The sequence below is a fragment of the Streptomyces sp. sk2.1 genome, assembly GCF_008120935.1.
In the GTDB taxonomy this organism is placed as follows: domain Bacteria; phylum Actinomycetota; class Actinomycetes; order Streptomycetales; family Streptomycetaceae; genus Streptomyces.
Genome location: NZ_RDBO01000020.1, coordinates 109,704 through 166,157 on the forward strand (window position 1 = coordinate 109,704; position 56,454 = coordinate 166,157).

Here is a 56,454-nt window from a genome sequence, read left to right on the forward strand (position 1 = left end):
GCCCTGGGGCGCCGGAGGGGCGGTGGGCGGCGGCCCCGGCGGACCGGGGTGGCCGGGGTGCTGGGACTGGTGCGTCCAGCCGACGGGCCCACTGCCGGGGCCCTGGGGCGGCGGCAGCGGAGCCCCCACTGCGTGCTGCATCCGGTGCCACTCCGTCTCGTACAGGCAACTGGCGCTGATGGGACGGCAACCGTACCGTCCCCGGCCGCCACAAGGACAACGGCCGGGAGCGGTCCGCAGTGCCCGATCGGCCGGTATTCCGCCCGATCCACCGGTCCGTCAGCCGGTCAGTTCGTCCGCGAGGGCGCGCAGGGCCAGGCGATAGGAGCCGATGCCGAATCCGGCCACGGTTCCGGTCGCCACCGGCGCGATCACGGAATGGTGGCGGAATTCCTCCCGTGCGTACGGGTTCGAGATGTGCACCTCGATCAGCGGGGCGGTGCGCTGGGCCGCCGCGTCCCGCATCCCGTACGAGTAATGGGTGAACGCCCCCGGATTGACAATGACCGGAATTGAACCGTCCGCGGCCTCGTGGAGCCAGCGGATCAGCTCGCCCTCGTCGTTGGTCTCGCGGACGTCGACGTCGAAGCCGAGCTCCTTGCCGAGCTCCCGGCAGGTGTCGACGAGCCCGGCGTAGGACGTGGCACCGTACACGTCGGGCTCGCGGGAGCCCAGGCGGCCGAGGTTCGGCCCGTTGAGGACGAGGACCCGGCGGGTCACGCCGACACCTCCCCGTAGGCGGCCAGCAGCACGGCCGGGTCGGGGCCCTCCAGCACGGTGGGCTTGCCGAGGCCGTCCAGGACGATGAAGCGCAGCAGGTCGCCGCGGGACTTCTTGTCGACCTTCATGGTCTCCAGCAGCCTGGGCCACTGGTCGCCGCGGTAGGTCAGCGGCAGGCCGACGGACTCCAGCACGGTGCGGTGCCGGTCGGCGGTGGCGTCGTCGAGGCGTCCGGCGAGCCGGCCCAGCTCGGCGGCGAAGACCATGCCGACCGAGACGGCGGCGCCGTGGCGCCACTTGTAGCGCTCGTTCTTCTCGATGGCGTGGGCCAGGGTGTGGCCGTAGTTGAGGATCTCGCGCAGCCCGGACTCCTTGAGGTCGCTGGAGACGACCTCGGCCTTGACCTTGATGGCGCGTTCGATCAGCTCGGCGGTGTGCGGTCCGGTGGGCGTACGGGCGCCCTCCGGGTCCGCCTCGACGAGGTCGAGGATCACCGGGTCGGAGATGAAGCCGGCCTTGATGACCTCGGCCATGCCGCTGACGTAGTCGTGCACCGGCAGCGAGTCCAGTGCCGCGAGGTCGCAGAGGACCCCGGCCGGCGGGTGGAAGGCGCCGACGAGGTTCTTGCCCTCGGCGGTGTTGATGCCGGTCTTGCCGCCGACGGCCGCGTCGACCATGGCGAGCACGGTCGTGGGGACGGCGATCCAGCGCACTCCGCGCAGCCAGGTCGCCGCGACGAATCCGGCCAGGTCGGTGGTGGCACCGCCGCCGACGCCGACGATCATGTCGGTGCGGGTGAAGCCGGTCTGTCCGAGCGCCTTCCAGCAGTACGCCGCGACCTCGGCGGTCTTGGCCTCCTCGGCGTTGGGCAGCTGGATCGCGATGGCCTCGTAGCCCTGTTCGGCGAGGTCCTGGCGGACCGCCTCACCGGTTTCGGCGAGCGCCTCGGGGTGCAGCACCGCGACCCGCTTGACGCGGTCGCCGATGAGTCCGGGCAGCTCGCCGAGGAGCTGCCTGCCGATCAGCACGTCGTACGGGTCGGTGCCCGCGCTGCCGGCGATCGGGATGCGGATGGGGCCCTGCTCGGTCATGGGTGTGCTCTCCCGGCCGGAGGCGACGGGGTCGTCCGTGCGCTCCGGCAGTTCCAGTGCGTCGAGGACCGCCTGGGCGACCTCTTCGGGGGTGCGCTCGTCGGTGGCGACGGTCGTCCGCGCCACCTCGGTGTACAGGTGACGGCGGGCGTCCATCAGCTCGCGCCACTGCCGGCGCGGGTTGACGGCGAGCAGCGGGCGGGCGGTGCTCAGGCCGACCCGCCTGACGGCCTCCTCCACCTCCATCGAGAGGTAGACGACGGGGTGGTCGGCGAGCAGGGCACGGGTCGTCGCGTCGAGCACAGCGCCGCCCCCGAGCGAGAGGACTCCGGTGTGCTCGGCGAGGGCGGTGTGCACCGCCCTGCGCTCCAGCTCTCGGAAGTGCTCCTCGCCCTCGTCGTAGAAGATCTCCGGGATCGGCTTGCCGGCCGCGGCCACGACGTCCGCGTCGGTGTCCCGGTAGCCGGTGCCGAGCCGGTCGGCGAGCAGTTCCCCGACCGTGGACTTGCCGACGCCCATCGGGCCGACGAGGACGACCAGCGGGCCGCTCATCGGATCTGGAGGTGGTCGAGGTACGACTGCACGTTGCGCCGGGTCTCGGGGACGCTGTCGCCGCCGAACTTCTCCGCGACGGCGTCGGCCAGGACCAGCGCGACCATCGCCTCGGCGACGATCCCCGCAGCCGGAACGGCACAGACATCGGAGCGCTGGTGGTGCGCCTTGGCGGGCTCGCCGGTGACGACGTCGACGGTGGCGAGCGCGCGCGGCACGGTCGCGATGGGCTTCATCGCGGCGCGGACCCGCAGCAGCTCACCGGTGGTGAGGCCGCCCTCGGTGCCGCCGGAGCGGCCGGAGGCGCGCCTGATGCCGTCCTCGGTGACCAGGATCTCGTCGTGCGCCTTCGAGCCGGGCACCCGGGCCAGGTCGAAGCCGTCGCCGACCTCGACGCCCTTGATCGCCTGGATGCCCATCAGGGCCCCCGCGAGCCGGGCGTCCAGCCGGCGGTCCCAGTGGACGTGCGAGCCGAGGCCGACGGGCACCCCGTACGCCAGCACCTCGACGACGCCGCCGAGGGTGTCGCCGTCCTTGTGGGCCTGGTCGATCTCGGCGACCATCGCCTTGCTCGCGTCGGCGTCCAGGCAGCGCACCGGATCGGCGTCGAGCCGCTCGACGTCGGCGGGCGTCGGGTAGACCCCGTACGGCGCCTTCGCCGCGGCCAGCTCGACCACATGGCTGACGATCTCGATGCCGGCGGTCTCCTTGAGGTACGACTGCGCGACGGCGCCGAGCGCGACGCGGGCCGCCGTCTCCCGGGCGCTGGCGCGCTCCAGGATCGGCCGGGCCTCGTCGAAGCCGTACTTCTGCATGCCCGCGAGGTCGGCGTGACCGGGCCGCGGGCGCGTCAGCGGGGCGTTGCGGGCCAGTTCGGCCAGTTCGGCGGGGTCGACCGGGTCGGCCGCCATCACCTGCTCCCACTTGGGCCACTCGGTGTTGCCCACCATCACGGCGACCGGGGAGCCCATGGTGAGACCGTGGCGCACCCCGCCGAGGAAGGTGACCTCGTCCTTCTCGAACTTCATCCGCGCACCGCGGCCATAACCGAGCCGCCGCCGGGCGAGTGCGTCCGCCACCATCTCCGTGGTGATCGGGACGCCGGCGGGAAGACCCTCCAGCGTCGCCACGAGTGCGGGGCCGTGCGACTCCCCCGCGGTCAGCCAGCGCAACCTGCTCAACGGTGCTCCTCATGCTCGCGCCTGGAACTGCGACGGCGCGACCGGGTGCGCGGCCCTGGCCCGCCGCCTCGATCCTCCCACGTCCGAGGGCCCGAACCGGTCGCCGGTCCAGCAGACGGACGGATCGCACCGGCGGGTGCGGGGGCTCAGCGGGCGGCGAGCGCCGCTTCCCCGGCCCGCCGCATGGCCGCCAGCGGGGCGGGCGCGCGGCCCGTCATCTGCTCGACCTGGAGGACGGCCTGGTGCACCAGGAGGTCGAGACCTCCGACGACTGAGCCGGATCGGTCCGCCCAGGCCGCGGCGAGCCCGGTGGGCCAGGGCTCGTACAGCACGTCGAAGAGGGTGCCCGGCCGGTCCGGTACGGCGGCGGCCAGGGCGTCGGTGGCACCGGCCGGGGTGGTGGCGATGACCAGGGGGGCCCGCAGCGCCTGCTCGGCGTCCGCCCAGTCGGCGATCCGGACGTCGACGCCGAGGCGTTCGCCCCAGCCCCGCATCTCCCGGCCCCGCTCCTGGCTGCGGACGTACGCCGTGACCGGTCCCGCGCACATCCCGGCCAGCGCGGCGAGCGCCGAGGAGGCGGTCGCGCCCGCGCCGAGGACGGCGGCGGTCTCGGTCTTCTCCACCCCGCGTTCGCGCAGGGCGGCGACCATGCCGGGGATGTCGGTGTTGTCGCCGGTCAGTCGGCCGTCCTCGGTGAGGACGACGGTGTTGACCGCCTCCACCGAGGCGGCGGTCCCGCTGACGGAGTCCAGCAGCGGGATGACCGCCCGCTTCAAGGGCATGGTCAGCGAGAGCCCGGCCCAGGTGGCGTCGAGGGACTCGACGAACCCGGGAAGCGCGGCCTCGTCGATCTCGAACCGCTCGTACGACCAGTCGGTGAGGCCGAGCTCGGCGTACGCGGCCCGGTGCAGCACCGGGGAGAGCGAGTGCGCGATGGGCGAGCCGAGGACGGCGGCGCGGTGGCGCCGGTCAGCCGAGGCCATGCTTTTCCTTGAACTTGTCGTTGAGCTTCTCGTGCTCGGCGACGGTCTTGGTGAACTGGGTCTTCTTGCCGTCGAGCGAGATGAAGAACATCCAACCGTCACCGGTGGGGTTGAGCGTCGCCCGCAGGGCTTCGTCGCCCGGGTTGCTGATCGGCCCCGGCGGAAGGCCCTCGTGGTAATAGGTGTTGTACGGGTCCGGATTGGTCCGGATCTCGTTCGACCCGATCTTGATCTTGCTCTGGTTCTTCAGGTAGTTGAACGCAGAGTCGAATTCGAGTTTCCCGTTCGAGACCGAGTTGTCCGGCTTCAGGCGGTTGTACACGACTTCGGCCATCTTGCGGAAGTCGTCGTGCGTGAGCCCCTCCGCCTGAACCAGGCTGGCGACGGTGAGGACCTGCCAGGGCCCGTCCAGCTTGTGCTTCTTGGCCGTCGCCTCCAGGTCGAGCTTGCCGTACTCCTCGTTGGCGCGGGAGACCATCTTCTTCAGGACGGCCTCCGGCTTGGCCCCCTTGGTGACCGGGTAGGCGGCCGGGAAGAGGAAGCCTTCCAGCGGATCCTTGATGTTCTTGCCGTCGCTCGCCCAGTCGGGCAGTCCGAGATCGGGCGCCTCGGACTTGGCGACTCCCTTGGTCGTCCCCTTCTTGAGGCCCAGCTTCTTGTCGATCATCTCGTAGACGGCGACGTTGCGGGTGCCCTCGGGGATCACCAGGAGGTTCTGGCTGTTTCCGTCGAGCATCATCTTCACGGCCTCGGCCGCGGACATCTCCTTGCGGAGCAAGTAGACGCCCGCCTGGATCGACTTGCCCTGGGGGTTCTCGTTCTGCGCGGCAACGAACGCGTCGACGCTCTTGACAACCCCTTTCTCCTTCAGGATGTTGCCGATGTCGGAGCCGAAGGCGCCCTTCTCGATCTCGACCTCGACCTCGCCGGTTCCCCTGCCGGCGTAGTCGGGCGCCGCGCCGAACTTGTCCTGCCAGTACGAGTAGCCGAAGTAGGCCGCCCCGCCGAGGCCACCGACCAGGACCAGCGAGACCACCAGGCAGGCACAGCCGTTGCGGCTCTTCTTCTTGCCCTTGCCGCCCCGGCGTTCGCTCCCGCCCCGGCCGCCGCGGCGGGAGGCACGCGAGTCGTCCTCGTGCTCCTCGTCGTCCTCGACGTCCTTGTTCCTGCCGTCGGGGTCGTCGGAGCCCGTGAAGAAGGGGTGGGTCTCCTCCGGCTGGACCTCCGGGTCCCAGTCGGGGTTCTGCGCCGGGGCCTGCTGGGGAGCGGCCTCACGACGGCCCGGGGGCTGCGGCGGCGGATACGCCTCCGGCGTGCCGTAGTAGTCGGAGGTCTCGCCGTAACCGCCCTGCCCGCCGTACGGGTCGGCCTGCTGCGCGTCGTAGGGCATCGCGGCCTGCTGCCCGGTGTCCCAGCCGGTGTTGCCGTACTGGGGCTGCTGAGGCTGCTGGGGCTGTTGGACCTGCTGGGCGTAGGGGTCCTGCTGGGCCCCGTACGCGGGCTGCTGCGGGTAGTGCTGCTGCTGCGCGTACGGGTCCTGCGACTGCTGTGCGTACGGATCCTGCGGCTGCTGTGCGTACGGGACCTGCTGCTGGTGCGTGTACGGGTCCTGGGGGTAGGACTGCTGCCCGCCGCCGTACTGGCCCTGGCCGTGGGCGGACTGCTGTCCCCCCCATCCCTGGTCCCCGTACAAGGGGTCCTCGGGATGCCACGGTTCGGAGCCGGAGCCCCGGCCATACTCAGTCATCGATCCCCTAGAGCCGCGAGACGACGTTCCGTCTCTTTGCTGTGCGGCCCTAATGGAAGGCGCCGCCGCATCGCGCGGAACGTTACCGTATCGCGATCAGACAACCACTTCGACGCCTTCGCCCGGGGGCCTGCCCGACGCCCGTTCGGACTCCAGAGCGTTCTGAAGGATCACCACAGCGGCAGCTTGGTCGATGACGGAACGGCCTTTCCTGGACTTCACGCCCGAAGCGCGCAGCCCCTGACTGGCCGTCACTGTGGTCATCCTCTCGTCCACCAGGCGCACCGGAACGGGTGCGACCGAGCGGGCGACCTCCTGTGCGAAGACCCGGATCTTGGCGGCGGCCGGTCCCTCGCCGCCGCCGAGGGACCGCGGCAGGCCGATGATGATCTCGATCGGCTCGTACTCCTCGACGATCTGCCCCAGCCGCCGGTGGGCCGCCGGGACGTCACGTCCCGGAACGGTCTCCACCGGCGTGGCGAGGATCCCGTCGGGGTCGCACGAGGCGACCCCGATCCGGGCGTCCCCGACGTCGATCGCGAGCCGGCGACCGCGACGCATTTCCGTCACTCCCGCCGTCACGCCGTCTCGGTGACGAGACGCTCGACGGCGGCCACGGCCGCGCCGATGGCCTCGGGGTTCTGGCCGCCGCCCTGGGCGACGTCCGGCTTGCCGCCGCCACCGCCGCCGAGGGTCTTGGCGGCGGTGCGGACCAGGTCGCCTGCCTTGAGTCCGCGCTCGCGGGCGGCCTCGTTGGTGGCGATCACGGTCAGCGGGCGGCCGTTGGCGGTGGTGAACAGGGCCACGACGGCCGGCCGGCCGCCCTGGATGCGACCGCGGACGTCGAGGACGAGCTTGCGCAGGTCGTCGGCCGAGGTGCCGTCGGCGACCTGTCCGGTGACCAGGGCGACGCCGCGGATGTCCTGGGCGGAGTCGACGAGTCCGGCGGCGGCCTGGAGGACCTTCTCCGCGCGGAACTTCTCGATCTCCTTCTCGGCGTCCTTCAGCTTGCCGAGCATGCCGGCGATCTTCTCCGGCAGTTCCTCGGGACGGCCCTTGACCAGCTCCTGGAGCTGGGCGACGACCGTGTGCTCCCGGGCGAGGAAGTTGTACGCGTCGACGCCGACGAGGGCCTCGATGCGGCGCACGCCGGAGCCGATGGACGACTCGCCGAGCAGCTTCACCAGACCCAGCTGGGCGGTGTTGTGGACGTGCGTGCCGCCGCAGAGCTCCTTGGAGAAGTCGCCGATGGTGACGACGCGGACCTGCTCGCCGTACTTCTCGCCGAACTCGGCGATGGCGCCCTGCTTCTTGGCCTCGGCGATCGGCATGACCTCGGCCTGGACGTCGAGCTCGCGGGCGAGGACCTCGTTGATCTTCTGCTCGACGTCGGTGAGGACCGTGCCGGGCACGGCGGCGGGCGAGCCGAAGTCGAAGCGGAAGCGGCCGGGGGAGTTCTCCGAACCGGCCTGGGCGGCCGTCGGGCCCAGCGCGTCGCGCAGCGCCTGGTGCGTGAGGTGCGTGGCGCTGTGGGCGCGGGCGATGGCACGGCGGCGGGTGGTGTCGATGGCGGCGTAGGCGGACGACCCGACGGTCACCTCGCCGACCTGCACCGAACCCTTGTGGACGGAGACGCCGGGGACGGGCTGCTGGACGTCGCGCACCTGGATGACGGCGCCGCTGTCGAGCCGGATCCGGCCCTGGTCGGCGAGCTGGCCGCCGCCCTCGGCGTAGAACGGGGTGCGGTCCAGGACGACCTCGACCTCGTCGCCCTCGGAGGCGGCGGGCGAGGGCACGCCGTCGACGAGCAGGCCGACGACGGTCGACTCGCCCTCGGTGGCGGCGTAGCCGGTGAACTCGGTGACGCCGGAGTTGTCGGCGACCTCGCGGTAGGCGGACAGGTCGGCGTGACCGGTCTTCTTGGCCTTGGCGTCGGCCTTGGCGCGCTCCCGCTGCTCCTTCATCAGGCGGCGGAAGCCCTCCTCGTCCACCGAGAGGCCCTGTTCGGCGGCCATCTCCAGGGTGAGGTCGATCGGGAAGCCCCAGGTGTCGTGGAGCAGGAACGCCTTGTCGCCGGCGAGCACCTTGCCACCGGCGGCCTTGGTCTCCGTGACGGCGGTGTCGAGGATGTTGGTGCCGCCCTTGAGGGCCTTGAGGAAGGCGGCCTCCTCGGCGAGGGCGACGCTCTCGATGCGCTTGCGGTCGGTGATCAGCTCCGGGTACTGCTGCCCCATCGTGTCGACCACGACGTCGACCAGGTCCTTGACGACCGGTCCGGTGGCGCCCAGCAGCCGCATGTTGCGGATGGCCCGGCGCATGATGCGGCGCAGCACGTAGCCGCGGCCCTCGTTGCCCGGGGTGACGCCGTCGCCGATGAGCATCACGGAGGTGCGGATGTGGTCGGCGACCACGCGCAGGGAGACGTCGCTGGTGTGGGCCGCGCCGTAGGCGACGCCGGTGAGCTCGGTGGCCTTGTCGATGACGACCTTGAGCGTGTCCGTCTCGTACATGTTCTGCACGCCCTGCAGGATCATGGCGAGGCGTTCCAGGCCGAGGCCCGTGTCGATGTTCTTCGACGGCAGGTCGCCGAGGATCGGGAAGTCCTCCTTGCCGTCACCGGCGCCGCGCTCGTACTGCATGAAGACCAGGTTCCAGATCTCCACGTACCGCTCGTCGTTGACGGCCGGGCCGCCCTCGACGCCGAACTCGGGGCCGCGGTCGTAGTTGATCTCGGAGCAGGGGCCGCAGGGACCGGGGACGCCCATGGACCAGAAGTTGTCCTTCTTGCCCAGGCGCTGGATGCGCTCGGCCGGTACGCCGACCTTCTCGCGCCAGATCTGCTCGGCCTCGTCGTCGTCGAGGTAGACCGTGATCCACAGCCGTTCGGGGTCGAGTCCGAAGCCGCCGTCCGCCACGGAGCCGGTGAGCAGCTCCCAGGAGAGCGTGATGGCGCCCTCCTTGAAGTAGTCGCCGAAGGAGAAGTTGCCGCACATCTGGAAGAACGTGCCGTGCCGGGTGGTCTTGCCGACCTCTTCGATGTCCGGCGTGCGGACGCACTTCTGCACGCTGGTGACGCGCGGGGCGGGCGGCTTGACCTCGCCGAGGAAGTACGGCTTGAAGGGGACCATGCCCGCGGGGACCAGCAGCAGAGTCGGGTCGTCCGCGATGAGCGACGCCGAAGGGACGACGGTGTGACCGCGCTCCTCGAAGAAGCTCAGCCAGCGGCGACGAATTTCAGCCGACTCCATCAGTGGTCCTCATTCCGGTTGTACGAGTTGTAGGGGAGCTTGCGGTATTCGGTTGTCCCGAGGGCCCGGTCCGGGCCGACGGGTTCGGGCGCCTCGACGGCGAAGTGCCGCCGGACCGGGAGGTCCGGGTCGACCGGCGCCTCCAGACCCAGCGCCTCGCCCAGTTCGGCCTCGCGCCGGGCCATGGACTCACGGACGTCCAGAGCGAAGTCCTTGAGCTTGTGCCCGGTCTCGATCGCCTTGTCCGCGGCCTGCGCAGCGAGGCTCTCGGGGGTCAGCTGCTTGAGCTTCCGGTTGACCTTGGTGGTGGCCCAGACACCGGCGGCGGCGCCGGCGGTGAACCAGAACGTACGGCGGAACATCGCTGCGTCAGCCCTTCGATCCGCGGGGGTCTCTGCCGCCGCGCTTCCTGCCGCGCGCGGACGGCACGGTGCGGCCGACGATCACCGTCCGACGGGCGGCCTCCGGCTCGGGAGCGGATTTGCGGCCGATGGCCTGCCGGACCCCGTAGCCGAACGCGGCGACCTTGACGAGCGGGCCGCCGAAGGTCGAGGCGACGGTGCTGGAGAGCGCGGAGGCGTTCGAGGTGACTTCCTGGACGTCCGTCGCGATCGCGTCGACCTTGTCGAGCTGGGTCTGCGCGGAACGCACGGTGGCGGAGGCGTCGGCCAGCAGCGGAACCGCCTGCTCCGTCACGTCCGCCACGAGTTTGGTGGTCGCCCTGAGCGTCTGGGCCAGCCTCACCAGTACGACGGCGAGGAACGAAACCAGGATCGCCCAGAAGACGGCCACCAGGATCCCGGCCACCTCTCCACCGGACACAGTGCACCGCTCTCTAGCTCGTCGCTGTTTTTGTACTGCTCTGCCTGACTCTGCTTCGGTCCGGCGACCGCTGTCACGGCAGCCGGTCGTCGCTCCTTGAGCCTATCGCGCCGGTGGTCGCACCCCGTACCGCATTACCGGCCCGGCGGGCGGGAGTTGCCACAAGGAGATTGTACGGAGAGCTTCCGTACCAGTACTCTGCGTGTTTCATGCGACGCCCCCAGCGCCCCCTTCCGTCCCCCCACGATCCGAGCGCTCCCGCCGCGCCCGGGAACCTCCCGGCGGAGCTGAGCAGTTTCGTGGGGCGGGAGAACGAACTCACCGGCCTCGTCCGACTGCTCGACGAGTCGCGGCTCGTCACCGTGGTCGGAGTGGGCGGCGTGGGCAAGACCCGCTGCGTCACCAGGATCGCCGCGCTTCTGGAGAAACGGTACTGCGACGGGGTTCGGGTGGCGGAGCTCTCCGCGGTCCACGACCCCGAGCTGCTGGAACACGCCCTGGCGGACGCCCTGGGGCTCACCGACCACACCGGCAGACCGCCCCGCACGGCCCTCCTCGACCATCTGGCCCCGCGCCGGCTCCTCCTGGTGATCGACGGCTTCGAGCACCTGGTGGACGACTGCGCCGGGCTGGTGCGGGAGCTGCTGCGCCGGGCCCCGTACCTGCGGGTGCTGGCCGCCGGACGGCTGCCGCTGGAGCTGGACGGGGAGCTCGTCTTCCCGCTCCCGCCGATGACGGACGAGGACGCGATACGGCTCTTCGCCGAGCGGGCCGCCGCGGTGCGGCCCGGATTCCGGCTGACCGACCGCAACCGCGCGATCACCCGGGAGCTGTGCCGCCGCCTGGACGGGATCCCGCTCGCGCTGGAACTGGCCGCCGGACGGCTGCGCGCCCTGTCCACCGAGCAGGTGCTCCAGCGCCTGGACGACCGCTTCCGGCTGCTGACCGGCTCCAGCCGCAGCGCACCCGCGCGCCACCAGACCCTCCGTACGGCCATCGGCTGGAGCCATGAGCTCTGCGCCCCGGAGCAGCGGCTGCTCTGGGCCCGGCTCTCGGTGTTCGCCGGGCAGTTCGATCTGGAGTCCGTCGAATACATCTGCGGCGGTGCGGATCTGCCGGCCGAGTCGGTGCTCGACGTGCTGTCCGCGCTGCTGGCGCAGTCCGTCGTGCTGCGCGAGGACACCGAGCAGGGCACCCGCTACCGGATGCTGGACACGATGCGGGAGTACGGCGCCGAGTGGCTGGCGGCCACCGGCGACGCGGACCGGCTGCGCCGTCGCCACCGGGACTGGTACGTGGGGCTCGCGACCTGGTGCGAGCTGGACTGGTTCGGCCCGCGGCAGGCCGAGGTGGCCGCCCGTGCCGAGAGCGAGCTGCCGAATCTGCGGCAGGCGATGGAGTACTCGCTGGAGAGCCCGGGCGAGGCCCATCTCGCGCAGTACCTGGTCGGCACTCTCTGGTTCCTCTGGGTGGGCTGCGGCCGGCTCGCGGAGGGTCGGCACTGGCTGGACCACGTGCTGGAGGAGGGCACCGCGTACGACTCCTCACGGCTGAAGGCGCTGTGGGTGCTCGGGCAGGTGGCCGTGCTCCAGGGCGACCCGGTCGGTGCGCTCTCCGCGCTCCAGGAGTGCCGGGACGAGGCGGAGCGGGCCGGTGACCCCACGGCGCTCGCCTACGCGGTGCACCGGATGGGCGGTCTGGCGCTGGTCACCGACGACCTGGCCAGGGCACGGCGGCTGCTGGACGACGCGCTCGGCCGCTACCGGGAGCTCGGCGAGCTGAACAGCAATGTGCTGATGGCCCGGATCGAGCTGGCGACGGTGATCGGCTTCCAGGGGGACCTCGACACTGCGGCCGAGATCTGCCAGGAGGTCAGGGAGGTCTGCGAGGACCACGGGGAGCAGTGGGCCCTGTCGTACGCGCTGTACGCGCTGGCCTTCGCGGCGCTGCAACGGGGCCGGCCGGACCGGGCCCGGGAGCTGCTCGGGAAGTGTCTGGCGATCGGCCGCGCCTTCCACGACCTGCTCGGTTCGGTGCTCGCCCTGGAGCTGCTGGCGCTGGTGACGGCGGTCCAGGGCGATGCCGCGGAGGCCGCGGTGCTCCAGGGGGCCGCCGACCGGATCTGGCCGTCGGTGGGGCTGCCGCTGTTCGGTTCGGCGCACTACGGGCAGCCCAGGTTCCGTTGCGAGCAGCTGGCCCGCCGGGAACTGGGCGACGGTCCCTACGAGGCGGCCCTGCGCACGGGCGGGCTGCTGGATCTGGACGCGGTGGTGGCCAGGGCGCTGGCGGACGGCCCCATGGACCGGGCGCGGCGTTCCGAGCCGCGGACCAACCCCGGGAAAAGGCGGCGGCCCACCGCCTCCCGTACATCCGGGAGGGGTGGGCCGGAACGCTCGTGAGACGACTGCGCCCGATCAGCGGGCGTAGTACTCGACGACGAGCTGCTCGTCGCAGATCACGGGGATTTCCTTGCGGTTCGGGTCCCGGTCAAGGCGGAAGGCCAGGGCCTTCAGGTTCACCTGCAGGTAGCGCGGGGTCTCGCCGTCGCCGGCGTAGCCACCCTCACGGGCCACCTGGAAGGGGACCTTGGAGCGGCTGCGCTCGCGGACCTGGATGATGTCGTCCGGGCGCACGCGGAAGGACGGCTTGTCGACCTTGCCACCGTTGACCTCGATGTGGCCGTGCACGACCATCTGGCGGGCCTGGTAGATGGTGCGGGCGATGCCCGAACGCAGCACCAGGGCGTCGAGGCGACGCTCCAGCTCGACGACGAGCGCCTCGCCCGTCTTGCCCTCGGCCTTCTTGGCGCGGTCGTAGGCGCGGGCCATCTGCTTCTCGCTGATGTCGTACTGCGCGCGCAGACGCTGCTTCTCCAGCAGACGGACCTTGTAGTCCGAGTTCTGCTTGCGGCCACGGCCGTGCTCGCCCGGCGGGTAGGGGCGGGCCTCGAAGTACTTGACGGCCTTCGGCGTCAGCGCGATACCGAGCGCACGGCTCTTCTTGACCTTGGGACGCGACTGGTTAGGCACGTTCTCCAGACCTCCGTTGTAGGTTAGGTTAGGCTCACCTTAGTTGAGGAGATCGCATGTCTCGCCCGGGGAACACCAGTCACATCACGGACAGCACTGACAGCGTCGACACCCCTCGGGGTGCCGATACGACGGAGGACCGATCAGATCGTGGTCAGCCGCGTCCCAGCAGGCTTGAAACCACTCGGATGCCGTCAGCAGCCGAGCGCACACGAACTCTCGTACAGAGTACCTGCTCCGCCGTACTGCTCGTTCCCGGGCTGCGCCATGCGCCTTCGGACCACCTGATGCCCCTGGCCAGAAACGTGGGCCCGGACGGGGACCTGTTCCTCGAACTGCCCGCCGACTCCCCCGTCGTACGGGCCGCGACGCACGCCGAGGACGACGAGCTGTCCGCCGTGCTGGAGATCACGGACGTCGCCCCGGTCTCCGTGCCGCACCGCATCCGCGGCCGCGCGTGGGTCTCCGGCCGGCTGACCTCCGTGCCCGGCATCTCGGGCCCCGGCCGCACGACACTCCGGCTGGAGACGAACGAGGCGTACGTCGACGACCTGTGGGGCGCGCAGGAGGTCGAGCCCGACGAGCTGCGGGACGCCGCGCCCGATCCGCTCCGCGGGCACGAGGCGGAGCTGCTCCAGCACCTGCACTCGGCGCACGGCGAACAGCTGCGGACCCTGTGCGGACTGCTGGGCGAGCGGACGGCCCGCCGCTGCGCGGCGCACCTGCCCTCGGTCGTCCCGCTGGCACTGGACCGGTACGGGCTGCGGGTCCGGCTGTGCGAGGGGGCGGGGCAGTGCTACGACGCGCGCTTCGAGTTCCCCGCGCCGGTGCGGGACGTCATCGAGCTGAGCGACGCCATGCACACGCTCTTCGAGGCGGCGGCGCGCTGAGCCGGAGCGCCACGGGGGCGCGGCCGGGGCGCCTCAGCCCTCGGACGGGCCGGGCTCCCTGCCGGGGGCCGTGCGGCCGAGCCGCTCGCGCACCCGGTCCACCACGTCCGCGTAGCGCGCCTCCGCCCCGTAGCGCGTGGGCCGGTAGTAGTGCTTGTCGCGGACCGCTTCCGGCGCGTACTGCTGGGCGGCGATGCCGCCGGGGACGTCGTGCGGATACACATAGCCCTGGGCGTGCCCCAGCTTGGCGGCGCCCTTGTAGTGGCCGTCGCGCAGATGGGCGGGGACCGGCCCGGCGAGCCCCTTGCGCACGTCCTCCTGCGCGGCGAAGATCGCCAGCGTCGCCGCGTTGGACTTGGGGGCGAGGGCCAGGGCGATCGTGGCGTGGCTCAGGGTGAGCGCCGCCTCCGGGAAGCCGATCATGGCGACCGCCTGGGCGGCGGCCACGGCGGTGGGCAGTGCCGTGGGGTCGGCCAGGCCGATGTCCTCGCTGGCCGAGATCATCAGCCGGCGGGCGATGAACCGGGGGTCCTCCCCCGCCTCGATCATCCGGGCCAGGTAGTGCAGCGCGGCGTCCACGTCGGAGCCCCGGATCGATTTGATGAGGGCGCTCGCGACGTCGTAGTGCTGGTCGCCGTCACGGTCGTACGTGACGGCCGCGCGGTCGACGGTCTCCTCCAGGGTCCGGAGGCTGATCTCCTTCTCCTGCTTGGCCAGCGCCGCACCGGCCGCGGCCTCCAGCGCGGTCAGCGCCCGGCGGGCGTCCCCGCCCGCGATGCGCAGCAGATGCGTCTCGGCGTCCCGGGGCAGCGTCACCGCGCCGCCGAGCCCGCGCTCGTCGGCCAGCGCGCGGCCGAGCAGCCCGCGCAGGTCGTCGTCGGTGAGCGGTTCCAGGGTGAGCAGCAGCGAGCGGGACAGCAGCGGCGAGATGATCGAGAAGTACGGATTCTCCGTGGTCGCCGCGATCAGCGTGACCCAGCGGTTCTCCACGGCGGGGAGCAACGAGTCCTGCTGCGCCTTGGAGAAGCGGTGGATCTCGTCGAGGAAGAGGACGGTCTCCTTGCCGTAGCCGCCGGTGGCACGCCGGGCGCCCTCGATGACGGCGCGCACTTCCTTGACGCCCGCGGTGATCGCGGAGAGCTCGACGAAGCGCTTGTTGGTGGCCTTGCTGACCACGTACGCCAGGGTCGTCTTCCCGATGCCGGGCGGGCCCCAGAGGATCACCGACGACGGACCGGCGGGGCCGCCGTTGCCCTCGCCGACCAGGCGGCGCAGTGGGGAGCCCGGCTTGAGCAGGTGCTGCTGGCCGACGACCTCGTCGAGGGTGCGGGGGCGCATCCGGACGGCCAGGGGACTGCCGGTCGGATCCTTCTCCTGGCGGTCTTCGGCTGCTGCGGTAAAGAGGTCGGGCTCCACGTCCTGAAGCCTATGCCACGGCACCGACATCCCCGCCGGGCCGGTCGTCCGGCGGGGTTCGCAGGCCGGTCAGCTGGTCCAGAAGTCCCACCAGCGGGTCAGGATCAGCATGCCGATGATGCCGATCCACAGGAGCGGCGGCACCCAGTGGAACTCCGTCAGCCCGGTGCGCAGCCAGTTCGGCGCGGGAATGATCCGGTGCTTGATGTTGTGCGTGGTGACGTAGCAGAACATGACGATCGTGGCGACCCAGGCCAGGCAGCACCACAGGCAGAGCGAGTTGATGTTGTAGAGCGACTGGTACTGGAGCCAGGTGCAGAAGCCGACGCCGAACAGCGTGCCGGCGTTCATCCCGAGCCAGTACCAGCTGCGGAAGCGGGCGCCCGCGAGCAGCGCCAGCCCGATGCCGATGATCACCGGGTAGGTGGCCATGCCGAGCATCGGGTTCGGGAAGCCGAAGGCGGCCGCCTGGTCGCTCTTCATGATGTTGCCGCAGGCGACCACGGGGTTGAGGCTGCACCCGGGCGTGAAGCCGGGGTCCTCCAGCAGCTTGAACTTGTCGATCGTGATGATCCAGGCGGCGAAGAGTCCGGCGGCGCCCGTGATCACCAGCAGCAGTGCGAGCGCCCGACTGCCGCCGATGGTCCTCGTCCCGCCGTCCTCGTCCTGGTCGGAGGAGGGATGGTCAACCGCTGCAGTCGTCATATCGCCGTTCCATCAGTGAGTGGCCTGCTGGGCACGGTCATTGTGCCGCACCGGGGTGCCGCATCTCTGTTCGATGAACATAAAGATGCGCCCACGGTTCGTTTCCGGCCGGGGCGGCGCACGAGGGCCTTCGCGCACTCCCGACACGCGCCCGTGCGCGCGGCGGAAGTGCCGGACCTGCGGGCATCTCGCGCCCGGCGCCTCCGGCCGATGGCCCGGACCTGGGAATCCACCGGACCCTGCGCCGACCCGGCCCGCACCGGCCACCGTCGAGGTTTCCGACCAGGAGTCATTCGTCAGAATGAATCCACGCACACCGGGTTGACGGCGTGGCGAGCGGAAAGGGCCTGCCGGTCGTCCCGCTCCGGGTCGTACGACACCCTCGCGCCGCCCTCGCACCGACGAAAAACCGGCCGATCGGGGCACGTGCCCCGATCGGCCGGTCATGGCGTTCACGCCGGTCGTCGAACTCCCGCCGCCCGGGCGGACGACGCCGGGTACTACCGGGCCAGCCGCTCGCGGATCGTCCCGGCGATCTCCGGCAGGGGCACCGCCGTCTGCTCGCCGGACTCCATGTCCTTGAGCTGGGCGACGCCCTCGGCCAGATCGCGCTCGCCCGCGACGATCGTGAACCGCGCACCCGACCGGTTCGCGCTCTTCATCGCACCCTTGAGGCCGCGGTTCCCGTACGCGAAGTCCGCCGCCACACCGTCGCGGCGCAGCCGCGTGACGACGTCGAAGAGCACCCGGCGGGCCTCCTCGCCGAGCGGTACGGCGAACACGCTGGTGGTCGCGGGCAGTTCGAGCTCGACGCCCTCCGCCTCCAGCGCGAGCACCGTGCGGTCCACGCCGAGCGCCCAGCCGACCGACGGGAGCGCCGGGCCGCCGATCATCTCGGACAGCCCGTCGTAACGGCCGCCGCCGCCCACCGCGGACTGCGAGCCGAGTCCGTCGTGCACGAACTCGAAGGTGGTGCGGGTGTAGTAGTCGAGGCCGCGGACGAGCTTCTCGTCGTCCTCGTACGCCACGCCCGCCGCGGAGAGCAGGTCGCGCACCTCCTCGTGGTACGCCTTGCAGGCGTCGCAGAGGTAGTCGCGCAGCACCGGGGCGCCGACCAGCTGCTTCTGCACCTCGGACCGCTTGTCGTCGAGGACCCGGAGCGGGTTGATCTCGATGCGGCGACGGGTCTCCTCGTCCAGGTCGAGCTCGCGCAGGAAGCCCTGGAGCGCGTCCCGGTAGACGGGGCGGCACTCCTTGTCGCCCAGCGAGTTGAGCAGGATGCGGAAGTTCCGCAGACCGAGCGTGCGGTACGCCTGGTCGGCCAGGATGATCAGCTCGGCGTCCAGCGCCGGGTCCTCGGCACCGATCGCCTCGGCACCGACCTGCGAGAAGTGCCGGTAGCGGCCCTTCTGCGGGCGCTCGTAACGGTAGTACGAGCCGGAGTACCAGAGCTTCACCGGCAGGTTGCCGAGCTTGTGGAGGTTGGCCTCCAGCGCGGCGCGCAGCACGGAGGCGGTGCCCTCGGGGCGCAGCGCGAGCTGGGAGCCGCCCTTGGTGGTGAGGGTGTACATCTCCTTGGTCACGATGTCGGTGGACTCGCCGACACCGCGGGAGAAGAGGGCGACGTCCTCGAAGCCGGGCGTCTCGATGTAGCCGTAGCCGGAGTTCTTCAGGGGTGCGGCGAGTGCCTCGCGCACCGCGAGGTACTTGGCGGAATCGGGCGGAGTCAGGTCGTACGTGCCCTTGGGGGCCTTGAAGGTGCTCACGATTTTCTCTCGTCTACATTCCTCGTCGGGGCGCGTCCATCCCGTTCAGGAACGGGTTGGAGACGCGCTCGCGGCCGATGGTCGTCTGGGGGCCATGGCCGGACAGCACCACGGTCGAGTCGTCGAGCGGCAGGCACACACGGGCCAGCGACTCGAGCAGCTCGGCGTGGTCGCCGCCGGGCAGGTCGGTGCGTCCGACGGAGCCGGCGAAGAGCAGGTCGCCCGAGAAGAGGATCTGCGGAACATCCGCGACCTCGGGCATCCTGAACGTCACCGACCCCTTGGTATGGCCGGGCGCATGCGAGACACCGAATTCCAGACCGGCCAGCTTCAGGAGCGCGCCGTCGCTCAGCTCCTGGACGTCGTCCGGCTCCCCCACCGTCAGCTCGCCCATGAGCGGCATCCCGATGGAACGGCCTATGGCCTTCTCCGGGTCACTCATCATGTAGCGGTCCGCCGGGTGGATCCAGGCGGGGACGTCGTGCGCGCCGCACACCGGGACGACCGATGCGACGTGGTCGATGTGGCCGTGGGTCAGTACGACGGCGACGGGCTTCAGCCGATGCTTCTTCAGCGCCTCCTCGACTCCGGCCGCGGCCTGGTGGCCCGGGTCGATGATCACGCATTCCTCACCGGCGGCCGGGGCGACCAGGTAACAGTTGGTCCCCCAGGCCCCTGCGGGGAACCCGGCAATGAGCACGATCGTCCTTAATGGTCGTCCGACAACGGATGGCGACTGAGAAGGTCGCGGCAGTACCAGAGCCTACCGGCGCTCCTCATTCCACAGCCAACCCATATACGGTACGGGCAGCCCAGGCCCCATACGGACGACCTACAAGGAGAACACCCGGTGGTCAGCAGCGATCAGCGGCGGCGGCAGCTCGCCAGGGAGAAGTTCGAGCGGCAGCAGCAGCGCCGGGAGGAGGCCCGCCGCAGGACCCGGCGGCTGTCCGTCATCATCGCCTCCTCGGTGGCCGTGGTGGCGGTCATCGCGGGGGGCACCTACCTCGCCATGGGCGACGACGACAAGAAGGACAAGACCGACGCGTCCGCGAGCGCGAGCCCGTCGGCCTCCGCGTCGCCGAGCGAGAGCAGCACGCCCGAGCCGGCGATGAAGATCGACAAGAAGGCCGAGTACACGATGTCGCTCAAGACGAGCCGGGGCGACCTCGGGTTCACCATGAAGGCGGCGAAGACCCCGCACACCACGAACTCCTTCAAGGCGCTGGCCGACAAGGGCTTCTTCGACGGCACGAAGTGCCACCGGCTGACCACGCAGGGCATCTTCGTCCTGCAGTGCGGCGACCCCAAGGGCGACGGCACCGGCGGCCCCGGCTACACGATCCCGGACGAGAACCTGACCGCGCTGGGCAAGGCGGGCGCGGACGGCACGGTGACCTACCCGGCGGGCACGGTGGCGATGGCGAACACCGGCCAGCCGCACACCGGCGGCAGCCAGTTCTTCCTGGTGTACAAGGACAGCAAGCTGCCGCCCACCTACACCCCGTTCGGCACGATGGACGACGCCTCGCTGAAGGCCGTCAAGGACATCGGTGCGGCGGGTGTGGAGGGCGGTGCCGCCGACGGTGCGCCGAAGAAGGCCGTGGACATCTCGAAGGCCGCCGTCGACAAGTCGTGATCCGGTCGGGGCGGCCGGGCCGGTCGGTGACGACGAGCGCGGGACGGATTTTTTTCGGCCCCGCCGAGTGCGGACAGCCGGGCGGCCGGTCGCCTAGATTGGCGTTGTGCAGGGCGGGCGCTGCCCGCCCCAGGAAACTGTGGACGATGCCAGGGGGCGAACCCCTCGCGGGCATCAGGTGGAGGAGGCGCTGTGAGCAGCGACCCGTGGGGCCGTGTCGATGAGACCGGCACCGTGTACGTGCGGACAGCCGACGGCGAGCAGGTCGTCGGATCGTGGCAGGCGGGTTCCCCCGAGGAGGCTCTGGCCTACTTCGAGCGCAAGTACGAGGGCATTGTGGTCGAGATCGGCCTCCTCGAACGGCGGGTGAAGACCACCGACCTGTCGGCCAAGGACGCCACGACCGCCATCGAGCACCTGCGCACGCAGGTGGACGAGCACCATGCCGTCGGCGACCTCGACGCGCTGCGCAAGCGGCTCGACGCGCTCGTCGCGGCGGTCGACTCGCGGCGCGAGGAGCGCAAGGTCCAGAAGGCCAAGCAGACCGACGAGGCGAAGCGCGCCAAGGAGGCGCTGGTCGCCGAGGCCGAGGAACTGGCGCAGAGCGAGCAGTGGCGTTCCGCGGGCGAGCGGCTCCGGGCGCTCGTCGACACGTGGAAGGGCCTGCCGCGGCTCGACCGCAAGTCCGACGACGAGTTGTGGCACCGCTTCTCGCATGCCCGCTCGGCGTTCTCCAAGCGCCGCAAGGCCCACTTCGCGTCGCTGGACGCCCAGCGCGAGGAGGCCCGCAAGGCCAAGGAGAAGCTGGTCGCCGAGGCCGAGTCGCTCTCCGGTTCCACGGACTGGGGGGCCACGGCCGCCCGTTACCGCGATCTGATGACCCAGTGGAAGGCGGCGGGCCGCGCCCAGCGCGAGGCCGAGGACGACCTGTGGAACCGTTTCCGCGGTGCCCAGGACGTCTTCTTCGCCGCCCGCGGCGAGGTCTTCGCCGAGCGGGACGCGGAGCAGGGCGAGAACCTCAAGCTCAAGGAGGAGCTCGCGGTCGAGGCCGAGCGACTGGTGCCGGTGCAGGACCTGAAGGCGGCCAGGGCCGCGTTCCGGGCCATCAACGAGCGCTGGGAGGCCATCGGCCACGTGCCGCGCGACGCCCGCCCGAAGGTCGAGGGGCGGATGCACGCGGTGGAGCGGGCGCTCCAGGAGGCCGAGGAGTCGGAGTGGCGGCGGACGAACCCGGAGGCGCGTGCGCGTGCCGCGGGTCTGACCGGTCAGCTGCAGGCCGCCGTGGACAAGCTGCGCGCGCAGATCGACACGGCCCGTGCCTCGGGCAACAACGCCCGTGCCGACAAGCTGGCCAAGGAGCTGGAGGGCCGGCAGGCACTGCTCGACCAGGCGCTGAAGGGCCTGGAGGAGTTCGGCGGCTGACGCCCCGGCACACGCCCGAGGGGCCTTCCCGCGTTCGCGCGGGAAGGCCCCTTTCCGTGTCGGGGTGGGCACGGACGGCAGCGATGAAGCCATGACAACTGCCGGGATCCGGCAGTGAATCGGGGCGGGTCGAGAAGGGATGATCTTCGCACCGGCACGTTTCCCGCGCCGGATTCGACTCGTTCGCCCACACACGTGAGGCAGGTTCACCGATGAGACCCACCAGTGCCGCCCTGACCGCCGCAGCCGCCGTCCTCGCCCCGGTCCTCCTCCTGTCCGGTCCGGCCTTCGCCGCCGGACCGGCGTCCCCGTCCGCCGCCGTCACCGCGGTGCAGGCGGCGGACGGGGACGGCGGCTCGGACATCCCGGTGGACGAGATGTCCGACCACGACCTGAGGATCGCGATCCTGCGCATCCTGGCGGACGAGGACAGTGGCAAGCGGGTCGTGCGGGAGGCCAACGAGGCCCTGGACAACGGCACGACGGAAGCCATGCGCGCCTTCCTGAAGACCGGTTACCCGCCGGCCCAGGCCGAGGACGACCGCGTCGCCCTCTTCCGCATCCTCGCCGATCCGGACTCCGGGAAGCGGGTCGTCAAGGAGATCAACGCACTCCTCGACGCCGGCACCGCGCCGGAGATCCGCCAGTGGCTGGAGACCGGTTACCGCCTCGCCCAGGCCGAGGACGACCAGGTCGCCCTCTTCCGCATCCTCGCCCGCCCGGACATCAGCGACGCGATGCGCGCGGCGGTCGTCGACGTCATCGACGGTACGCCCGAGGAGATGCGCCACTTCCTGGAGTACGGCCAGTACGAGGTCGACGCGTAGACCACCCGGCCCGCCGCTACGGCCGGCGGGCCGAAGTCACCCGGTAGACGTCGTAGACGCCCTCCACGCCGCGTACCGCCTTCAGGACGTGGCCGAGGTGCTTCGGGTCGCCCATCTCGAAGGTGAAGCGCGAGGTGGCCACCCGGTCCCGGGAGGTCTGCACGGCCGCCGACAGGATGTTGACGTGCTGGTCGGACAGGACGCGGGTGACGTCGGACAGCAGCCGCGACCGGTCCAGCGCCTCGACCTGGATGGCGACCAGGAAGACCGAGGACTGGGTCGGCGCCCACTCGACGTCCAGGATCCGCTCCGGCTGCTGCGACAGCGAGTCGACGTTGACGCAGTCGGCGCGGTGCACGGAGACCCCGCTGCCCCGGGTGACGAAGCCGATGATCGGGTCGCCGGGGACGGGGGTGCAGCAGCGGGCCAGCTTCACCCAGACGTCCTCGACGCCCTTGACGACCACGCCCGGGTCGGCGTTGGAACGGCGCTTGCCGCGGCTGCGCGAGGGCGGTGCGCTCTCGGCGATGTCCTCGTTGGCGGCGTCCTCGCCGCCGAGTGCCTGGACCAGCTTCTGCACGACCCCGGCGGCCGCCACGTGGCCCTCGCCGATCGCCGCGTACAGGGACGAGATGTCGGGGTAGCGCATCTCGTGGGCGAGGGTGACCAGGGAGTCGCCCGTCAGGATGCGCTGGATCGGCAGGTTCTGCTTGCGCATGGCCCGCGCGATGGCGTCCTTGCCCTGCTCGATCGCCTCGTCGCGGCGCTCCTTGGAGAACCAGGCCCGGATCTTGTTGCGGGCGCGGGGCGACTTGACGAAGCCCAGCCAGTCCCGGGAGGGCCCGGCACCGGAGGCCTTGGAGGTGAAGACCTCCACCAGGTCGCCGTTGTCCAGGGTCGATTCGAGCGGTACGAGCCGTCCGTTGACCCGGGCCCCTATGGTCCGGTGGCCGACCTCCGTGTGCACGGCGTACGCGAAGTCGACCGGTGTCGCGCCCGCGGGGAGCGCTATGACGTCTCCCTTGGGCGTGAAGACGAAGACCTCGTTGCGGGAGAGGTCGAAGCGCAGCGACTCCAGGAACTCGCTGGGGTCCTCGGTCTCCTTCTGCCAGTCCAGGAGCTGGCGCAGCCATGCCATGTCGTTGACGGTGTCCTGGCTGCGGCCGGTGTTCTTGGGGACGTCGGTGCGCACCTTGGAGGCACCGGCGACGGCCTCCTGCTTGTACTTCCAGTGCGCGGCGATGCCGTACTCGGCGCGGCGGTGCATGTCGAAGGTGCGGATCTGGAGCTCGACGGGCTTGCCGCTGGGACCGATCACCGTGGTGTGCAGCGACTGGTACATGTTGAACTTGGGCATCGCGATGTAGTCCTTGAACCGGCCGGGCACCGGGTTCCATCGCGCGTGGACGGTGCCGAGCGCCGCGTAGCAGTCGCGGACGGTGTCGACGAGGACGCGGATGCCCACCAGGTCGTAGATCTCGGCGAAGTCCCGGCCCCGCACGATCATCTTCTGGTAGACGCTGTAGTAGTGCTTCGGCCGTCCCGTGACGGTGGCCTTGATCCGGGCGGCCCGCAGGTCGGCCTGGACCTCGTCGGTCACTATGGCGAGGTACTCGTCGCGCTTGGGCGCCCGCTCGGCGACGAGCCGGACGATCTCGTCGTACATCTTGGGGTAGAGGATCGCGAAGGCGAGGTCCTCCAGCTCCCACTTGATGGTGTTCATGCCCAGCCGGTGCGCCAGCGGGGCGTAGATCTCCAGGGTCTCGCGGGCCTTCTTCTCCTGCTTCTCCCGCTTGAGGTAGCGCATGGTGCGCATGTTGTGCAGGCGGTCGGCGAGCTTGATGACCAGGACCCTGGGGTCCTTGGCCATCGCGACGACCATCTTGCGCACGGTCTCGGCCTGGGCGGCCTCGCCGAACTTGACCTTGTCCAGCTTGGTGACGCCGTCGACCAGCAGGGCGACCTGGTCGCCGAAGTCGCGGCGCAGGGTGTCCAGGCCGTACTCGGTGTCCTCGACCGTGTCGTGCAGCAGCCCCGCCATCAGCGTCGCCGGGTCCATGCCCAGCTCGGCGAGGATGGTGGTGACGGCGAGCGGGTGGGTGATGTACGGGTCGCCGCTCTTGCGCTTCTGACCGCGGTGCCAGCGCTCGGCGACCTGGTAGGCGCGCTCGATCTGGCGCAGCGTGGCGGTCTCGATCTTGGGGTCGTTGCCGCGGACGATGCGCAGCAGCGGTTCGAGCACCGGATTGTACGGGCTGGAGCGCTGCACGCCGAGGCGGGCGAGCCTGGCCCGTACCCGGTTGGAGGAGCCGCCGGAGCGGGTCGTGGGCGCGCTCGGCGGAACCGGTTTGGCCGCGGGCTTCGCCGGGGGCTTCGGGGCGGACGCGGCCGGGGGCGCCGGCGCGACCGGCTGCGCGGGGGACGCGGCCCCGGACGCCGACGCGCCCGCCCGGWCCGGGCCCGGWCCGGGCTCGGGAGCCGGGGGCTTCGGCTTGTCCGCGGGCTGCTTCTTCCCGGGCGTGACGGGGGCCGCCGCGGGCTTGTCGGGCTGCGGGGCGGCGACTGGCTGGGCCTCGTCTGGCAAGAGCGCTCCTCGTGCGGATCCGGGTACCCGGAAAGGCCATCGTATCGACCCTGTGGCCGGTCCTCCCCCGGGGACCGTGAGACCCACCACAACACGGGACGGCCCCCCGGTTGTTCCCGGGGGGCCGTCCCGTGCCGTACGAGGTGGCGCCGCGTGCGGTCCGACGCGGTTCAGACCGTGATCAGCACTTCCAGCGGAGCATTGCGCAGACCCCGCTCCAGCCGGGCGCGTCCGGCCAGGAAACCGAGCTCCATGAGGACCGCGACGCCCGCGACCTCGGCGCCGGCCCGGCGGATCAGCTCCAGCGAGGCCTCGGCGGTGCCGCCGGTCGCGAGGATGTCGTCGATGACCATGATGCGGTCGCCGGCGGACAGGTCCTCCGCGTGGATCTCGATCTCGGCGGTGCCGTACTCCAGCTCGTACGCCTGGCTGAGCGTGGCTCCGGGCAGCTTGCCCGCCTTGCGGACGGGAACGAAGCCGAGACCGGCCCGGACCGCGACCGGGGCGGCCAGGATGAAGCCGCGGGCCTCCAGGCCGACGACCTTCGTGGCGCCGTGCCGTACGCACAGCTCCGCGAGGGTGTCGGTGAGGGCCGTGAACGCCGTCGGGTCCGCGAGCAGCGGGGTGATGTCCTTGAACATCACGCCCGGCTTCGGGTAGTCCGGCACGTCGCGGATCCGGCTGAGCAGGAGCTCACGGGTGCTTTCGGTGGTGCTGGTCATTCTCAACGCTTCCCCGGGGTCCGGCCGTGGCCCCTGGGGGGCTGCTGGCGCTGGCCGACGACTGCGGCGGCGGGGGCGGTGTCCTGGACGAAGTCGTCCGACGGGTCGCCCTCGGCGGACTCGCCCTTGGCGGCGGCCGCCGCGCGCTTGGCGAGGATCCGCTTCTTCAGGGCCTTCATCTGCGGGTCGCGTTCCTTGAGGTCGGCGACGAGCGGCGTGGCGATGAAGATCGAGGAGTACGCACCGGCGGCGAGGCCGACGAAGAGCGACAGCGAGATGTCGTTCAGCATGCCGGCGCCGAGTACGCCGCCACCGATGAAGAGCAGGCCGGCGACCGGCAGCAGCGCCACGACGGTGGTGTTGATGGAACGCACCAGCGTGCCGTTGATGGACCGGTTGGCGATCTCGCTGTAGGTCCAGCGGGTCTGCTTGGTGATGCCGACCGTGCTCTCCTTGAGGCTGTCGAAGACCACGACGGTGTCGTACAGGGAGTAACCGAGGATCGTGAGCAGACCGATCACGGTGCCCGGGGTGACCTCGAAGCCGACCAGGGCGTAGATGCCGACCGTGATGGTGATGTCGTGGATCAGCGCGACCAGGGCCGCGATGGCCATGCGCCACTCGAAGGCGATGGCCAGGTAGATCACCACGAGAACCATGAAGATGCCGAGGCCGGTCCAGGCCTTGTTGGCGATCTGCTCACCCCAGCTGGGGCCGACCAGGTCGGCGGCGATCTTCTCCGCGGGGACGTCGAGGTCCTTGGAGAGCTGTTCCTTGATCTGGTCCGACTTGGCGGTGTCGACCTCGGTGATCTGGATGCGCAGGCCGCCGTTGCCGAGCTTCTGGACGATCGCCTGGTGGCCGGAGGCCTCCGTCGCCAGGTCCTCCGCCTCGGCGACGGTGGTGCTGGTCCTCGGGGTGGTGAAGACCGCGCCGCCCTTGAACTCGATGCCCATGTTGAGGCCGCTGACCACCAGGCCGACGATGGCCGTGATGGTGATCAGGATCGAGACGCCGTACCAGATCTTGCGCTTGCCGATGAAGTCGTAGCCGACCTCGCCGCGGTAGAGACGGGCGCCGATGGTGCCGAGTCGCGACATCTCACGCCTCCTTCGGGTCAGTGGGGGCGGTGACACGGCGCGAGCGGCGCAGCGGCGGCTTGGCGCCGAGCCGCTTCGGGTCCAGGCCGGACCACGGGTGACCGCTGGAGAAGAACTTCGTGCGGGCCATCAGCGTCATGAGGGGCTTGGTGAAGAAGAACACCACGACCACGTCGAGCAGCGTGGTGAGCCCCAGTGTGAAGGCGAAGCCCTGGACCTTGCCGACGGTGACGACGAAGAGCACCGCCGCGGCGAGGAACGAGACGAAGTCGGAGACCAGGATGGTGCGCCGGGCGCGCGGCCAGGCCCGTTCGACGGCCGGGCGGAGCGTGCGGCCCTCGCGGATCTCGTCCCGGATCCGTTCGAAGTACACGATGAAGGAGTCGGCGGTGATGCCGATGGCGACGATGGCGCCGCAGACCGCCGGCAGGTTCAGCGCGAAGCCGATGGCCGGGCCGAGCAGCGACATGAGCGTGTAGGTCAGGATGCCGGAGGTCAGCAGGCTCAGCAGGGCGATGAACGCGAGGCCGCGGTAGTAGACCACCAGGTAGATGACGACCAGGGCCAGCCCGATGGCACCGGCGATCAGACCGGCGCGGAGCTGCTCGCCGCCGAGCGCGGCGGTGACGGTGGTGACGCTCTGCTCGTTGAACGAGAGCGGGAGCGCACCGTAGGAGAGCACGTTGGCCAGGTCCTCGGCGGACTGCTGGGTGAAGCTGCCGGAGATCTCCGCGCTGCCACTGAGCGTCGTGCGGACGGAGGGCGCCGAGACGACCTCGCCGTCGAGCGCGATGGCGAACTGGTTCTGCGGCGGCTGCTGCTGGGAGAGCTTGCCGGTGATCTTCTGGAACTGCTTGGAGCCCTTGTCGGTGAACTCCATCTGGACGATCCACATGCCGCGCTGCTGGTCGAAGTTGGCCTTGGCGCTGTCGACCTCGGTGCCGGAGACCTCGGACGGGCCGAGGAGGTACTTCTCCGCACCGTCGGAGCTGCACGCGACCGCGCTGTCGGTGGGCTTGACGCCCCGCGCGGCCTTGGAACGGAGTTCCTTGCTGGAGCAGTCGAGCTCCGCGAACTGCTTCTGCAGCTTGGTCGCGGCGGCCTGCTCCGCGGCGGAGGGGGCGGACGCGGAGGACGACGGCGAGGCGTCGGCCTTCGGCTTGTCGCTCGCGCCCGGGCTCGGCGTGGAGTCGGCCTTGAGGGCTCCGGTGACCGCGCGGCCCTGGGTGGTGGCGGTCGCGCTCGGCGTCGTCGAGGACTTGCCCTTGTCCTTGTCCGTCGCGGTGGCACCCTCCGACGCCGAGGCGCTCGGGCTGGTGGACGGGGAGGGCTTGCCGGACGACGAGGCGCTGGGCTCCGGGGTGGGCGTGCCCTGGGCGACGGTCAGCACCGGCCGGAAGTAGAGTTTGGCGGTGGTACCGACCTGCTCACGGGCCTGGGCGGAGTTCGTGCCCTTGGGGATGTTGACGATGATGTTGCGATCGCCCTGGGTCTGGACCTCGGCCTCGGAGACACCGAGACCATTGACACGGCGCTCCATGATCTGGACCGCCGTGTCCATGTTGGTCTTGTTGACCGCCGATTCCTGGCCGGGCTCGCTCTTCGCCTCCAGCGTGATGGACGTGCCACCCGCCAGGTCGATGCCGAGCCGCGGAGTCGGCTGATCAGCCAGGAACATCCCGCCGGTGAGCGCGACCATGGCGATCAGGATCAGAGCCAGGGAACGCCCCGGCTTGCCCTGACCGCCGGACGCTCCCCGGCTCTTCTTCGGTGCTGCCACCTTCTCGTTTCTCCCTGTCCAACCGCCCCGCGCCGGGTACGCGCCCGAGCGGCCACGAAGTGTAGTGGGGACCCGCCCCCGCAGAAGATCGCACGGTCCGGGGAGTGCCGGGCGCCGATGCGCCCATGACACTCCCCGGGTCGTGAACTACTTCGCGTCGGCCTCGCCGTCGGTCTTGCCCTCGGACTTCTTGTCGGACTTGGCGTCCGTCGGCTCGGCGTCGTCGTCCCCGGTCTTCTTCTCCAGGTCGATCGCGGCGTCGTCCGAGGCGTCCTCGGTCAGCGAGGAGGCGTCGTCCGGGACGATCGCACCGTCGAGGGCGTCGTCGCCGTGGACGATGCGGTTGTACTCCTCGTCGTCGAGGACGGCGCCGACGGCGTTCTTGGCGTAGACGGCGTGCACGCCGGGCGCGACCTCGAGGAGCACGGTGTCGTCGTGAACCTCCTTGACGGTGGCGTACATCCCCCCGATCGTCCGGACGCCGGTGCCGGGCTGCATCTCGTTGCGCATCTGGACTGCGGCCGCCTGCTTCTTCTTGGCGGACCGCGTCATCAGGAACATGGCCCCGATGAGCACGATGAAGGGGAGGAGAGTCACGGGATTCACGGGACGAGTTTCCTTCGCACGACCGCGCTGGAGGGCGGCCTGTATCTACGGGGGTGGGCACACCGACCTGCTAAGGGCGGCATCGGCGGAGTCTAAGCGAGTCCGCATCGATGGAACAACGCCCGACGCCGTGCTGTGGTTCCTGCTTCGGTCAAGCTGTGACACTTCACGCCCCGAACAGGCCCTGTTGTCCCTTTCCGCCGTGCTGCGGGGGCACGAGACCGAGGTGCGCCCAGGCCGCGGGCGTCGCGATCCGTCCGCGCGGGGTCCTGGCCAGCAGTCCCTCCCGTACCAGGAAGGGCTCCGCGACCTCCTCGACCGTCTCGCGCTCCTCCCCCACCGCGACCGCGAGGGTGGACAGCCCGACGGGGCCGCCGCCGAAGAGTTTGAGCAGGGCTTCGAGCACCGCCCGGTCCAGCCGGTCGAGGCCCCGGGCGTCGACCTCGTACACCCCGAGGGCCGCGGCGGCGACCGGGCGGTCGATCCGTCCGTCGGCCTTGACCTGGGCGTAGTCACGGACGCGGCGCAGCAGCCGGTTGGCGATGCGGGGCGTGCCTCGGGAGCGGCCGGCGATCTCGGCGGCGCCGTCCGCGTCGGTCTCCACGTCGAGCAGGCGGGCGGAGCGGTGGATGACCCGTTCCAGTTCGACGGGGGTGTAGAACTCCATGTGACCGGTGAAGCCGAAGCGGTCGCGCAGCGGCGGCGGCAGCAGTCCGGCCCGGGTGGTCGCGCCGACCAGGGTGAACGGCGGAAGTTCCAGCGGGATGGCGGTGGCGCCGGGGCCCTTGCCGACGATGACGTCGACCCGGAAGTCCTCCATCGCCATGTAGAGCATCTCCTCCGCGGGGCGCGACATCCGGTGGATCTCGTCGAGGAAGAGGACCTCGCCCTCCTGGAGGGAGGAGAGGATCGCGGCGAGGTCGCCGGCGTGCTGGATGGCGGGGCCGGAGGTGATCCGGATCGGTGCGCCCATCTCGGCCGCGATGATCATGGAAAGGGTGGTCTTGCCGAGGCCGGGGGCGCCGGAGAGCAGGACGTGGTCGGCGGTGGCGCCGCGGGCCCTGGCCGCCTTGAGGACCAGGTCGAGCTGTTCGCGCACCTTCTCCTGGCCGACGAATTCGTCGAGGTCCTTCGGCCGCAGGGCCGCTTCGACCGCGGTGTCCTCGCCGTCCGCGTCGGCCCGGACGAGGCGCTCGTCGAGCCGCTCGTCGGTGTCGGGTCCGGTCTCGTCCCAGTTCATGTGGTCTGTCCCGCCTCGGATGGTTCGGTGCCGCGCGGTGCCCGGCCCGGCGTCGGGGGTGTCCCCGGGGTGTCGCGCTCCGTTCAGCGCGCGCGGTTGAGGGTCTGCAGCGCGGCGCGCAGCAACTGCGGCACGGGAGGCCGTCCGCCCTCGGCGAGGGCCGCCTCGGCCTGCGGGGTGACGGCGGCGACCGCCTCGTCGGCCTCGCGGGTGGCGTAGCCGAGGCCGATCAGGGCGGCCTGGAGCTGGTCGCTCCAGGAGGAGGTGACGGCGGTGCCGATGCCCTGCCGGCCGCTGTGGGATCCGACGGGTTCGCCGAGCCTGTCCTTCAGTTCGAGGAGGAGCTTCTGCGCGCCCTTCTTGCCGATGCCCGAGACGGCGGTGAGCGCCTTCTCGTCGCCGGTGGCGACCGCGGTGCGCAGGGCGTCGGGGCTGTGGGTGGCGAGCATGGCCTGGGCGAGCCGGGGGCCGACCCCGCTGGCGGTCTGGAGCAGCTCGAAGACCTGCCGCTCGTCGTCGTCGGCGAAGCCGTAGAGGGTGAGCGAGTCCTCCCGCACGACGAGGGAGGTGGCGAGCCTGGCCGCCGTGCCGATCCGGAGGCCGGCGAGGGTGTTCGGCGTGCACTGGACGGCCATGCCGATGCCGCCGACCTCGATCACGGCCGTGGTCGGGGCGAGTGCGGCCACGGGGCCGCTGACGAAGGCGATCATCGGGGGACCTTCCGGACGGGAACCGCGGGTGTACGGGGGGCGCGCCGGGCGGCGGCCGCGTGGGCCTGCTGGAGGCGGTTGACGGCGGGGGCGCGCCAGATGTGGCAGATGGCGAGCGCGAGGGCGTCGGCCGCGTCGGCCGGTTTCGGCGGGGCGTCGAGCCGCAGCAGCCGGGTGACCATCGCGCCGATCTGTGCCTTGTCGGCGCGGCCGCTGCCGGTCACGGCCGCCTTGACCTCGCTGGGGGTGTGCAGGGCGACCGGTATGCCGCGCCGGGACGCGCAGAGCATGGCGACGGCGCTGGCCTGGGCGGTGCCCATCACCGTACGCACGTTGTGCTGGCTGAAGACCCGCTCCACGGCGACGAACTCCGGCCGGTGCTCGTCGAGCCATTCCTCGATGCCGCGCTCGATGGCGACCAGCCGGTGGCCGAGCTCCGCGTCGGCGGGGGTGCGCACCACTCCGACTCCGAGCATCGTCAGGGGCCGGCCCGCGACGCCCTCGACGACGCCGACACCGCACCGGGTCAGCCCCGGGTCGACGCCGAGTACCCGCATGGGACGCCCCCTTCCGTGCCGATCGTTCAACTGTTCCCGCAGGCTATCCGCTGGCACTGACAATGCGACGGGCCGACGGGGTGTGTTCCCCGTCGGCCCGTCCGTGGAGGCCGTGCCGCTGAGTCGGGCTCAGGCCTCGACCTTCTCCATGACCTCGTCCGAGACGTCGAAGTTGGCGAAGACGTTCTGCACGTCGTCGCTGTCCTCCAGCGCGTCGATCAGCTTGAAGATCTTGCGCGCGCCCTCCTCGTCCAGCTCGACCTGCATGGTGGGCAGGAAGTTGGCGTCGGCGGAGTCGTAGTCGATACCGGCCTCCTGGAGCGCGGTGCGGACCGCGACCAGGTCGGTGGCCTCGCTGACGACCTCGTAGCTCTCACCGAGGTCGTTGACCTCCTCGGCGCCCGCGTCGAGCACGGCGCCCAGGACGTCGTCCTCGGTCAGCTCGCCCTTGGGGACGATCACGACGCCCTTGCGGTTGAAGAGGTACGAGACCGAGCCCGGGTCGGCCATCGAGCCGCCGTTGCGGGTCATCGCGACGCGCACGTCGGACGCGGCACGGTTGCGGTTGTCGGTGAGGCACTCGATGAGCACCGCGACGCCGTTCGGACCGTAACCCTCGTACATGATCGTCTGGTAGTCGACGCCGCCCGCTTCGAGACCGGCACCGCGCTTGACCGCGGAGTCGATGTTCTTGTTCGGTACGGAGCTCTTCTTCGCCTTCTGGATCGCGTCCACAAGGGTCGGGTTCCCATCGAGGTCCGCGCCACCGGTACGGGCGGCGACCTCGATGTTCTTGATCAGCTTCGCGAAGAGCTTGCCGCGCTTGGCGTCAATCACGGCCTTCTTGTGCTTCGTCGTAGCCCATTTAGAGTGGCCGGACACTGCCTTCTCCTTCGCGTCACCAAAAACGATTCGAACCCGAGGGATCCTACCGGGATCGAGTCAGCCGACTGCGCGCACCATGTCCACGAACAGCGCGTGAACACGGTGGTCCCCGGTCAATTCCGGATGGAATGACGTGGCCAGGGCGTTTCCCTGACGTACGGCGACGATGTGGCCGTCGTGCTCCGCCACCACCTCGGCGCGCGCGCCGACCGACTCCACCCAGGGGGCGCGGATGAAGACGCCCTCCACCGGGCCGCCCTCGACGCCGGCGACCTCGACGGCGGCCTCGAAGGACTCGTTCTGCCGCCCGAAGGCGTTGCGGCGCACGATCATGTCGATCCCGCCGATCGTCTCCTGACCCGCGCGCGGGTCGAGGATCTTGTCGGCGAGCAGGATCATTCCGGCGCAGGTCCCGTAGACGGGCATGCCGCCCCGCACCCGTTCGCGCAGGGGGTCCAGCAGGCCGAACAGGGTGGCCAGCTTGGACATCGTGGTGGATTCGCCGCCGGGCAGGACCAGGCCGTCGACCTCGGCGAGTTCCTCGGGCCGCCGGACCGGCCTGGCCAGGGCGTCCGCCGAGGCCAGGGCGATCAGGTGTTCCCGTACGTCGCCCTGGAGCGCCAGGACTCCGATCACAGGGGTGTCGCTCATCGGTGCTTACCAGCCGCGGTTGGCGTAGCGCTCGGTCTCGGGCAGGGTGTCGCAGTTGATGCCGACCATGGCCTCGCCCAGGTTCCGGGAGGCGTCCGCGATGATCTTCGGGTCGTCGTAGAAGGTGGTGGCCTTCACGATCGCGGCGGCGCGCTTGGCCGGGTCGCCGGACTTGAAGATGCCGGAGCCGACGAAGACGCCCTCGGCGCCGAGCTGGCGCATGAGCGCGGCGTCGGCCGGGGTGGCGACACCACCGGCGGAGAACAGCACCACGGGCAGCTTGCCGAGCTCGGCGACCTCCTTGACCAGCTCGTACGGGGCGCGGAGCTCCTTGGCGGCGGCGTACAGCTCGTTGTTGTCGTAGCCGCGCAGCCGGGCGATCTCGTTCTTGATCTGGCGCAGGTGGCGGACCGCCTCGACGACGTTCCCGGTGCCGGCCTCGCCCTTCGAGCGGATCATGGCCGCGCCCTCGGCGATGCGGCGCAGGGCCTCGCCCAGGTTGGTGGCGCCGCAGACGAACGGCGTGGTGAAGGCGAACTTGTCGCTGTGGTTGACCTCGTCGGCCGGGGTGAGGACCTCGGACTCGTCGATGTAGTCGACCCCCAGGGACTGCAGGACCTGGGCCTCGACGAAGTGACCGATGCGCGACTTGGCCATCACCGGGATGGAGACGGCCTCGATGATCTCCTCGATCATGTTCGGGTCGGACATCCGGGCCACGCCGCCGTCCTTGCGGATGTCGGCCGGAACCCGCTCCAGGGCCATGACGGCCACGGCGCCCGCGTCCTCGGCGATCTTGGCCTGCTCGGCGTTGACGACGTCCATGATCACGCCGCCCTTGAGCTGCTCGGCCATGCCGCGCTTGACGCGCGCGGTTCCGGTGGCCGGGGAGTCTGCGGACTGCGGGGTGGAGGGAAGCGTGGACATGGATCGACCTCACTCGGAGAAAAAGTTGCCGAAAAGCGCTGGTTGGCGCAGAGCTGAGCAAACTCTCCGGGAACAGTCCACGACAAGGGCCAATAAGAGGCCGGTGGATCGTTTTGCACGTGTACGGGCCGGGATGTGGCCCCGGTCACGCCCGAAAGGGCCGGTTGTGGCTCAGCCGACGGGGCGGTCCGCGAGGGCCACCGGCGGTTCGTCGTCCATCTCGAAGGCGAGCGGGAACGGGGCGTGGCCGGCCAGCCGGAACCACCGCACCTTGCGGTGGCGGCGCAGCGCGCGCGCCGCGCGCACCGCGTCGTTGTGGAACCGCCGGGCCATCGGTACGCGGCGCACGGCGGCGGCCAGTTCGAGCGCGGCCTCCTCGCCACCGGGGATCTCCTTCACCGCCTCCACCTGCGCCGCCTCGCCGAAGACCGCGCGCAGCGCGGTGCTCAGCTCGCTCTCGGCGACCTCGCGGTTCTCCTCCTCCGCCTGGCGGGCGGCGTGCGCGGCCTCGTACAGCACGATGGACGCGGCCGGGTCGAGGACACCGGACGTGGCCAGTTCCTGGGTGACCGATGCCCGGCGCAGGAGCTGCGCGTCGAGGGCGGCGCGGGCGGCGTCGATACGGGTGTGCAGCCGGTCCAGCCGTCCGGCGGTCCAGCTGAGGTACATGCCGATCGCGACGACCGCGACGGCGATCCAGATGAGGGTTTCGATCACGGGCGGCAAGGCTACCGCCGGTGCGCACACGGCGTGACGCCCACCGCCCTGCACCGGCCTCCGGAGGAGCCGCCGCACCGGGCCCCGGCAAGCCCCGGAGCCCCGCCCGGACAGCGCGGCACGGACGGATGCCCGGAGGCACACCGCGCGGGCCCGGAACGATTTGGACGGGAGCACGGCGGCAGGCCGGGCAGGCCCGTCCGGAAGACCCCCAGGGCCTCTCGTCCGGACCGTGCCGGCCCGGTCCGGACGAAAAACCTCAGTCCCGGGCCAGGCCGAGCCGGGCACGCAGTCCCGGGCGTTCGTCGGCCGCCACCGAGGCCGCGCCGTCCGTCACCGTCTCGTACACCGCGAGGATGTCCGCCCCCACCGTCGACCAGTCGAACCGCCGCACGTGGGCGGTTCCCCGTTCGCTCAGTTCCGCGCGGCGGCCCGGGTCGCCGAGCAGCCGGATCGCGGCTCCGGCCAGCGCGTCCGCGTCCTCGTTGGCGAAGAGTTCGCCCGCCGCGCCCTGGTCCAGGACCTGCGCGAACGCGTCCAGGTCGCTGGCGAGGACCGGGGCGCCTGCCGACATGGCCTCGACCAGGATGATCCCGAAGCTCTCGCCGCCCGTGTTGGGGGCGACGTACACGTCGACGCTGCGCAGCAGCTGGGCCTTGTCCTCGTCGCTCACCATGCCCAGGAACTCGACCCGCTCGCGCATCGCCGCCGGCAGCGAGGCGACGGCCTCCTCCTCGTCGCCCCGGCCCGCCACCAGGAGCCTGGCGTCCGGGCGCGCTCCGAGGATCGCGGGCAGGGCCCGCATCAGGACGGGCAGGCCCTTGCGGGGCTCGTCGATGCGTCCGATGAAGCCGATCGTTCCCCCCTGCCACTCGGTCCGGGGCTCGGCCGCGGCGAAGAAGTCGACGTCGACGCCGTTCGGGATGACGACCGCGTCGCCGCCCAGGTGCTCGACCAGGGTGCGGCGCGCGTACTCGCTCACCGCGATCCGCGCGCTGATCTTCTCCAGGGCCGGCTGCAGGATCGGGTACGCCGCGATCATGGCCCGGGAGCGCGGGTTGGAGGTGTGGAACGTGGCGACGATCGGCCCCTGCGCGGCCCAGCAGGCGAGCAGCCCGAGCGACGGCGAGGTCGGTTCGTGGATGTGGATCACGTCGAAGGTGCCGTCGTGCAGCCAGCGGCGGACCCGGGCGGCGGAGAGGAAACCGAAGTTCAGCCGGGCCACGGAGCCGTTGTACGGGACGGGTACGGCCCGGCCGGCCGACACCACGTACGGCGGCAGCGGGGTCTCGTCGTCCGCGGGCGCCAGCACCGACACCTGGTGTCCCAGCCGGATCAGGTGCTCGGCCAGGTCGCGGATGTGGAACTGCACGCCTCCGGGCACGTCCCAGGAGTACGGGCAGACGATGCCGATCTTCACGGCCGGTCCTCCCGGGGCTCCAGGTCGGCGAGCCAGAGCCGTTGCAGCATGTGCCAGTCCTCCGGGTGCTCGGTGATCCCGGTGGCGAAGGCGTCGGCCAGCGCCTGGGTCATCGCGGACGTCCGCTCCGTGCGGTCGCCCGTGGCGGGCACCTCGACCGGCGGGTGGACGCGTGCCTTCATCACGGGCGTGTCGTCGTAGCCGAGCGTCACCGGCAGCAGCAGCGCACCGGTCTGCTGGGCGAGCAGCGCCGGGCCCGCGGGCATGCGCGCGGTGTCGCCGAAGAAGGACACCTCGACCCCGGAGGCCGACAGGTCGCGGTCGGCCACCAGGCAGACCAGTCCGCCCGAGCGAAGCCGCCGGGCCAGGGTGCCGAAGGCGGCACCGCCGCTGTGCGGCAGGACCTCCATGCCGAGCCCCTCGCGGTAGGCGACGAACCGGTCGTACAGGGTCTCCGGCTTCAGCCGCTCGGCGACGGTGGTGAAGGGCACCTTGAGGTCGGTGGTGACCCAGGCGCCCGCCAGGTCCCAGTTCGCCAGGTGCGGCAGGGCGAGGACGACACCGCGACCGGCGTCCAGTCCGTCGGTCAGCCGGTGCGCGTCGGTCACCTCTATGGACGCCTTGATCCGCTCCGGGCTCCAGGTGGGCAGCCGGAACGACTCCATCCAGTAGCGCATGTACGAGCGCATGCCGGCCCGGGAGAGCTCGGCCAGCCGGGCCGGTGAGGCCCCGGGTACGACCCGTGCCAGGTTCGACTCCAGTCGCAGCACGCTCTTGCCGCGCCGCTTCCACGCCTGGTCGGCGATGGTCCGGAAGAGGGACCGGGCGACCGGCTCGGGAAGCTTCTTGACGGCGGTCCAGCCGAGTCCGTACAGCCCGTCCGTCAGCCGGTCGCGCAGGCCGGCCCGCCCGCCCCCCGGTGCGTCGCTCACTGGGCGGCCCCGCTGCCCCGCGCGGCGGCCGCCTCGGCGGCGTCGGCCTCGGCGGATTCGCGGCGCACGGTGACGACCCGCTGCACGAGCGTCACCAGGCTGCCCACGGCGACGATCCACAGCGCGATCGGCAGCAGCACCTGGATGCCGGGGACCCCGAACTTGTGCAGACCGGCGAACCCGGCCGCGACCAGCGAGACCACCAGCCGCTCGGCGCGCTCCACGAGCCCGTTGACGGCGACCGGCAGCCCGATCGACTCGCCGCGCGCCTTCGTGTACGAGACCACCTGGCCGCTGGCCAGGCAGAAGATCGCGACCGCGCAGAGCACGTTGTCGTCGCCCCGGCCCGCGTACCAGAGCGCGAAACCGCCGAAGATCGCCCCGTCGGCGACCCGGTCCAGCGTCGAGTCCAGGAAAGCGCCCCAGCGGCTGGAGATGCCGGCCTGGCGGGCCATGTTCCCGTCGACGAGGTCGGAGAAGACGAAGATCGTGATGACGATCGTGCCCCAGAAGAACTCCCCCATCGGGAAGAAGACCAGCGCACCCGCCACCACTCCGGCCGTACCGATCAGCGTGACCGCGTCAGGGCTCACGCCGAGACGGAGGAGCAGTGCGGCGAACGGTGTGAGGACACGCGTAAAAAATGCACGCGCGTACTTGTTCAGCATGGCCTTCCCGAGGGTCGGTGGGCCGAGCGGCCCCATCGGCCACCGGCTGGCCCATCGTAGTCACGCCCGCCCGGCTCCACCGTCCGGGCACCCGGGCGGCACCGGGGCGGGGGCGTTGTATGGACGCATCCCGGCCCGAGTGGAAAGCTCGAATTACCGCGGGTGTCGTCGTGGCCGCCGCGGCGGCTCCCCGTGCCCGTGACTTCTCTCCCCCACCCCGCGCCGGCCCTTCCGGCCGGCGCCACCATCCGGGAGGCACATCATGGGTGACAGGACACGCGCGCACACCGGGGCCGCCGGCGGGGCGACGACGGCCGACCGGCCCTCGTCCGTACGGAACGTGGTGCTCGTCGGCCACAGCGGTTCCGGGAAGACCACGCTCGTCGAGGCCCTGGCGCAGACCGCGGGGGCGGTCAACCGGGCCGGCCGGATCGAGGACGGCACCACCCTCTCCGACTACGACGAGATCGAGCACCGGCAGCAGCGTTCCGTGCAGCTCTCCCTGGTCCCCGTGGAGTGGGCCGGGTGCCGGGTCAACCTGCTGGACACACCCGGCTACGCCGATTTCGTCGGGGAGCTCAGGGCCGGTCTGCGGGCGGCGGACGCGGCCCTGTTCGTCGTCTCCGCGGCCCAGGAGGCGGACGCGGTGGCCGGTGCCACCCGCGCCGTGTGGGAGGAGTGCGCGGCCGTCGGCATGCCGCGCGCGATCGTCGTCACGCACCTCGACACGGCGCGCACCCCGTTCGACGAGATGGTCCGGGTCTGCGGCGAGGTGCTGGGCGGTGACGACCCCGACGCCGTGCTCCCGCTCCATCTGCCCGTCCACGGCCCCGAGGGACCCGACGGGCACGCGCCGCTCACCGGGCTGACCTGCCTGCTCACCCGGCAGGTCTTCGACTGCTCGTCGGGCGAGCGGCGGGAGAGGCCGCCCGACGACACCCAGCGGGCACCGCTCCGGGCGGCCCGCGACCGGCTCATCGAGGGGATCATCGCCGAGAGCGAGGACGAGACCCTGATGGACCGCTACCTGGGCGGGGCCGAGATCGACGTCGCGAGCCTCGTCGAGGACCTGGAGCGCGCCGTCGCCCGGGGCACCTTCCACCCCGTCCTCGCCGCCGCCCCCGCGGCCGAGGGCGCCCGGCAGGGCGTCGGCACCGTCGAGCTCCTGGACCTGGTCACCGGTGGCTTCCCGACCCCGTCGGAGCGCCCGGTGCCCGGCGTCACCCCCCTGCACGGGGCGTCGCGCCCGGTCCCGTCCTGCGATCCGGACGGGCCGCTGATCGCCGAAGTGGTCAAGACGTCCTCCGACCCGTACGTCGGCCGGGTCTCGCTCGTGCGCGTCTTCTCCGGCACCCTGCGCCCCGACGAGACCGTCCACGTGTTCGGCCGCGGCCTCACCGACCCCGCCCACGAGGCCCGCCCCTTCCACGAGGCCGAGGTGCGCGTCGGCGCGCTCTCCGCCCCCTTCGGCAAACAGCAGCGTCCGCTGACCTCGTGCGCCGCGGGGGACCTGGCCTGCGTCGCCAAGCTGGGCACCGCCGAGACCGGGGACACCCTCTCCGACCCGGACCTGCCCCTGCTGCTGGATCCCTGGACCACTCCCGACCCGCTGCTGCCGCTCGCCATCGAGGCGCACAGCAAGGCGGACGAGGACAAGCTCTCCCAGGGGCTCGCCCGGCTGGTGGCCGAGGACCCGACCATGCGCCTCGAACAGAACCAGGACACCCATCAGCTGGTGCTGTGGTGCCTGGGCGAGGCCCACCAGGACGTGGCACTGGACCGGCTGCGCAACCACTACGGCGTCCAGGTGGACGCCGTGCCGCACGAGGTGGCGCTGCGCGAGACGTTCGCCGCCCCGTCGACCGGGCGGGGCCGGCACGTGAAGCAGTCCGGCGGCCACGGCCAGTACGCCATCTGCGAGATCGACGTGGAACCGCTGCCCGCCGGGTCGGGCGTCGAGTTCGTCGACAAGGTGGTCGGCGGATCGGTGCCCCGGCAGTTCATCTCCTCCGTGGAGAAGGGCGTGCGCGCCCAGGCGGCCCGCGGGGTCGTGGCCGGGCATCCGCTCGTCGACGTGCGCGTCACGCTGCGGGACGGCAAGTCCCATTCGGTGGACTCCTCCGACGCCGCGTTCCAGACCGCGGGCGCGCTGGCCCTGCGCGAGGCCGCCGCGGACACCCGCATCCGGTTCCTGGAACCGGTCGACGAGGTCCGGGTGCTGGTCCCCGACGACTACGTCGGGCCGGTGATGAGTGATCTGTCCGGCCGCCGCGGCAGGGTGATCGGCACCGAGCAGTCCGGCTCCGGACGCACCCTCGTACGGGCCGAGGTGCCGGAGCTGGAGATCGACCGGTACGCCGTCGACCTGCGGTCCCTCTCCCATGGCGCCGGTCGCTTCGACCGGGCGTACGCCCGGCACGAAGCGATGCCCCCGCAGCTCGCGGAACGTCTCGGGAAACGGCGGGAGAACCGTCCGGACGACACCTGAGCAGGACTGTCGGCCGTCTTTGTCCACAGGCGCCAGCGGCGCACCGATCCGGACGATACGCTTTGGTCCCAGCTCAGAAGGTGTGCCGGACACGGCAGTTGGGAAACAGCCGCAGGAGCGGTTCTTGGCGGCGAGTGGGGGCGACAGTGGCCAACGACGGATTCGATTTCTCTCCTGGAGCGCAGATCCCGCTCCAGGGCTCGGGCGGTCAGGCGGTGGCGACGAACGCCCTCGCCTCCGCCGCGTACCGCGACAGCCCGGTGGAGAAGATCCTTGAAGCCAACAGCGAGTGGCACAAGTCCGAAGTGAAAGCGGGCCGTTCCAAGTTCATCAAGGCCGACTACTTCAAGCCGAATCTCGGTGAGGCGTTCTCCCGCGCCGTCCAGGAGCGGATGCTGGGCGGTGCCCGGGCGGCGCTCATCCAGTCCTTCGGGACCGATCCGCAGACCGTCGTCGAGCACTGTCTGTCCGCGTCCCGCCTGCGCAGGACCCGGGACGCCAAACTGACCGCCGTCACCGCCCTGTTCGGCTTCCTCTTCCTGCCCGGCATGCTCATGTGGATCATCGCGTTCCGGTTGCGCGACTGGCTGAGCGGCACCAAGGACAAGGCCCTCTCCGCCCTGGGCAACGCCCTGCTCCCGATCATCGGCATCGTGTCCCTGTTCTTCCTGGTCAAGCTGCCGCTCACCGGGTTCATGGCGATCTACGTACGGGCGATGATCGTCGCTCCCGTCATCGGCTGGTTCATCGCCAAGCGGATCGCCGAGTCCTCCGCCAAGGACATGCGGGCCCGTTGGGAGGGGCTCCTGTCCGGCGGCGGCGTCACCGCCAAGATCCCCGAGGCCGTGCCCAAGAACCCCAACGAGACCTCCCGCGAGGCACTGCGCCAGGGGCTGGAGAAGCTCTCCGCCGAGCAGCAGTCCAACTCGGTCTTCTACGCGGGTCCCAAGGGGATCCTCGGCATGGGCACCCGCTGGGGCAGCTGGCAGCTCGCCGAGGAGCTCGTCCCGAAGGAGCCCAACAAGGAGTTCCACCAGTTCCGCAGCTGGGACGTGATCCGGGCCATCCACGACCAGCTCAAGCTGCTGGAGCGCGGCCCGTTGAACACCGGGGGGTTCCCCACCCCGTCGGTCACCCACTGGATCGTGTCCCCCGTCGGGGAGAACGCCGGATCGGTCTCCCGTCCCGACGGCGAGGACGTCGCCACCTTCCAGGTCAAGCCGCACGAGATACAGCGGATCTGCAACCACCAGCAGTTCGGCGGCGGCGACCGGCACTACCTGGGGGTCCAGTTCACCCTCTGGGACGGCCAGTTGGTCATCACCATGATGATCACGGTCACGGTCCTCTACGAGACCCTGCGCATCGAGGTCACCGGACACGCGCTCGGCCCGGTCCACTCCCTGTTCACCAGCAAGCCCTCGGCCAAGACCAAGACGGTCAACAAGACCGTGCGGTTCTGGGAGACCCGCAGCATCACCCTCGCCCTGGTCGAGCCCGAGGAGGTCGTCCGCCTCGCCCTGCGCGCGCCCTTCACCTGGTATCCGCCGCTCCTGGACTACCTGGGCGGCAAGATCGCCCTGCCCGAGCCGTTCGGCCTGCGGCACGCCTGGGCGGAGAAGCCGTGGCGGCACCGCTTCATGGCGGACGACGCGATGCGCGCCGCGACCCCCGTGCTGCGTGCCGTGCACAGCGCCGCCCTGCGCGTCCTGGAGGAGAACGGCGTCGACACGGAGCGCTTCGACAGCCGCTCGATGGCGCTGAGCGGTCAGGTGCAGGACCCGTCCCCGCGCAAGGCCGACGTGTACGACGCGTAGGACCGTCCCGTGCGGATGCGCGGAGGCCGCCCCGGCCGGAAGGCGGGGGCGGCCTTCGCACGGGGCGACGGTCCGGTCAGTCGACCGGCCAGGCGTCGGCCAGCATCTTGCGCGTGTCGGCGAGCAGTTGCGGCAGCACCTTCGTGTGCCCGACGACCGGCATGAAGTTGGTGTCACCGCCCCAGCGCGGCACCAGGTGCTGGTGCAGATGGGCCGCGATGCCGGCCCCGGCCACCGTGCCCTGGTTCATGCCGATGTTGAAGCCGTGCGCGCCCGAGGCCGACCGCAGGGCCACCATCGCCCGCTTGGTGAAGTCGGCCAGCTCCATGGTCTCCGGGCCGTCCAGCTCCGTGTAGTCCGCGACGTGCCGGTACGGCACCACCATCAGATGGCCGCCGTTGTACGGATACAGGTTCAGCACGGCGTAGACGTTCCGGCCGCGCGCGATGACGAGCCCGTCCTCGTCCGATTTCGACGGGATGCCGCAGAACGGGCAGCCGTCGCCGGCCTCCGGACCGGTCGGCTTGTTCTCGCCCTGGATGTACGCCATCCGGTGGGGCGTCCACAGGCGCTGGAACGCGTCGGGCGTTCCCACTCCGATCTGCTGCTCCGGCTCACTCGTCATGGCGATCAGCATATTGCTTCACCCGCGCGGAGCGTGTCGCCGGGGCCGTACCCGTGCGCGGACGGCGATGCTGAGGCGATGAGCGACCGGCCCGCCGACTCGGCACCTCCCTCCTTCCGGCGCTGGGAACAGCGCACCGAGGTGCCGCTCCTCGTCGTCTCACTGGTCTTCCTGCTCGGCTACGCGGTGCGCGTCCTGGCCCCGTACGACGCCGGGATCTGGCGCGACCTCGCCCTCGCCCTGGTCTGCGCCACCTGGCTGGTCTTCGTCGGGGACTACGTCGTACGGCTCCGGCTCAGCGGCCTGGGCATCCGTTTCGTCCGGGTGCACTGGCTGGACACGGTGGTGCTGCTGCTCCCCCTGCTGCGGCCGCTTCGGCTGATCCGCGTCTACACCGCGGTGCAGCGGCGCCGGCAGCAACCGCGGCTGAGTCTGTACGCCCGCGTGATGGCCTACGCCGGAGCGAGCGCGCTGCTGCTCGGCTTCTCCGCCGCGCTGGCCGTCTACCACCAGGAGCGCGCGGCACCGGGGGCCTCGATCCGCACCTTCGGGGACGCGGTGTGGTGGGCGTGCGAGACGCTCACGACGGTGGGGTACGGGGACGCGGTCCCGATCACGCCGAGCGGCCGGTTCGTCGCGTCGGGCCTGATGGCCTGCGGGCTGGCGCTGCTGGGAGCGGTGACGGGCTCGTTCTCGTCGTGGATGCTGCAGGTGTTCCGGCGGGAGGACGAGAAGAGGCCCCCGGAGAGCGGGTAGCTCTCCGGGGGCCTCTCGCGCCGTGTCCGTCAGACCTGGACGCGGTCCTCGACGGCCTTCTCGATCTTGGCGATGGCGTCCTCGACGGGGATGCCGTTCTCCTGCGACCCGTCGCGGTAGCGGAAGGAGACGGCGCCGTTGGCCATGTCCTCGTCGCCCGCGATGATCATGAAGGGCACCTTGGCCTTCTGCTGGTTGCGGATCTTCTTCTGCATCCGGTCGGACGAGGCGTCCACGTCGACCCGCAGCCCCTTCTTCCGCGCCTTGGCGGCGAACTCCTGGAGGTAGGGGATGTGCGCGTCGCCGATCGGGATGCCGACCGCCTGGACCGGGGCCAGCCACACCGGGAACGCACCCGCGTAGTGCTCCAGCAGCACCGCGAAGAAGCGCTCGATGGAACCGAACAGGGCGCGGTGGATCATGACCGGGCGCTGCTTGGTGCCGTCCGGACCGGTGTACTCCAGGTCGAAGCGCTCCGGCAGGTTGAAGTCGAGCTGCACGGTCGACATCTGCCAGGTGCGGCCGATGGCGTCCTTGCACTGGACCGAGATCTTCGGGCCGTAGAACGCGGCGCCGCCCGGGTCCGGGACCAGCGGCAGGCCCTGCTTCTCGGCGACCTGGCGCAGCGTCTCGGTGGCCTCTTCCCAGATCTCGTCCGAGCCGACGAACTTCTCCGGGTCCTTGGTGGAGAGCTCCAGGTAGAAGTCGGTCAGGCCGTAGTCGCGGAGCAGGTTCAGGACGAAGGTGAGCGTCCGGTCGAGCTCCTCGGCCATCTGCTCCTTGGTGCAGTAGATGTGCGCGTCGTCCTGCGTGAAGCCGCGCGAGCGGGTCAGGCCGTGCACCACGCCGGACTTCTCGTACCGGTACACCGTGCCGAACTCGAAGAGGCGCAGCGGGAGTTCACGGTACGAACGGCCGCGCGCGTCGAAGATCAGGTTGTGCATCGGGCAGTTCATCGGCTTGAGGTAGTAGTCCACCCCGTCGTCGAGCTGCATGGGCGGGTACATGCCGTCGGCGTACCAGTCCAGGTGGCCGGACTTCTCGAAGAGCTTGCCCTTGGTGGCGTGCGGGGAGTAGACGAACTCGTAGCCCTCCTCCTCGTGCCGGCGGCGCGAGTAGTCCTCCATGGCGCGGCGGATGATGCCGCCCTTGGGGTGGAAGACCGCGAGGCCGGGGCCGATCTCGTCGGGGAAGGAGAAGAGGTCCAGCTCGTTGCCGAGCTTGCGGTGGTCGCGCTTGGCGGCCTCCTCCAGGAACTCCAGGTGCGCCTTGAGCTCGTCCTTGGTGGGCCAGGCCGTGCCGTAGATGCGCTGGAGCATCGGGTTCTTCTCGCTGCCGCGCCAGTACGCCGCAGCGTTGCGCATCAGCTTGAACGCCGGGATGAACCGGGTGGTCGGCAGGTGGGGACCCCGGCAGAGGTCCTTCCAGCACAGCTCGCCGGTCTTCGGGTCGAGGTTGTCGTAGATGGTCAGCTCGCCGCCGCCCACCTCGACGTCCGCGCCGTCGTCCGAGGACGCGGCGCCCTTGATGCCGATGAGCTCCAGCTTGTACGGCTCGTCGGACAGCTCCTCGCGGGCGTCCTCGTCCGTCACGACCCGGCGGGAGAACCGCTGGCCCCGCTTCTGGATCTCCTGCATCTTCTTCTCGATGGCCTTGAGGTCCTCGGGGGTGAACGGCTTCTCGACGTCGAAGTCGTAGTAGAAGCCGTCCTTGACCGGCGGGCCGATGCCCAGCTTGGCCTCGGGGAAGAGCTGCTGCACGGCCTGGGCCATGACGTGCGCGGTGGAGTGCCGCAGGATGTTCAGGCCGTCCTCGGAGGAGATCTCGACGGGCTCGACGACCTCGCCGTCGGCGACGACGTACGCGAGGTCCTTCAGCTCGCCGGCGACCCGGGCCGCGACGACGGTGCGCTCGCCGGGGAAGAGCTCGGCCGCCGTAGTGCCCGTCGTCACCACGCGCTCTTCCCGCTCGGAATCGCGTTGGATGGTCACACGGACGTCTGACACCGGTCTCTCCTGACTCAGGGGGAACGCACGCGTTCGCTGTGCGCGTGCGATACGAATCGTACCGAGCCGCGGGCCCCCTCTGCGAAACGGTTCGGGCGCCGGGCCCCGACGCCACCCCCGCGGTCCCCTCCCCCGGTCCTATTCGCCGGTGCACGCCTCCTCGAAGTGGTCGACGTTCTCCTGGAGCGACTTCATCAGCCGGTCCCGCTCCGCCTCGTCGACCTGCACGGGCACCACCTGCGTGGTGCGGGTCAGCCGCCGGAAGCCGCCGCGGCTCTCCAGCCGGCCCTCCACCCTGACCGGCAGCCCCACCAGATGGGCCTGTCCGGCGATCCGGTACGCCTCCTCGTCCAGCTCCAGCCGTACGTGCGGCACCTCGGCGCCCGCCAGTACCCGCAGCCGCACGATCCCCGGTCCGCGCGGTGCCGAGCGGCGCATCCTGACCACGGCGCCGGTGATCCGGACCGTCACGGCGGGTTCGTTCCTGAGGTAGCGGGCACCCGCCCGGCGCAGGGCCGGCAGGTCGCCCGGGGAGAACTCCACCGGTTCGGGCCGGGGTGGGCAGCCCTCGGGGGTTCCGGCGGCAGGGGCCCACTCCAGGGCGATCCCGGCCCCTTCGGAGCCCCGGACCAGAGCGACCAGGGCCTCGGTGAGCTCCCGGCTGACGCCCGCCCCGACCGCCGTGTCGAAGGCTTCGAAGCCGCCGGTGGCCCGCTGGTAGTCCACCGCCTCGCGGGCCGCGTGCAGGGCGTGGTGGAGTCGTACGGCGACGGCGCGGCCCGCCTCGACCGGGAGGTAGGCGGTCAGCGCCCGGCCGCCGGGCGCGGGCCCGACGAGGATGTCGTCCAGTGCCGCCCCGGCCCGCCTGCGGTGCCGTGCGCCGTGGTAGCCGGTGCGGTCCCGTACGGCGAGGGCCCCGGCCAGCAGGATCTGCCGGGCGGCGGTGTGCAGCCGTTCGGCCTCGGTCCAGCCTGCCGCTCCCGCCGTGCCCGCGGCCGGTTCGGGGGCCTCGCGCCACCAGCGGATTCCGTCGCTGGGCACAGCGAGGGAGACCAGTACGTCGCGGGCGGAGGGCACGGCGCTGCGGGCGAGTGCGGTCAGCGCCTCGCCGAGGAGGTCCTCGCTGTCGGGGAAGGCGGTGCTGTCGGGGACGAGCAGGCTGGTGACGCCGCCGGGCGGGGCGGGCGGACCCGGCGGGGTCCAGCGGCTGTAGCGCCCGGCCGCGCCGCCCCGGCGCCGCCAGCCGTGCCGGGCGAGGAGGGCGCCGAGGACCGCGGGGTCGACGCGGGCCGGGTCGGGGATGTCCCCCGGCGGTCCGGAAGGATGGGACCACGGCCCGGCGGGCTCGCCGGGCCGCGGGCGGGTGGCCGACGGGATCGCTCCGTCGGCGGGCTCGTCCATCGGCCGGTGCATCAGGGTCTCCCTCCGGCCCCTACGCGGGTCATGATCTCGCAGAGCGCCCGGTCGTCGAAGATGCGCGAGGTGGGGATCCGCACGGTGGTCCTGTGCCGGCCCGTCACCGGGTGTCCGGCCAGGTTGGTCCAGTAGCAGCAGTGCCGCAGGTCGAGCCGGTCGTGCCCGGCGCGCAGCCAGTCGTCCTGACTGCGCGGCACGATCATCACGACGAGGATCTTGTGCACCGACACCGGGGTCCGGGCCAGCTTCACGAGGTGGGCGTTGTCCAGCGTGAAGGAGAACGCCGGTCCCGGCGGCCGGGGCGGCAGTTGGTAGGTGCACTTGAGCTGCACCTTGATGGTCACCTCGTCGTCCACGGTGTGGCCGGGGGCGCCGTGGCTGACGTGCCAGTCGATGCCGCTGTCGGGGAAGGGCTGCGACAGGGAGCACCCCGCCGCGGCCGCGACCGCGTGCAGATAGCCCACCTGAAGGGTCTCCATGCAGGCGGTGGTGGCGAGTGTGCCGCGCAGCGGGGCGACCCGCTGGGGCAGCAGTCCGCTCGGTTCGGGCTGCGCGAGCGCCATGGCTGCGAGTGCCTCCCGGGCTGTGCCGATCGGGGTTCTTCGGTGCGGGTGGCGGACAACTTCCTTACCCGTCACCTGTGTTGTCACCGCACGGAGCGGCCCGCAAACGGCGTACCAGGCAAAGCGCGCGGGTATCACCGAACCGGGCAGGGGAATCACACCGCCTGCCGTCCGGACACGAGGAGTTCGGGGATGACTCATTGGTACGAGGGGCCACTGGCCGCTTTTGACACCGAGACAACAGGAGTCGACGTCGAGGGGGACCGGATCGTTTCGGCCGCCCTGGTCGTCCAGGACGTGGCGGGCGGACGGATGCGCGTCACCCGCTGGCTGGTGAATCCGGGCATTCCGGTGCCTCCCGGGGCGATCGAGATCCATGGTCTGACCGACGACCACCTGCAGCGCAACGGCCGTTGGCCGGCTCCGGTGGTGGAGGAGATAGGCCGGGCGCTGGCCGAGCAGTCCGCGGCCGGGCGCCCGCTGGTCGTGATGAACGCGCCGTTCGACCTGACGCTGCTGGACCGGGAGCTGAAGAGGCACCGGGCCTCGTCACTCGCCCAGTACCTCCAGCACGCGCCGCTGTGCGTGCTGGATCCGCGCGTGCTGGACAAGCACCTGGACCGCTACCGCAAGGGACGGCGCACCCTCACCGATCTCTGCGAGCTGTACGGCGTGGTGCTCGACGGGGCGCACGACGCGGCGGCCGACGCGGCGGCGGCGCTGGAGCTGGTGCGGGCGGTGGCGCGGCGGTTCTCGTCGCGTCTGGAGCGGCTGACCCCGGCGGAGCTGCACACCCTGCAGGCCGTGTGGCACGCGGCGCAGGCGCGCGGCCTGCAGGCGTGGTTCGCGAAGAACGGCACCGAGGAGGCGGTGGATCCGGCGTGGCCGCTGCGCCCGGCGCTTCCCGCCGCGGCGTGAGGTGACCGGCCGCACCGGTCCGGTACCGGTGCGGCACGCGTGGAAGGAAGCAGTGGGGAGAAACAGAAGACCGGTCCGTCGCTGTTGCTGACGGACCGGCCTCTTCCGGGTGGGCGATACTGGGTTCGAACCAGTGACCTCTTCGGTGTGAACGAAGCGCTCTCCCACTGAGCTAATCGCCCGGGAACGGGTTGAACCATACAGGGCTCGGCGGGTCGGGTTCAAACTCCTTCCAGCCGGGCCGCCAGTCCCCGCCGTCCGGCGCGCATCATCAGGGCGTGATTGGCGCGGAACACCGGGCGTCCGGGCACCGCGAGGAGCCGCATCAGCCGCTTGCGCACCTCGACCTCCTGCTCGTAGACGGCCCGGCTGCCGTCGCCGTACGGGACGACCGTCCACCGGGCCCAGCCCTCCAGGTCACCGCCGAGGATCGCCTCGACGACCCGGGCCCGCGGATCGCGTCGGCTCTCGCGGACGGTCATGACGAGGTCGTACGGGAGGACGGAGCGGATCCGGGCGGTGCCGGTGGTGGCGTCGAGCCGGGCGACCTCGCGGAACTGTGGCCACCAGCGCGGGTAGTCGTCGGCGCGCAGGAGGATCTCGTAGACGGTGTCGGGCGGACCGGGAAGGTCCCAGATGCTCAGGAAGCGGTAGTGGCTCCAGTCCATGGTCCCAGTCTGCGGGTACTCAGCCGGGGAACTGAGTATCCGAGCGCATGTTTGAACCTGTGGCTCGCACCACACTCCGTGGCATGGAACATGTGCCGCCGCCCGCCGAGGAATTGGCGCTCCTCGATCGCGAACTGGCCCGACTGGACGCCCGCCGGTCCCAGCTGCTGGTTCGCCGTGCCTGGCTGGTGAGTGTGCTGACGCCGCCCGCGGCGCCGGCCCCGCCGCGGTTCGCCGGTTCGTTCGGTCCTCCCCCGGCCGCCCCGTTCGGGCCCCCGGTCGCGCGGGCCGAGCAGCGCAGCGCGCAGAACGTGCTGCTCACCCTGGGCGGTCTGCTGCTGGCGATCGCSGCGATCGCCTTCACCCTGGTCAGTTGGGGCCACATGGGGATCGGCGGCCGTTCGGCGGTGCTCGCCGTGGTGACGCTCGCCGCGCTCGCCACCCCCGCCGTGCTGCTGCGCCGCGGACTGTCCTCGACGGCCGAGTCGCTCGCCGCCCTGGCGTCGGTGCTGATGGTCCTGGACGCGTACGCCCTGCACCGGGTGGCGGTGCCGGAGGCCGGCGGGGCGGGTTTCGCCGCGGTCGCCTCGGCGGTGCTCGCGGTGCTGTGGTGCGCGTACGGGCTGCTGCTGGACCGGCTGCGGCTGCCGCTGCCCCTGGCGGTGGTGAGCGCGCAGCTGCCGCTGCTGCTGTGGGCGTGGTCGGCGGGGGCCGGTGCCTCGGTGTTCGGGTGGGCGCTGCTGCTGACGGCCGCGCTGGACTGCGCGATCGCCGTGCGGATCACGCGGCTCCCGGTGCGGGTGACCGCCTGCGTCGGTTGCTGGACGACGGGGCTGCTGGGGCTGCTGGTGGCCCTGGGGCAGTCCGTCTCGGCCGGGTCCGCCCCGGCCGCGCTGGCTCCGGCCGCGCTGCTGCTCACGGGTGCGGCGATCGCGCTGGCCGGGGCGTGGCGCGCGCCGACGGGGTTCGCGGTGGCCGGTGGTCTGCTGGCGGGGCTCTGCGGGGTGGCCGCGGTGGGCGGTGTGCTGCGGGCCGGGGCGGACTGGGACTGGTCGGTCCCGGTGTATCTGCTGTGCGGGGTGGCGCTGCTGGTGGCCGTGCGCGCCCCGTTGCCGCGGCCGGTCGGGCAGGGGGTGCTGTGGGCCTCGGCGGCGGTGGTCGCGACCGCCGTGCTGGACGCGCTGCCCGCGGTCGGCGTGTCGTTGCTGGGTCCGGTGTCGCGGCTGGGCGAGGTGTGGTCCGGGGTGCCCGACGGCGGTGTGCGGGGCGCGCTGGGGGCCGGTGGTCCGGCGTGGTCCCACATGACCGCGGCTCCGGTGGTGCTGCTGGCGGTGGCCGGTCTGGCGGCGTCGGCGCACCGGTCGTGGGACCGGCTGGTCCGGGCGGCGGGTCCTGTGGTGTCGCCGGGCGCTTCCTGGCGGGGTGCGGCGGGGGCCGTGGCGCTGGGGCTCGGCTGGGCGGGGCTCGTCGTGTCGCCCGCGGTGCTGGGGTTCCCGTACGCGGCGGCGGTGGCGACGCAGTCGGTGCTGGCCGCCGGGGCGTTCGCGGTGGCGGTGGCGGGGTTGCGCCGGGGCGCGGGCGTCCTGGGGACGACCGCGCTGGTGTGCGCCCCGGCCGGGGCGGTGAGCGCGGGGTTCCTCTCGCTCGCCGCGCAGGGCGCGACGTACGCGGTGTTCGGGGTCCTGCTGGTGGTGTGCGCGGTGGCCGCCGTGCTGCTCGACGGGGTCGCGGGACCGCTGGCGCAGTCCCCCGCCGCCCCGGCGGCGCCCTCCGTCCGGTTGCCGTGGATCGCGCAGACGGTGGCCGCGTGCGGGGCCGTGCTCTGCGCGACGGTGCTCGCCCGTGCGCTCGGGGCGTCGTGGGGGCTGCCCGTCCATCAGGCGGCGCCGGTCCTGCTGGTGGTTCCCGTGGCGACGGTGCTGCTCGGGGCCCGGCTGGGGAGCCGTCCGAGCGCGCTCCCCGTGGAACTGGCCGGGGCCTCGGCGGCGGCGGTGGCGATCTGCATGGCCCTGCCGGACCGGCCGTTCCTGGCCCTGGTGCTGGCGCTGTGCGGCGTACTGTCGGCGGGTACGGCCGTACGGGCCGAACGGCGGCCGGTCGCCGGGTATCTGGCGGTGGCGCTGTTCGTCCTGGCCGCCTGGGTGCGGCTGTCGGCCTCGGGGGTGTCGGACCCGGAGGCGTACACACTGCCGGTGACGGTGCCCGCCCTGGTGGTCGGCGCGCTGCGGCGGCGCCGCGACCCGGAGGCGTCGTCGTGGGCGGCCTACGGGCCGGGGCTCGCGGCGACGCTGGTGCCGAGCCTCTTCGCGGCCTGGGTCGATCCGCACTGGCTGCGGCCCCTGTTGCTCGGTGCGGCGGCGCTCGTGATCACGCTGGCCGGTGCGCGACTGCGGTTGCAGGCGCTGTTGCTGCTCGGCGGTGCGGTGCTCGCGCTGGACGCCCTGCACGAACTGGCGCCGTACGTGGTCCAGGTCGTCGGCGCGCTGCCGCGCTGGCTGCCGCCCGCGCTGGCCGGGCTGCTGCTGGTGGTCGTCGGGGCGACGTACGAGCAACGGCTGCGCGACGCGCGACGGCTGAAGGAGACCCTGGGCAGGATGCGCTGACGGAGCGTCCGACGGCCGGTCCGCAATGCCCGTCGCGGGGCTCCGGGCCGGCCGTCGGCCGTCCGTCCGGCACCGGTCGCCCGCCGGGCGGGGAAGCGGGTGCCGCGAACTCGCCCGCGAAATGGAGCAGTTCGCGCCGCACGCCGACGCAATGCAATTGCGACGCAGTTCTCGAATGGCCCGGGACATTGCCCGCGGAGCGGCACGGCGAACTCTTTCCGGGAATTCCCGCCGCCCCCGGCGGCCTGCCCGTACGCGATATCCGGATACGGCTTGTCGATTAGCGGATCACACTCCGTCCGCCGCCGCCCGGGCCGAATCATTCGCGAAAGCGCTCACGTCCCGCACGGGAAGGACGCGCACCGGACCGGAGGAAAGCGGAGCGGGAAACACGGAGGGCCCGTGAGACTCTGCGTCTCACGGGCCCTCCGTCCGGGGTGGGCGATACTGGGTTCGAACCAGTGACCTCTTCGGTGTGAACGAAGCGCTCTCCCACTGAGCTAATCGCCCGGGTGCGGACCAAACATTACCCCATGTCAGCGGTGCCCCGTGACCACCCCCGGATCAGCCCCGCACCCGCCCCGGGGTCACTCGTTGATCTTCCAGGGCATGACGATGCCGAACTTCCAGACGTAGATCCCCACCAGCACCGCGACGATCACCAGTCCGGTCACGGTGAGGATGATGTTGCGCCGCCGGACCTTGGGGTCGAGCGCCCGCTGGGCGGCCTCGGTGACCTTCCGCCTCGTCCAGCGGAGCACCAGCTGGGCCCAGACGAACTCGGTCGCCCAGATCGCCATGCCGCCGAAGATCACCAGCCAGCCGGGGCCGGGCAGCGGCAGCATGATGATCCCCGCCACGACCACGGCGAGACCGACCACGAAGACGCCGACCTGCCAGCTCAGGTGCAGCGTCCTGGACGCCTTGATGAAGCCGGGTGCCCTGGATCCGAGCTCCCGGTCCTCCTTCGTCACCTCCTGGGTGGCCTCCCCCGTCACGCCGTCCGACCCATCCCCCGCGGCGGGGCCGGCGGCCGCCCGTCCGGCGCCTCCGCCCCGCTCGTCACGCTCCGCATTCATGGAGGACAACCTACCGGAACGGTCTTCGTCACCGGAATGGCCGCATAACCGAAAGTTACACACCGCCGTACGAGCTATCCGAAGGAACACAAAAAGGTCAGAGGGGTTTACAACGCCACCGTAGGTGGCATGTCGATTTCGCCGACGTGCGAATCCCCGAGCGCACACTGAGCGAAAGGCCCTGGCGCTTATGAACACCACGGTCAGCTGCGAGCTGCACCTGCGCCTCGTTGTGTCGAGCGAGTCCTCACTGCCTGTACCCGCGGGCCTGCGGTATGACACGGCCGATCCGTATGCCGTGCACGCCACCTTCCACACCGGAGCGGAGGAGACGGTCGAATGGGTATTCGCCCGCGACCTCCTCGCCGAGGGGCTGCACCGCCCCACCGGCACCGGAGACGTCCGCGTCTGGCCATCCCGTAGTCACGGCCAGGGCGTCGTCTGCATCGCGCTGAGCTCACCGGAGGGCGAGGCCCTGCTCGAAGCCCCGGCGCGGGCCCTGGAGTCGTTCCTGAAGCGGACCGACGCCGCGGTCCCACCAGGCACCGAGCATCGTCACTTCGACCTCGATACGGAGCTCTCCCACATCCTGGCCGAGAGCTGAGCCAGGCGGAGAGCCGCGCGGCGCCGTCCGACTCGGGGAGACGGCGTCGCGCGGACAACCTCATACGGCCGGCACCGGCGCCGTGACCACACGATCCACCGTGGTCACGGCGCCGGTGCGCGTCCGCCGCACGGTCCCGTCCGGCGGCCCGGGTCCCGTCCGGGCCGGAACGCGCCCGTACGGGACCCGCGGCCGCCCGCCGGTCCCCATGACCGGCCCGTGGCCGGTATGCGCTCACCGCACCCCGCACGGGCCCTCTCGGCCCTCTGCGCCCCGCCGCCGAGCCAGTAGAGTCAGCCGGCATCGGCGGGCACCCGCCCGCCGGAGGCAGGGAGCGAAAGCGTGCTGATCCCACACGACACCCGGATCGCCCTCGACACGGTGGTCGATCTGCTCAACACCGCACCGGAGAGCGAACCGCCGTCGGGCGGGGCGCGGCCCGAGGACGGACGGGGCGACGGTCTCGCCGGCGTCGAGACGCTGTACGACTTCGCGCGGCGCCACCGCATCAGCGGCGTCGGCACGCTCGACGAGAAGGACCTGCGGGCGGTGCGGGATGTACGGGCCCGTTTCGCGGAGATCTTCGCGACGGACGACACCCAGCTCGCCGCCTCGCTCGTCAACACGCTCGTCGCGGCCGCCGGCACGACGCCGCAGCTCAGCAATCACGACGGCTACGACTGGCACGTGCACTACTTCGCGCCGGACGCCTCGATCGCCGACCACCTCACGGCCGACTGCGGCATGGCGCTGGCCTTCATCGTGGTGGCGGGCGAGCTCGAACGGCTGCGCAGGTGCGAGGCGCCGGACTGCCGGCACGCCTTCGTCGACCTGTCCCGCAACCGCTCCCGCCGCTACTGCTCCAGCCGCACGTGCGGCAACCGTCTGCACGTGGCCGCGTACCGGGCGCGCCGCAGGGAAGCGGCCGGCTGACCGTTCACAGCATGAACAGATCGTGCAGCGCGGCCATCAGCAGCAGGCTGCCGATCACCCCGAGGAAGATCATCAACGGGGGCTGGGAAAGCGCGAAGAGGCAGCCGCGCGGCTCTTCGGCAGGGGGTGCGGGGGCATCGCCCCGGGAGGTGTCCACCATCTCGGGACGATCATGACGTACTCAGGACCCGCCGAACGCCAATAGGCCTCATCACGACGGGAGTTCACTCGTACCGGGTCGTCCGTGATTCGCTCCGGCGGCCGATCCGCCGTCACGTGTTCGGCAGTGTTCCCGGCTCCGCCGGGCCCGGCGCCGCTCCGCCCTCGCGCCCTCGGTCCGGCATCGTGCTGGAGGCCCGCACCACGAGTTCCGGCCGGAGCACCACGTCGCGGTGCTCGTGGGTGCCGTCCTCGTCGTCCGACTCCTCCAGCAGCAGCTCCGCCGCCATCCGCCCCATCACGGCCGCGGGCCGGCGGACCGAGGTGAGCGGCACGGCCGCCGCGGCGGCGAACTCGATGTCGTCGTACCCGACGATGGCCATGTCGTGCGGCACCCGGACACCCGCCGCGTACAGCGCCTGCAGCACGCCGAGGGCGAGCAGGTCGTTGGCGCAGAACACCGCGGTCGGCCGGGGCACGAGGCCGAGCAGCCGGGCCCCGGCGTCGCGGCCGGCCGCCACGTCCAGGCGTTCGGAGGGGATCTCGACGAGCGCCCCGGGCGGCAGTCCGCCCTCGGCCAGCGCCGCCAGGGCTCCCTCGCGCCGGTCCCTGATCTGCTGGAGGTCGCCGGGGCCGCTGACGTACGCCACCGAGCGGTGTCCGGCCGAGACCAGGTGGCCGACGGCCAGGGCGCCGCCGCGGACGTCGTCGACGGAGACCGCGCAGGTCCCCCCGCCGGACGCCACCCGGTCCACCAGGACGAAGGGGATCCGGTGGCGGCGGAACGCCGCCAGGTTCCGGCCCGTCGCGTCGGCGGGCGTGACCAGGACGCCGCACACCCGCTGCTCGGCGAAGAGCCCCAGGTACTCGGCCTCCTCCGCCGGGTCCTGGTCGCTGTTGCAGACCATGACGCCGAGGCCGGCCCTCCGGGCGGCGCGCTCGGCACCCCGGGCCACGTCCACGAAGAACGGGTTGCCCATGTCGAGGACGAGCAGCGCCATGATCCGGCTCCGGCCCGCCCTGAGCTGGCGCGCCGACTCGCTGCGCACGTACCCGAGTTCCTCGATGGCCGCCAGCACCCGGGCGCGGGTCTCCGGCAGCACCGCCTCGGGCCTGTTGATCACATTGGACACCGTGCCCACGGAGACTTCGGCCCGTCGGGCCACATCCTTGATCCCTGCCACACGCGCCACTCGTCCTGCCCCACCGATGCCCTCGGCCGCGCCCGTCCGCGGCGTCGCCCCATCGTACGGACGGCGCCCCGGGGCGGTCCGCCGCCCGGTGCGGCGCGGGTCAGATGCCGTGCTTCTTCAAAATGGCCTCGATGTCGCTGAAGTCGTCACCGGACGAGGCGGGCTGCTGCCGGGGCTTCGCCTTCGGGGCCGCCGGTGCCCCGGCTCCCAGGGAAGGTGCCGAGGCCCCGGGGGCGACGGCGTCCGCCCGCGCCGCCCGTGCCGCGGCCCTGCGTTCCTTGCGGGTGCCGCCGCTGCGGCGTTCGACCGCGCGCGTGGCCGTGAACAGCACCCAGGCCAGCGCGAGCAGCCCGAAGCCGGCCCAGATGCTCGGCTTGAAGGCGATTCCGGCCACCCAGTCCACGATCCCGGTCAGCGCCAGCCCGATCGGGACCAGCGAGTAGGCGGCGATCCGGGCGGCGGCGAGGAAACGCCTGCGGTACGCGGTGACGGCGGCGATGCCCAGGCCGGCGGCGGACACCGCGGCGCAGATGGTCTCGGCAAGCATCGGTGCCTCCAGGCGCACGGGGAAACGTCCCTTCCATCCTGCACCGACGACCGGGCGGGCGGCCATGACGGAGGACCACATCAGGGACTTTTCAGGGCCGGGATCCTCCCCAGGTGCCGCCCCGGGGCCACCGGGACGGGTGCGGTTCGGGAGGCGCGGGCGGGGCCTGGGAGACTGGTCCCATGAGCGATTCCACCCCTGCCGCGCCCGTCGTCCTCGACATCTGGTGCGACCTCCAGTGCCCCGACTGCCACCGGGCCCTCGACGATGTGCGGGCCCTGCGGGCCCGGTACGGCGACCGGCTGGAGGTACGGCTGCGGCACTTCCCGCTGGAGAAGAACAAGCACGCCCACGCCGCCGCGCAGGCCGCCGAGGAGGCCGTGGCCCAGGGCAAGGACTGGGCGTACGTCGAGGCCCTCCTCGCCCGCACCGACGACCTCGGCCGCGTCGGCGAGCCGCTGCTGATCGAGGTGGCGCGGGAACTCGGCCTGGACACCGAGGAGATGGACACCGCCCTGATCGACGGACGGCACATGCTGATC

Annotated in this window: 52 protein-coding genes and 2 tRNA genes (1 of these 54 cut by a window edge); 13 read left to right on the forward strand and 41 right to left on the reverse strand. The window is 71.6% G+C overall.

Features of this window, described 5'->3' with window-relative positions:
* From EAO76_RS45840 to EAO76_RS03920, 10 genes are all read right to left on the reverse strand, one after another.
* Positions 1–141: Pro-rich N-terminal domain-containing protein (locus EAO76_RS45840; protein WP_262375339.1), on the reverse strand; the 141-nt coding region annotated here is incomplete at its 3' end.
* Between the two features lie 138 nt (positions 142–279).
* Positions 280–720 (reverse strand): type II 3-dehydroquinate dehydratase, encoded by a 441-nt coding sequence (aroQ, locus tag EAO76_RS03880; RefSeq protein ID WP_148833340.1) that lies wholly within the window; start codon positions 718–720, stop codon positions 280–282.
* Positions 717–2,363 (reverse strand): 3-dehydroquinate synthase, encoded by a 1,647-nt coding sequence (gene aroB, locus EAO76_RS03885; RefSeq protein WP_148833342.1) that lies wholly within the window; start codon positions 2,361–2,363, stop codon positions 717–719. Before aroB ends, aroQ begins: the two co-directional genes overlap by 4 nt.
* Positions 2,360–3,544: a chorismate synthase gene (gene aroC / locus EAO76_RS03890; protein ID WP_148833344.1), complete on the reverse strand. Its 1,185-nt coding sequence runs from the start codon at positions 3,542–3,544 to the stop codon at positions 2,360–2,362. Before aroC ends, aroB begins: the two co-directional genes overlap by 4 nt.
* 146 nt (positions 3,545–3,690) lie before the next feature.
* Positions 3,691–4,527, reverse strand: coding sequence for a shikimate dehydrogenase (locus EAO76_RS03895; RefSeq protein WP_148833346.1), 837 nt, complete (start codon positions 4,525–4,527; stop codon positions 3,691–3,693).
* Complete coding sequence (gene mltG, locus EAO76_RS03900) at positions 4,514–6,274, reverse strand: endolytic transglycosylase MltG (protein ID WP_148833348.1); 1,761 nt, start codon at positions 6,272–6,274, stop codon at positions 4,514–4,516. The genes EAO76_RS03895 and mltG overlap by 14 nt, the downstream gene beginning before the upstream one ends.
* 96 nt (positions 6,275–6,370) lie before the next feature.
* A complete protein-coding gene (ruvX, locus tag EAO76_RS03905; RefSeq protein ID WP_187438458.1) occupies positions 6,371–6,835 on the reverse strand; it encodes a Holliday junction resolvase RuvX in 465 nt (154 codons plus the stop codon).
* A 17-nt stretch (positions 6,836–6,852) separates the two neighbouring features.
* The gene (gene alaS / locus EAO76_RS03910; RefSeq protein ID WP_148833352.1) at positions 6,853–9,522 is read right to left on the reverse strand and encodes an alanine--tRNA ligase; all 2,670 of its coding nucleotides are present in this window, start codon (positions 9,520–9,522) and stop codon (positions 6,853–6,855) included.
* Complete coding sequence (locus tag EAO76_RS03915; protein ID WP_148833354.1) at positions 9,522–9,884, reverse strand: DUF6167 family protein; 363 nt, start codon at positions 9,882–9,884, stop codon at positions 9,522–9,524. The genes alaS and EAO76_RS03915 overlap by 1 nt, the downstream gene beginning before the upstream one ends.
* A gap of 7 nt (positions 9,885–9,891) precedes the next feature.
* Complete coding sequence (locus EAO76_RS03920) at positions 9,892–10,329, reverse strand: DUF948 domain-containing protein (protein WP_148835560.1); 438 nt, start codon at positions 10,327–10,329, stop codon at positions 9,892–9,894.
* A gap of 224 nt (positions 10,330–10,553) precedes the next feature.
* Here EAO76_RS03920 and EAO76_RS03925 point away from each other — a divergent pair, with 224 nt between their 5' ends.
* Positions 10,554–12,743 (forward strand): tetratricopeptide repeat protein, encoded by a 2,190-nt coding sequence (locus tag EAO76_RS03925; RefSeq protein WP_148833357.1) that lies wholly within the window; start codon positions 10,554–10,556, stop codon positions 12,741–12,743.
* A 15-nt stretch (positions 12,744–12,758) separates the two neighbouring features.
* Here the strand turns inward: EAO76_RS03925 and rpsD are convergent, their stop codons facing one another.
* Entirely contained in the window at positions 12,759–13,373 is a 615-nt protein-coding gene (gene rpsD, locus EAO76_RS03930) for a 30S ribosomal protein S4 (protein ID WP_148833359.1), read from the reverse strand.
* Between the two features lie 188 nt (positions 13,374–13,561).
* On the opposite strand from rpsD, the gene EAO76_RS03935 reads away from it, so the two are divergent.
* Positions 13,562–14,263, forward strand: a complete 702-nt coding sequence (locus tag EAO76_RS03935; protein WP_148833361.1) for a DUF2470 domain-containing protein — start codon at positions 13,562–13,564, stop codon at positions 14,261–14,263.
* A gap of 33 nt (positions 14,264–14,296) precedes the next feature.
* Here the strand turns inward: EAO76_RS03935 and EAO76_RS03940 are convergent, their stop codons facing one another.
* From EAO76_RS03940 to EAO76_RS03955, 4 genes are all read right to left on the reverse strand, one after another.
* Positions 14,297–15,679 carry a replication-associated recombination protein A gene (locus EAO76_RS03940; protein ID WP_148833363.1) on the reverse strand — a complete coding sequence of 461 codons (1,383 nt, stop codon included), beginning with the start codon at positions 15,677–15,679 and terminating at the stop codon, positions 14,297–14,299.
* A 69-nt stretch (positions 15,680–15,748) separates the two neighbouring features.
* Positions 15,749–16,384, reverse strand: a complete 636-nt coding sequence (locus EAO76_RS03945; protein ID WP_148833365.1) for a vitamin K epoxide reductase family protein — start codon at positions 16,382–16,384, stop codon at positions 15,749–15,751.
* Between the two features lie 500 nt (positions 16,385–16,884).
* Positions 16,885–18,150 carry a histidine--tRNA ligase gene (hisS, locus tag EAO76_RS03950; protein ID WP_148833367.1) on the reverse strand — a complete coding sequence of 422 codons (1,266 nt, stop codon included), beginning with the start codon at positions 18,148–18,150 and terminating at the stop codon, positions 16,885–16,887.
* 13 nt (positions 18,151–18,163) lie between these two features.
* Complete coding sequence (locus EAO76_RS03955) at positions 18,164–18,850, reverse strand: MBL fold metallo-hydrolase (RefSeq protein ID WP_148833369.1); 687 nt, start codon at positions 18,848–18,850, stop codon at positions 18,164–18,166.
* Between the two features lie 150 nt (positions 18,851–19,000).
* Here EAO76_RS03955 and EAO76_RS03960 point away from each other — a divergent pair, with 150 nt between their 5' ends.
* From EAO76_RS03960 to EAO76_RS03970, 3 genes are all read left to right on the forward strand, one after another.
* Positions 19,001–19,789, forward strand: a complete 789-nt coding sequence (locus EAO76_RS03960; RefSeq protein WP_148833371.1) for a peptidylprolyl isomerase — start codon at positions 19,001–19,003, stop codon at positions 19,787–19,789.
* A 192-nt stretch (positions 19,790–19,981) separates the two neighbouring features.
* A complete protein-coding gene (locus EAO76_RS03965; RefSeq protein ID WP_148833375.1) occupies positions 19,982–21,211 on the forward strand; it encodes a DUF349 domain-containing protein in 1,230 nt (409 codons plus the stop codon).
* A 212-nt stretch (positions 21,212–21,423) separates the two neighbouring features.
* On the forward strand, positions 21,424–22,038 hold the full coding sequence (locus tag EAO76_RS03970; protein ID WP_148833378.1) for an ALF repeat-containing protein: 615 nt from the start codon (positions 21,424–21,426) through the stop codon (positions 22,036–22,038).
* Between the two features lie 16 nt (positions 22,039–22,054).
* Here EAO76_RS03970 and EAO76_RS03975 read toward each other — a convergent pair whose 3' ends face one another.
* The 15 genes from EAO76_RS03975 to pgsA form a co-directional block, all read right to left on the reverse strand.
* Positions 22,055–24,622, reverse strand: coding sequence for a bifunctional (p)ppGpp synthetase/guanosine-3',5'-bis(diphosphate) 3'-pyrophosphohydrolase (locus tag EAO76_RS03975; RefSeq protein ID WP_148833380.1), 2,568 nt, complete (start codon positions 24,620–24,622; stop codon positions 22,055–22,057).
* 170 nt (positions 24,623–24,792) lie between these two features.
* On the reverse strand, positions 24,793–25,344 hold the full coding sequence (locus tag EAO76_RS03980; RefSeq protein ID WP_148833382.1) for an adenine phosphoribosyltransferase: 552 nt from the start codon (positions 25,342–25,344) through the stop codon (positions 24,793–24,795).
* Positions 25,345–25,346: 2 nt separating this feature from the next.
* Positions 25,347–26,444, reverse strand: coding sequence for a protein translocase subunit SecF (gene secF, locus EAO76_RS03985; protein ID WP_148833385.1), 1,098 nt, complete (start codon positions 26,442–26,444; stop codon positions 25,347–25,349).
* Between the two features lies 1 nt (position 26,445).
* Positions 26,446–28,224 carry a protein translocase subunit SecD gene (gene secD, locus EAO76_RS03990; protein WP_148833388.1) on the reverse strand — a complete coding sequence of 593 codons (1,779 nt, stop codon included), beginning with the start codon at positions 28,222–28,224 and terminating at the stop codon, positions 26,446–26,448.
* A 147-nt stretch (positions 28,225–28,371) separates the two neighbouring features.
* On the reverse strand, positions 28,372–28,830 hold the full coding sequence (gene yajC, locus EAO76_RS03995) for a preprotein translocase subunit YajC (protein WP_148833390.1): 459 nt from the start codon (positions 28,828–28,830) through the stop codon (positions 28,372–28,374).
* A 166-nt stretch (positions 28,831–28,996) separates the two neighbouring features.
* Positions 28,997–30,070, reverse strand: coding sequence for a Holliday junction branch migration DNA helicase RuvB (ruvB, locus tag EAO76_RS04000; protein WP_148833392.1), 1,074 nt, complete (start codon positions 30,068–30,070; stop codon positions 28,997–28,999).
* An 83-nt stretch (positions 30,071–30,153) separates the two neighbouring features.
* Complete coding sequence (gene ruvA / locus EAO76_RS04005; RefSeq protein WP_148833394.1) at positions 30,154–30,780, reverse strand: Holliday junction branch migration protein RuvA; 627 nt, start codon at positions 30,778–30,780, stop codon at positions 30,154–30,156.
* The gene (gene ruvC / locus EAO76_RS04010) at positions 30,777–31,337 is read right to left on the reverse strand and encodes a crossover junction endodeoxyribonuclease RuvC (protein ID WP_148833396.1); all 561 of its coding nucleotides are present in this window, start codon (positions 31,335–31,337) and stop codon (positions 30,777–30,779) included. Before ruvC ends, ruvA begins: the two co-directional genes overlap by 4 nt.
* Positions 31,338–31,466: 129 nt before the next feature.
* Positions 31,467–32,219: a YebC/PmpR family DNA-binding transcriptional regulator gene (locus EAO76_RS04015; RefSeq protein ID WP_148833398.1), complete on the reverse strand. Its 753-nt coding sequence runs from the start codon at positions 32,217–32,219 to the stop codon at positions 31,467–31,469.
* Between the two features lie 60 nt (positions 32,220–32,279).
* Positions 32,280–32,873 carry a pyridoxal 5'-phosphate synthase glutaminase subunit PdxT gene (gene pdxT / locus EAO76_RS04020; RefSeq protein ID WP_148833400.1) on the reverse strand — a complete coding sequence of 198 codons (594 nt, stop codon included), beginning with the start codon at positions 32,871–32,873 and terminating at the stop codon, positions 32,280–32,282.
* Positions 32,874–32,879: 6 nt separating this feature from the next.
* Positions 32,880–33,800, reverse strand: a complete 921-nt coding sequence (gene pdxS / locus EAO76_RS04025; protein ID WP_148833401.1) for a pyridoxal 5'-phosphate synthase lyase subunit PdxS — start codon at positions 33,798–33,800, stop codon at positions 32,880–32,882.
* Between the two features lie 171 nt (positions 33,801–33,971).
* Positions 33,972–34,469, reverse strand: coding sequence for a hypothetical protein (locus tag EAO76_RS04030; protein WP_148835561.1), 498 nt, complete (start codon positions 34,467–34,469; stop codon positions 33,972–33,974).
* A gap of 307 nt (positions 34,470–34,776) precedes the next feature.
* Positions 34,777–35,937: a glycosyltransferase family 4 protein gene (locus EAO76_RS04035; protein ID WP_148833404.1), complete on the reverse strand. Its 1,161-nt coding sequence runs from the start codon at positions 35,935–35,937 to the stop codon at positions 34,777–34,779.
* Positions 35,934–36,869 (reverse strand): phosphatidylinositol mannoside acyltransferase, encoded by a 936-nt coding sequence (locus EAO76_RS04040; protein WP_148833406.1) that lies wholly within the window; start codon positions 36,867–36,869, stop codon positions 35,934–35,936. Before EAO76_RS04040 ends, EAO76_RS04035 begins: the two co-directional genes overlap by 4 nt.
* Positions 36,866–37,537, reverse strand: coding sequence for a phosphatidylinositol phosphate synthase (gene pgsA / locus EAO76_RS04045; RefSeq protein WP_148833408.1), 672 nt, complete (start codon positions 37,535–37,537; stop codon positions 36,866–36,868). The genes EAO76_RS04040 and pgsA overlap by 4 nt, the downstream gene beginning before the upstream one ends.
* 262 nt (positions 37,538–37,799) lie before the next feature.
* On the opposite strand from pgsA, the gene EAO76_RS04050 reads away from it, so the two are divergent.
* Entirely contained in the window at positions 37,800–40,025 is a 2,226-nt protein-coding gene (locus EAO76_RS04050; protein ID WP_148833410.1) for an elongation factor G-like protein EF-G2, read from the forward strand.
* Positions 40,026–40,171: 146 nt separating this feature from the next.
* Positions 40,172–41,842, forward strand: coding sequence for a hypothetical protein (locus EAO76_RS04055; RefSeq protein ID WP_148833412.1), 1,671 nt, complete (start codon positions 40,172–40,174; stop codon positions 41,840–41,842).
* Between the two features lie 76 nt (positions 41,843–41,918).
* Here the strand turns inward: EAO76_RS04055 and EAO76_RS04060 are convergent, their stop codons facing one another.
* Positions 41,919–42,479 (reverse strand): HIT domain-containing protein, encoded by a 561-nt coding sequence (locus EAO76_RS04060; protein WP_148833414.1) that lies wholly within the window; start codon positions 42,477–42,479, stop codon positions 41,919–41,921.
* A 66-nt stretch (positions 42,480–42,545) separates the two neighbouring features.
* Between EAO76_RS04060 and EAO76_RS04065 the strand changes: the two genes are divergently transcribed.
* Positions 42,546–43,223: a potassium channel family protein gene (locus EAO76_RS04065; protein WP_148833416.1), complete on the forward strand. Its 678-nt coding sequence runs from the start codon at positions 42,546–42,548 to the stop codon at positions 43,221–43,223.
* 29 nt (positions 43,224–43,252) lie between these two features.
* Here the strand turns inward: EAO76_RS04065 and thrS are convergent, their stop codons facing one another.
* The 3 genes from thrS to EAO76_RS04080 all read right to left on the reverse strand — a co-directional run bounded on the left by thrS (position 43,253) and on the right by EAO76_RS04080 (position 47,208).
* Positions 43,253–45,229, reverse strand: coding sequence for a threonine--tRNA ligase (gene thrS, locus EAO76_RS04070; RefSeq protein ID WP_148833418.1), 1,977 nt, complete (start codon positions 45,227–45,229; stop codon positions 43,253–43,255).
* A gap of 138 nt (positions 45,230–45,367) precedes the next feature.
* Complete coding sequence (locus EAO76_RS04075; RefSeq protein ID WP_148833420.1) at positions 45,368–46,642, reverse strand: hypothetical protein; 1,275 nt, start codon at positions 46,640–46,642, stop codon at positions 45,368–45,370.
* Complete coding sequence (locus tag EAO76_RS04080; RefSeq protein ID WP_148833421.1) at positions 46,642–47,208, reverse strand: DUF4365 domain-containing protein; 567 nt, start codon at positions 47,206–47,208, stop codon at positions 46,642–46,644. The genes EAO76_RS04075 and EAO76_RS04080 overlap by 1 nt, the downstream gene beginning before the upstream one ends.
* Positions 47,209–47,400: 192 nt before the next feature.
* Here EAO76_RS04080 and EAO76_RS04085 point away from each other — a divergent pair, with 192 nt between their 5' ends.
* Complete coding sequence (locus EAO76_RS04085) at positions 47,401–48,126, forward strand: 3'-5' exonuclease (RefSeq protein ID WP_148833423.1); 726 nt, start codon at positions 47,401–47,403, stop codon at positions 48,124–48,126.
* Between the two features lie 110 nt (positions 48,127–48,236).
* On the opposite strand, the gene EAO76_RS04090 is transcribed toward EAO76_RS04085, so the two are convergent.
* A tRNA-Val gene (locus EAO76_RS04090) sits at positions 48,237–48,308 on the reverse strand.
* Positions 48,309–48,347: 39 nt separating this feature from the next.
* A complete protein-coding gene (locus EAO76_RS04095) occupies positions 48,348–48,794 on the reverse strand; it encodes an SRPBCC family protein (protein WP_148833425.1) in 447 nt (148 codons plus the stop codon).
* An 83-nt stretch (positions 48,795–48,877) separates the two neighbouring features.
* Here EAO76_RS04095 and EAO76_RS04100 point away from each other — a divergent pair, with 83 nt between their 5' ends.
* Complete coding sequence (locus EAO76_RS04100; protein WP_187438459.1) at positions 48,878–51,397, forward strand: SCO7613 C-terminal domain-containing membrane protein; 2,520 nt, start codon at positions 48,878–48,880, stop codon at positions 51,395–51,397.
* 438 nt (positions 51,398–51,835) lie between these two features.
* Here the strand turns inward: EAO76_RS04100 and EAO76_RS04105 are convergent.
* Together EAO76_RS04105 and EAO76_RS04110 are read right to left on the reverse strand one after the other, a co-directional pair.
* Positions 51,836–51,907 (reverse strand) — tRNA-Val (locus tag EAO76_RS04105).
* Between the two features lie 77 nt (positions 51,908–51,984).
* On the reverse strand, positions 51,985–52,476 hold the full coding sequence (locus tag EAO76_RS04110; RefSeq protein WP_148833428.1) for a TIGR02611 family protein: 492 nt from the start codon (positions 52,474–52,476) through the stop codon (positions 51,985–51,987).
* A 190-nt stretch (positions 52,477–52,666) separates the two neighbouring features.
* On the opposite strand from EAO76_RS04110, the gene EAO76_RS04115 reads away from it, so the two are divergent.
* Both EAO76_RS04115 and EAO76_RS04120 read left to right on the forward strand, forming a co-directional pair.
* Positions 52,667–53,080: an SsgA family sporulation/cell division regulator gene (locus EAO76_RS04115; RefSeq protein WP_003959770.1), complete on the forward strand. Its 414-nt coding sequence runs from the start codon at positions 52,667–52,669 to the stop codon at positions 53,078–53,080.
* Between the two features lie 342 nt (positions 53,081–53,422).
* Positions 53,423–54,013, forward strand: a complete 591-nt coding sequence (locus EAO76_RS04120; protein WP_148833429.1) for a CGNR zinc finger domain-containing protein — start codon at positions 53,423–53,425, stop codon at positions 54,011–54,013.
* 4 nt (positions 54,014–54,017) lie between these two features.
* On the opposite strand, the gene EAO76_RS44345 is transcribed toward EAO76_RS04120, so the two are convergent.
* From EAO76_RS44345 to EAO76_RS04130, 3 genes are all read right to left on the reverse strand, one after another.
* Positions 54,018–54,173, reverse strand: coding sequence for a hypothetical protein (locus EAO76_RS44345; RefSeq protein ID WP_187438460.1), 156 nt, complete (start codon positions 54,171–54,173; stop codon positions 54,018–54,020).
* 112 nt (positions 54,174–54,285) lie between these two features.
* Positions 54,286–55,365, reverse strand: a complete 1,080-nt coding sequence (locus tag EAO76_RS04125) for a LacI family DNA-binding transcriptional regulator (RefSeq protein ID WP_148833431.1) — start codon at positions 55,363–55,365, stop codon at positions 54,286–54,288.
* 100 nt (positions 55,366–55,465) lie between these two features.
* Positions 55,466–55,912 (reverse strand): hypothetical protein, encoded by a 447-nt coding sequence (locus EAO76_RS04130; protein ID WP_148833433.1) that lies wholly within the window; start codon positions 55,910–55,912, stop codon positions 55,466–55,468.
* Positions 55,913–56,094: 182 nt separating this feature from the next.
* On the opposite strand from EAO76_RS04130, the gene EAO76_RS04135 reads away from it, so the two are divergent.
* Positions 56,095–56,454, forward strand: the 5' portion of a protein-coding gene (locus EAO76_RS04135) for a DsbA family protein (protein ID WP_148833435.1). Its footprint extends 156 nt past the window's final position; only the first 360 of its 516 coding nucleotides appear in the window; the start codon lies at positions 56,095–56,097; its stop codon lies off the right edge, out of view.

Coding starts and splice junctions, on each gene's coding strand:
- EAO76_RS03925 (WP_148833357.1), top strand. CDS start 10,554: ATGCGACGCCCCCAGCGCCCCCTTCCGTCCCCCCACGATCCGAGCGCT.
- EAO76_RS04130 (WP_148833433.1), bottom strand. CDS start 55,912: ATGCTTGCCGAGACCATCTGCGCCGCGGTGTCCGCCGCCGGCCTGGGC.
- ruvB (WP_148833392.1), bottom strand. CDS start 30,070: ATGAACTGGGACGAGACCGGACCCGACACCGACGAGCGGCTCGACGAG.
- pgsA (WP_148833408.1), bottom strand. CDS start 37,537: ATGCTGAACAAGTACGCGCGTGCATTTTTTACGCGTGTCCTCACACCG.
- alaS (WP_148833352.1), bottom strand. CDS start 9,522: ATGGAGTCGGCTGAAATTCGTCGCCGCTGGCTGAGCTTCTTCGAGGAG.
- EAO76_RS44345 (WP_187438460.1), bottom strand. CDS start 54,173: ATGGTGGACACCTCCCGGGGCGATGCCCCCGCACCCCCTGCCGAAGAG.
- ruvA (WP_148833394.1), bottom strand. CDS start 30,780: ATGATCGCCTTCGTCAGCGGCCCCGTGGCCGCACTCGCCCCGACCACG.
- aroB (WP_148833342.1), bottom strand. CDS start 2,363: ATGAGCGGCCCGCTGGTCGTCCTCGTCGGCCCGATGGGCGTCGGCAAG.
- ruvX (WP_187438458.1), bottom strand. CDS start 6,835: ATGCGTCGCGGTCGCCGGCTCGCGATCGACGTCGGGGACGCCCGGATC.
- EAO76_RS04050 (WP_148833410.1), top strand. CDS start 37,800: ATGGGTGACAGGACACGCGCGCACACCGGGGCCGCCGGCGGGGCGACG.
- EAO76_RS04115 (WP_003959770.1), top strand. CDS start 52,667: ATGAACACCACGGTCAGCTGCGAGCTGCACCTGCGCCTCGTTGTGTCG.
- EAO76_RS04060 (WP_148833414.1), bottom strand. CDS start 42,479: ATGCTGATCGCCATGACGAGTGAGCCGGAGCAGCAGATCGGAGTGGGA.
- EAO76_RS03915 (WP_148833354.1), bottom strand. CDS start 9,884: ATGTTCCGCCGTACGTTCTGGTTCACCGCCGGCGCCGCCGCCGGTGTC.
- EAO76_RS04095 (WP_148833425.1), bottom strand. CDS start 48,794: ATGGACTGGAGCCACTACCGCTTCCTGAGCATCTGGGACCTTCCCGGT.
- EAO76_RS04110 (WP_148833428.1), bottom strand. CDS start 52,476: ATGAATGCGGAGCGTGACGAGCGGGGCGGAGGCGCCGGACGGGCGGCC.
- EAO76_RS03945 (WP_148833365.1), bottom strand. CDS start 16,384: ATGACGACTGCAGCGGTTGACCATCCCTCCTCCGACCAGGACGAGGAC.
- secF (WP_148833385.1), bottom strand. CDS start 26,444: ATGTCGCGACTCGGCACCATCGGCGCCCGTCTCTACCGCGGCGAGGTC.
- EAO76_RS03935 (WP_148833361.1), top strand. CDS start 13,562: ATGCCGTCAGCAGCCGAGCGCACACGAACTCTCGTACAGAGTACCTGC.
- pdxS (WP_148833401.1), bottom strand. CDS start 33,800: ATGTCCACGCTTCCCTCCACCCCGCAGTCCGCAGACTCCCCGGCCACC.
- EAO76_RS04065 (WP_148833416.1), top strand. CDS start 42,546: ATGAGCGACCGGCCCGCCGACTCGGCACCTCCCTCCTTCCGGCGCTGG.
- EAO76_RS04085 (WP_148833423.1), top strand. CDS start 47,401: ATGACTCATTGGTACGAGGGGCCACTGGCCGCTTTTGACACCGAGACA.
- mltG (WP_148833348.1), bottom strand. CDS start 6,274: ATGACTGAGTATGGCCGGGGCTCCGGCTCCGAACCGTGGCATCCCGAG.
- EAO76_RS04075 (WP_148833420.1), bottom strand. CDS start 46,642: ATGCACCGGCCGATGGACGAGCCCGCCGACGGAGCGATCCCGTCGGCC.
- ruvC (WP_148833396.1), bottom strand. CDS start 31,337: ATGCGGGTACTCGGCGTCGACCCGGGGCTGACCCGGTGCGGTGTCGGC.
- EAO76_RS03895 (WP_148833346.1), bottom strand. CDS start 4,527: ATGGCCTCGGCTGACCGGCGCCACCGCGCCGCCGTCCTCGGCTCGCCC.
- EAO76_RS04030 (WP_148835561.1), bottom strand. CDS start 34,469: ATGTACCTCAGCTGGACCGCCGGACGGCTGGACCGGCTGCACACCCGT.
- pdxT (WP_148833400.1), bottom strand. CDS start 32,873: ATGAGCGACACCCCTGTGATCGGAGTCCTGGCGCTCCAGGGCGACGTA.
- EAO76_RS03980 (WP_148833382.1), bottom strand. CDS start 25,344: ATGACCAGCACCACCGAAAGCACCCGTGAGCTCCTGCTCAGCCGGATC.
- EAO76_RS03970 (WP_148833378.1), top strand. CDS start 21,424: ATGAGACCCACCAGTGCCGCCCTGACCGCCGCAGCCGCCGTCCTCGCC.
- EAO76_RS04080 (WP_148833421.1), bottom strand. CDS start 47,208: ATGGCGCTCGCGCAGCCCGAACCGAGCGGACTGCTGCCCCAGCGGGTC.